The organism is Erwinia sp. AK-PDG3-5, assembly GCF_056821705.1.
On the sequence record NZ_CM165967.1, the window covers coordinates 403,699 to 460,687 of the forward strand.

A 56,989-nucleotide genomic window follows, 5' to 3' on the forward strand; every position below is an offset into this window, starting at 1 on the left:
ATAGCCAACATGTGGTGGGCATTGGTAGCATAGCGGCCTCCATGGCAAAAACAGGACAATAACGGATGACACAGCTTTACTGGCAGACAATCGGCACGGGCGATCGCAATCTTGTGATGCTGCACGGATGGGGGCTGAATGCCGATGTCTGGCAAAACGTGGTTGAGCGACTGAGTCCGCATTTTTGTCTGCACCTGGTCGACCTGCCGGGCTACGGTCGCAGCCGGGATTATGCGCCAATGAGCATTGAGCAGATGGTCGCCACCCTGTTGCCGCAGGCGCCGGAAAAAGCGCTGTGGCTGGGCTGGTCGTTAGGCGGGCTGGTCACCAGCAAGCTGGCCTTATTGCATCCTGAACGCGTCAGCGGATTGATCACCGTCGCCTCCTCGCCGGCGTTTTCTGCCGCAGATGGTTGGCCGGGCATCAAACCTGATACGCTGGCGGGTTTCCAGCAGCAGCTCAGTGAAAACTTTCAGCGCACCGTCGAGCGTTTCCTTGCCCTGCAAACGCTGGGCACCGAAAGCGCCAGGCAGGATGCCCGCTTGCTGAAAAGTGTGGTGCTGGATCTGCCGGCTCCTGACAGTGCCGTGCTGGATGCCGGACTGGAGATGTTACGCACGGTCGACCTGCGTGAAGAGATGAAAGCGCTGACGGTACCGCTGTTACGCATCTATGGTGCCCTGGATGGATTGGTGCCGCGTAAAATTGTGCCGTTGCTTGATGCCGCGTGGCCTGCCAGCCAGTCCACGATTGTTGAAAAAGCCGCGCACGCGCCGTTTATTTCCCACCCTGAGGTTTTCTGCCAGCAACTGATTGATTTCGGCTCGAAAAATAGCGCATAAACTTTGGCCAAAAACTGGCGAATTATTTATTACGGGTAATAATTACCTCTGTAAGCAGGATCGCTTACTGATTACCTCTGAGCTGTCAGGGAGTTGGCTCATTTTTCCCTCCCTGAATTCTCATCAAGCGATTGCTTATTCCTAACAACTATACAGGAGTGTCTTTGATGAAAATCTTTAAAACTGTTGCGATTAGCCTGCTGGTAGGCTCGGTTTCTTTTACGGCCATGGCGGCTAAAGAAGTGACCAAAGAAGAAGTTAAAACAATGAATCTCGAAAAAATTGGTACTGTGACCACGACCGCGGAAGCGACTTCTCCGATGGATGCTAAAAAAGATCTGTCTAAAAAAGCGGATGAAAAAGGTGGGAAATACTATCTGGTGATCGCCGGACGTGAGCACGGTAAATTCAGTGCTGCTGCCGACGTGTATAAGTAAATACAGGTATTAAAGGCCGCTGTAGCACGCTTTAACTGTGGTCTGAATTTCTCTCTACAGGCAGGGTTTCCCTGCCTGTTGTTATTTCCGCATTCCCTTCAGCTCTTCAGCCACATATAAGAGAGCGGCGTTAACGTCAGTGGTTTTTCACCGTCGAAAATCCGGTCGGTAATAATATCGCGATAGCGTCGGGCATCCGGCAGCGTATATGCGATCTCCCGGTTGCTGAGGTTATATATGCACAGCAACGTCTGATGATCTTTCTCGGACCAGCGATACATGATGAATAGCGCGTTTTCGCCTTCCAGTACCTGCATGGGATTATCGGGATGAAAGGCGGTTTGCCGGGTTCTGAGTTGCACCAGGCTGGCGAGTGCGTGATAAACCCGATAGCGCAGCGAATGGGTATCGCTTAATTCCGCTTCAATCTGGCTGAGGCTATATTTCTGCCGGTTAATCGCCCGGTTATGTCCGGCGGCTTTCACCCCGTCCATATCATTGCGCGAGCCCAGTATGCTCTGGATATAGAGCGCAGGCACGCCAGGAAATGCCAGCAGCAGGGCGTGGGCCAACATAAATCGTTGCAGCCGGGTGCTGTCGTCATCGTCTTTTTTGTTCAGTGCATCCATATACGTGACGTTGATTTCGTAAGGGCTGGTGCTGCCATCCGCATTGTTTTTATACGAAACCAACGCCCCTTCCATCGCCAAATCCCTGACCAGCGAAACAATTTCGGTTTCCGGCAAAATGCCCCGGAGCGGATTCAGGCCGATACCATCGTGGGACGCGAGGAAATTAAACCAGGTCGTCGTGCCGCCCGAGCCATCAAGTGAGGCTGCCCACTGTTTCAGTGCGCGTGCCGATCCATTGTGAATTGCGTGCAGCACCAGCGGCGGCAGTGAAAACTGATACACCATCTGCGCTTCATCCTGGCCGTTACCCAAATAGCTGATGTTATCTTTGTGCGGCACGTTGGTTTCGGTGATGATCACCGTGCCTGGCGCCACGGCATTGGCGATGGCGCGAAACAGTTTGACCAGCAGGTGGGTCTTTTCCAGATGGATGCAGGAGGTTCCGGGCGTTTTCCACATATAGCCAACGGCATCCAGCCGGACATAATCGGCCCCTTTTGCCAGATAATCTAACAGCACGTTGACCATGCTCAGCAGCACTTCAGGATTGGCAAAATTGAGATCGATTTGATCGGCGCTGAAGGTGGTCCAGATAAAGCGGGTTTCACCATCCGCCATCTGAAACGGCGTCAGTAACGGCGAGGTTCTTGGACGTGTGACCGCACTCAAATCGGTGGACGGCGGCATGCTGATAAAGAAATCATCCCAGCCCGGATCCTGCGCCAGATAATGCCTGAACCATCCGCTGTGGGCGGACATATGGTTGCAGACAAAATCAAACATCAACCGCGTCTGCCCGTGCAGTTCGGCGATATCTGACCAGTCCCCGCAAATCCCGTTGACCTGATGGTAATCAATCACCGAAAAGCCATCATCCGATGAATAAGGGAAAAAGGGCAGCAGGTGAACCAACGTAAAGCTGGACTGTAAATGTTGCTGATAGAAGCGTGAGAGGGTACGCAGCGTCGGCGTATCGGCCTCGCGGAACTGATCGGCGTAGGTGATCAGCACCACGTCTTTTTCATCCCAATGCGCTTTACGCTGATGATTCAGCTCGTTGCGGGTGCGCAGAATAGCATCCGCCAGCTTTTCCCTGCAGACGAGGGGAAAGGTGCCGTCGTAAATTTTGTCGAGTAAGGGAGTAATGTTATCCATTGAGATGCAGTGAGCCGCCGCATTTATCCACAGCACGATAGTTTTCACTGTAGACCGTTGAAGCAGAATCGCAACTTCAACGGCCAGACGCTCAACGTCTCGTCAGGGAAATCAGTGGCAGCGCCCGCTCTTGGTACAGCCCGCGCACGGTGTGTGGGTGACGACGCTCAATGACAGACGTTCCGGCGGTAAGGTCAGGGTTTTCAGCCGCAGCCACAGCAGCAGGTTGAAACCGGCAACCGCCAGTAAAATCAGGCTGCTGGATTGAGGATTATCGTTAAAGGTGGCCAACTGATAAAACACGGTTGCCAGCGAATAAGCCAGATTCAGTCCCCAGCCAATCGAGAAAAACATCCAGCGGCGACTACTTTCCCGCGCAATGGCCCCCATCACGGACACACAGGGCACGTAAAGCAGCACGAAAATCAGATAGCTGTAAGCGGCGGCGGCACTGCCGAATTTGCTGTGCATCACCCCCATCGCGCCGGTCGCCATTTCGCCGTCGCCCTTACTGGCTTCAACCGGATTAAGCAGCACGCTCAGGCTGAAAGTCTCTTTAACCCCGTCCCAGGTTTCTGTCAGCGCGTCTTTCAGCTCATTGATCAGGCTAAAGCTGGCGGCGTCAAAGGGCTGCTCGTGCAGGGCTTCAGCGGTGTACAGCGTGTTCAGCGTCCCGACCACCACTTCTTTTGCCATCGCACCGGTCACCAGGCCGACGGTGGCCTGCCAGTTATCCGGCTGCACACCCATCGGCGACAGCAGTGGCGTCAGGGTGCGGCTGACGGTAGCCAGCGCCGAATCGTTGATGCTGTCCACCGGCTGACCACTGAACGAGAAACTGTTCAGCGCACCAATCAGCACGCTAACCACCACGATGACTTTGCCGGCCCGCAGCACAAAACTTTGCAGCCGCTGCCAGGTTTGCAGCAGCAGACTTTTCAGATGGGGCACGTGCCAGGTCGGCAGCTCCATCACAAACGGCGACGCTTCCCCTCGCAGTAAGGTTTTTTTCAACAGCAGCCCGGTCACAATGGCGGCCACAATGCCCAACAGATAAAGACTGAACACCACCAGCGAACCGCTTTTGCCGAAGAAGGCGGCAGCAAATACGGCGAAGATCGCCAGCCTGGCACCGCACGACATAAACGGTGCCATCAGCACGGTCATCAGGCGCTCGCGCGGCGCATCCAGCGTGCGGGCACCCATCACCGAGGGCACATTACAGCCAAAGCCGACAATCAATGGCACGAAGGATTTGCCGGGCAGACCCAGCGCCTGCATCAAACGATCCATCACAAACGCCGCGCGCGCCATATAGCCGGAGTCTTCCATCAGCGAGAGGAACAGATACATCAGGCCGATTTGCGGCACCAGCGGCATCACGGTATTGATACCGCCGCCAATGCCCTGCGCCAGGAACAAGGTTAGGGGCAGCGGGAAGTGCGCCATGGCCCCAAGCCACTGCGTGCCGTGAATAAATATCGCCGCCGATCCGATCTCAAACAGCGGTTGCAGCGCGCCGCCAAGGTTGATAGCAAAGAAGAACATCAGGTACATCACGCCTAAGAAAATCGGCAGGCCAAGCCAGCGATTGAGAACCAGGCTGTCGAGCCGGGTTGAAAGCCGGTGCGCGGTTGCCCGATGCGGCACGGTCACCGCGTCACACACCGCATCAATGGCCTGATAGCGGGCTGCCGCAATTTTCAGCGGCGCTTCCGCCAGGTCAGGGAACGTTTGCAGCAAGCCTGCGGCGTCGCTGGCCTGGGAGCGGCTGTAAATATCGCCCTCAAGCAGTTGTAACGCCAGCCATCGGCGTTGTACCGGCGATCGCTCGCCGTGCATCGCGTCACTCAGCGTGGCCACCTGTGCAAGGATTTCGACGGGATAGCTGACCGCAAACTGCCCGGCACGCCGTGAATGGTCATCAATGGCCTGCTTAAGCTGTTCAATGCCCTGCGCGCGAGTGGAAACAAGCGGAATAACCGGACAGCCGAGCTGCTTTTCAAGGGAACGAATATCGATATCAATCTGCTGGCTGGCGGCGATATCCAGCATATTCAGAGCGATGATGCAGGGCACGCCCAGCGCCTGCAGCTGCTGAGTCAGCCACAGGTTACGGGCCAGATTGCTGGCATCGACCACGTTGATCACCAGATCGGCTTCGCCGCTTAACATGTAGTGACAGGCAATCTGCTCGTCGAGTGAGCTGTCGGCAGAAAGGGTGGTGAGGGAGTAGGTGCCGGGCAGATCGACCAGTTGCACAGCATAGCGTTGCGTCGCGAACTGCCCCTGTTTGCGCTCGACCGTCACCCCAGCCCAGTTGCCTACTCGCTGCCGCGCGCCGGTTAACTGATTAAACAGGGTGGTTTTACCCGAATTTGGATTGCCAATCAGGCCAATGGTGCAGGTTTTCATGTTCATCTTCCCCTCAGCGCTGAGGCTCCAGTTGCAGGAAAGCCAGGTCTTTTTTCCGCAGCATCAGGCTGACGCGGCGAACTTCGATCTGGACCGGATCGCCCAGCGGGGCAATGCGTTTGACCTGAAAATGGGCACCGGGTAACAGCCCAAGCGCCAGCAGTTTCTGCCGGAACGCGGCGCTGACGGAGGGAGAGAAGCTGACGATTTTATAGTACTGCTGCGGGACGATCTGCATAGTTCCACCTGGCGGCGGGAGGCGCCGTGATATTCAACGGTGGCAATTATAATGAGAACGATTCACGGTCTTATTGATGCAGAACAAGCTTGAGGGGAGCGAAACTAAACAGAGGGGAAATGACGCGCGGACCCGCAGATCCGCGCGTGTTGCTTAGCGTTTTTTGCCGAACGCCGCGGCCAGCGCATCACCCATCGCGCTGTTGTTGCTGACAGCGGGCTGAGCCGCCGGCCGTGGACGCGGCTTGCCCTGAGCGGGTTTCGCGTTGTCACGGCCGGCATTACCGCCGCCACGGCGAGCGTTGCCTTCGCCCGGCTGCTCATCAAGACGCATGGTCAGCGCAACGCGCTTACGCTGCAAATCCACTTCCATCACCTTCACCTTAACGATATCGCCCGCCTTCACCACTTTGTGTGGGTCATCGATGAACTTATCTGACAGCGAAGAGATATGCACCAGACCGTCCTGATGCACGCCGATATCAACGAAGGCGCCAAAGCCGGTGACGTTAGTGACCGCGCCTTCCAGCACCATGCCGGGCAGCAAATCGTTCATCGTCTCGATACCTTCTGCGAACTGCGCCGTTTTAAACTCAGGACGCGGATCGCGGCCCGGTTTTTCCAGCTCTTTAATGATATCGGTGACGGTCGGCACACCGAACTTCTCATCGGTGAAGTCGATGGCACGCAGGTTGCGCAGTTCGGTAGGGTTGCCCATCACTTCATTCAGCGCCTGCTGAGTAGCGGCCAGAATGCGCTGCACCACCGGGTAGGCTTCCGGGTGAACCGTTGAGGCATCCAGCGGGTTATCGCCCTGGTTGATACGCAGGAAGCCCGCGCACTGCTCAAAGGCTTTCGGTCCCAGACGGCTGACTTTCAGCAACTGCTGACGATCCTGGAAGCGGCCGTTCTCGTCGCGCCAGCTGACAATGTTCTGCGCCATCATCTTGCTCAGGCCCGCCACGCGGGTCAGCAGCGGTACGGAAGCGGTGTTCAAATCAACGCCAACGCCGTTTACGCAGTCTTCGACCACTGCATCCAGCTTCTTCGCCAACTGGCTCTGGCTGACGTCGTGCTGATACTGGCCGACCCCGATGGATTTCGGGTCGATTTTCACCAGCTCAGACAGCGGATCCTGCAAGCGGCGGGCAATCGACACCGCACCACGGATGGACACGTCGAGGTCAGGGAATTCCAGCGCGGCCAGTTCCGAGGCGGAATAGACCGACGCGCCGGCTTCACTGACGATCACTTTCTGCGCCTTGACCTGCGGATACTGCTGTTGAATATCCAGGTAGAAGCGCTCGGTTTCGCGGGACGCGGTGCCGTTGCCGATGGCAACCAGCTCAACGTTGTGTTTGGTGCACAGCGCCGCTACGGCAGCCGCGGCTTTTGCCGTCTGGCCGGTATGCGGATAAATGGTATCGGTAGCAACTAGCTTGCCGGTGGCATCAACGATCGCCACCTTCACGCCGGTACGCAGACCCGGATCGAGGCCCATGGTGGCGCGCATGCCTGCCGGCGCCGCCATCAGCAGATCGTGCAGGTTACGGGCAAAGACGTTGATCGCTTCATCTTCGGCGCGTTCGCGCACGGTGCCCATCAGCTCGGTTTCGAGATGCAGCAGCACCTTGATGCGCCAGGTCCAGCTGACCACCGCTTTACGCCAGCCATCAGCCGGTGCGTTATTCAGGCGCAGCTGCAGGTGATCGATAATGATTTGCTCGCCGTGGCTTTCACGTGGCGGCTCGTCGAACTGCGGATCGGGATTCAGCGCCAGCTGCAGGATGCCTTCGTTGCGGCCGCGGAACATCGCCAGCGCACGGTGAGAGGGCACCGTAGTCAGGGCTTCGTGGTGGTCGAAGTAGTCGCGGAATTTTGCGCCTTCGTCCTGTTTGCCATCGACAACGCGCGACACCAGGTGCGCATGTTTCCACAGGTAGTCACGCACTTTGGCCAGCAACGAGGCGTCTTCAGCGAAGCGTTCCATCAGGATATAGCGCGCGCCATCAAGGGCGGCTTTGGTGTCCGCAACGCCTTTATCGGCATCGACAAAGGTCGCGGCCAGCTGCTCAGGGTCGTATGAAGGATCCTGCCACAGCGTGTCGGCCAGCGGTTCCAGACCGGCTTCAAGCGCAATCATTCCGCGCGTGCGGCGCTTTTGTTTATAAGGCAGGTAAAGGTCTTCGAGTTCGGTTTTGCTCAGGGTGTTGGTGATGGCGGTGCTCAGCTCATCGGTTAACTTGCCCTGGTCGCCGATAGATTTCAGAATCGACTGGCGTCGCTCTTCCAGCTCCCTGAGGTAGCTCAGGCGGGTTTCCAGCATACGCAGCTGGGTATCATCCAGCCCGCCGGTCACTTCCTTACGATAACGTGCGATAAACGGCACGGTATTCCCTTCATCCAACAGACGGACAGCGGCATCAACCTGTTCTGCTCGCGCCTGCAGCTCACTTGCAATAATGCGGCTCAGCGAATCTTTCATCATCGGTTACTTTATGGCTTATAGACAGCGGACAGTTATACGGATTGCAGGCGGAAATTGCCAGTCGCCGGGCGACACTCAGCGCCCACATCCGCGTGATTAGGATTGTTTAACGTAGTCGATCGCCACCACATACCAGTGCGCATCGCCAACCGGCGTAGGCACCACCGCCAAATCGCCGACCTCTTTCTTCAGCAGCGCGCGGGCCATCGGTGAATCGATTGAGATGTAGTCATTGCGGCCAAAAATCTCGTCGTAGCCGGCAATGCGAAAGCGCTTCACGTCGCCCGCGTCGTTTTCAATCTCGACCCAGGCGCCAAAGAACACTTTGCCATCCTGCTGCGGCGAGTATTCCACAATGCGCAGCTGCTCAAGGCATTTGGTGAGATAGCGCACGCGGCGGTCAATCTCGCGCAGCCGTTTCTTGTTGTATTGGTAATCGGCATTTTCACTGCGGTCACCGAGGCTGGCCGCCCAGGTCACCTTTTTGGTCACTTCAGGCCGATCTTCCCGCCAGAGAAAGTCGAGTTCCTGCTTAAGCTTGTCGTAACCTTCGCGGGTAATCAGTTGGGTTTTCATCGTAATCCACTTCTTTCACGGGAATGCTGCGACTATTTTGTTGTGCGGCGCGCACTGATGCAAATCCCTTCTGCATTTTTCTGCCAGCGCTTACTGTTTGTTTGTCCTGACTATTCGGCATTGAAAAGCTGTGCATTAGCGCAGGTTTTTCAGCCAAAATTAAAGATAAGCTGCTGTTTAATATGCTTTGTAACAATTTCGGCTAGAATATAAACCATTATTGACTGTTACATTCAGGCATCTTTTTTGAAAATAATAGCTCGGGCAATTGCGCCTTTGGGAGTATCGACATGCAAGAGAACTACAAAATTCTGGTCGTGGATGACGACATGCGTTTACGTGCGTTGCTGGAACGCTATCTGACCGAACAGGGTTTCCAGGTGCGTAGCGTGGCGAACGCTGAGCAGATGGATCGTCTGCTGACGCGTGAATCCTTCCACCTGATGGTGCTGGACCTGATGCTGCCAGGTGAAGATGGCCTGTCTATCTGCCGCCGTCTGCGCAGCCAGAGCAACCCAATGCCGATCATCATGGTGACGGCGAAAGGCGAAGAAGTGGATCGTATCGTTGGCCTGGAAATCGGCGCTGATGACTACATCCCAAAACCGTTTAACCCGCGTGAGCTGTTGGCCCGTATCCGTGCCGTTCTGCGTCGTCAGGCCAATGAACTGCCGGGCGCACCGTCGCAGGAAGAAGCGGTGATCGCTTTCGGTAAGTTCAAGCTGAACCTCGGCACGCGTGAAATGTTCCGTGAAGACGAGCCAATGCCACTCACCAGCGGCGAGTTTGCCGTGCTGAAGGCACTGGTCAGCCACCCGCGTGAACCGCTGTCCCGCGATAAGCTGATGAACCTGGCGCGTGGCCGTGAATACAGTGCGATGGAACGTTCGATTGACGTGCAGATCTCCCGCCTGCGTCGCATGGTGGAAGAAGATCCGGCACACCCACGCTATATCCAGACCGTTTGGGGCCTGGGCTACGTCTTCGTGCCGGACGGCAGCAAGGCATGAGGCGGATCCGCTTCTCTCCCCGCAGTTCTTTTGCCCGTACGCTGCTGTTGATCGTGACTCTGCTGTTTGTCAGCCTGGTCACGACCTATCTGGTGGTGCTGAACTTTGCCATCCTGCCAAGCCTGCAGCAGTTCAACAAAGTGCTGGCGTATGAAGTGCGAATGCTGATGACCGATCGGTTACAGCTGGAGGATGGCACGCAGCTTGAGGTGCCACCTGCATTCCGCCGTGAGATATACCGCGAGTTAGGCATTTCGCTGTATACCAACGCGGCGGCGGAAGAGAGCGGATTGCGCTGGGCGCAGCATTACGAATTCCTTAGCCAGCAGATGGCACAGCAACTGGGTGGGCCGACCGACGTTCGCGTCGAGGTGAATAAAAACTCCCCGGTGGTGTGGCTGAAAACCTGGCTGTCGCCGGATATCTGGGTCAGGGTGCCGCTGACGGAAATTCATCAGGGGGACTTCTCGCCGCTATTCCGTTACACGCTGGCGATCATGCTGTTAGCGATTGGCGGTGCCTGGCTGTTTATACGCATCCAGAACCGACCCCTTGTGGAGCTGGAGCACGCTGCAATCCAGGTGGGTAAAGGCATTATTCCGCCACCGCTGAGAGAGTACGGAGCGTCTGAAGTGCGCTCGGTTACCCGGGCGTTTAATCAGATGGCGTCGGGCGTTAAACAGTTGGCCGATGACCGCACGCTGTTAATGGCGGGTGTCAGTCATGACCTGCGAACGCCGCTAACGCGTATCCGTCTGGCGACCGAGATGATGTCTCAGGAAGATGGCTATCTTGCTGAGTCGATCAATAAAGACATCGAAGAGTGCAACGCCATCATCGAGCAGTTTATTGATTATCTGCGTACCGGCCAGGAGATGCAGTTTGAGCGTGCGGACCTGAATGGCGTACTTGGCGAAGTGGTCGCGGCGGAAAGCGGCTATGAGCGTGAGATTGAGAACGAGGTGATGACCAGCGAACTGATGGTCGATATCAACCCGCTATCCATTAAACGTGCGGTGGCCAATATGGTGGTGAACGCCGCCCGCTATGGTAACGGTTGGATAAAGGTCAGCAGCGGCAGCGAGTTGCAGCGCGCCTGGTTCCAGGTTGAAGATGATGGTCCGGGCATCCGGCCGGATCAGCTGAAGCACCTGTTCCAGCCGTTTGTGCGCGGAGACAGCGCCCGCAGCACCAGCGGAACGGGATTAGGCCTGGCGATTGTGCAACGTATTATCGACGCGCATCAGGGATCGTTGGAGATTGGTGACAGCGATCGCGGCGGGTTGCGCATTCGTGCCTATCTGCCTTTGCCACCAGCCAACAGCCTGCCGGCACCGCCCGTCGCCTAACGGTTTAATCTGTCTGTAAAAAAGGGCTTAGTCGATGACTAAGCCCTTTTTGCGTTACAACTGCGGACCGGCTTTGATTAACGCCTCACCGGCTGGCGTATCGGTGTATTTATCGAAGTTATCAATAAACCGCTGGGCCAGATCGGTGGCTTTCCCTTGCCACTCGGCTTCATCACTCCAGGTGTTTCGCGGATCGAGAATATGGCTATCCACACCCGGCAGCGCGACGGGCATCTGCAGATTAAACACCGGCAGCGTCACGGTTTCGGCTTGCGACAGCTCACCGCGTAGAATGGCATTGATAATCGCCCGCGTATCCTTAATGGAGATGCGCTTGCCGCTGCCGTTCCAGCCGGTATTGACCAGCCAGGCCTCCGCACCGGCCGCTTCCATCCGCTTCACCAACACTTCGGCATACTGCGTTGGGTGCAGCGTCAGGAAGGCCGCACCGAAGCAGGCGGAGAAGGTCGGTGTGGGTTCGGTCACGCCGCGTTCGGTACCTGCCAGTTTGGCGGTGAAGCCCGACAGGAAGTGATACTGGGTCTGATCGGGACTGAGCCGTGACACCGGCGGCAGCACGCCAAAAGCATCGGCAGTCAGGAAGATCACTTTACTGGCGTGGCCCGCTTTGGAGACCGGCTTCACGATGTTATCGATGTGTTCAATCGGGTAGGAGACGCGGGTGTTTTCGGTCTTGCTGCCGTCATCGTAATCCACGGTGCCATCGGCACGGATCACCACATTTTCCAGCAGGGCGTCGCGTCGAATCGCCTGATAAATTTCCGGCTCAGCCAGTTCAGAAAGCTTGATGGTCTTGGCGTAACAGCCGCCTTCAAAGTTAAACACGCCGTCATCGTCCCAGCCATGTTCATCATCGCCGATCAGCTGGCGCAGCGGATCGGTAGAAAGCGTGGTTTTACCGGTGCCGGAGAGGCCAAAGAACACCGCCACATCGCCTTTTTCGCCGACGTTCGCTGAGCAGTGCATCGAAGCAATGCCCTTTAACGGCAGCAGATAGTTCATGATGGCGAACAGGCCTTTTTTCATTTCGCCGCCGTACCAGGTGCCGCCAATCAGCTGAATACGTTCCGTCAGGTTGAAGGCAACAAAATTCTCGGAGTGCAGCCCCTGGTTTTGCCAGTGTGGATTGGTGCATTTAGCACCGTTCATCACCACGAAGTCCGGCTCAAAGGTGGCCAGCGCGGCGTCATCCGGGCGGATAAACATGTTTTTCACAAAGTGCGCCTGCCAGGCCACTTCAGTGATAAAGCGCACGCAAAGTCGGCTATCGGGATTGGCGCCGCACCAGGCATCCACCACAAACAGGCGTTTGTGTGACAGCTGCTTAGTGACGAGGGATTTCAGGGCCTGCCAGTTTTCCTCAGAGAGCGGCTGGTTGTCGTTCTTACCTTCGCCCCGATCGTTCCACCACAGCGTGTCGCGGGTGGTGTCATCGCGGACGATATATTTATCTTTGGGTGAGCGGCCGGTAAAAATGCCGGTATCGACGGCAATGGCGCCAGATTGTGTCTGAATGCCTCGTTCACAACCGGACAGTCCTGGACGGGTTTCTTCGTGAAAAAGCGTTTCATAATCGGGGTTATGGACGATTTCAACCGTGTCCGTGATGCCATAAGCGACGAGGTCCTGCGGGGTCAGATCACGCATGTTACTGCTCCTTTATCGGCTCTGTGCTGCAACGTAGTGTAGGGTAATGGAAGACCATTAACCGTGATGTTCCGCATATCCATCCTCATGCGGAAAGCACGATCGCGCGCAGTCTACACGTGTGAAGATGCAGTGAAAGGCAAAAGCAGCAGAAATGAGAAGCAGCGCGTGAAGAGAGGAAGGAGCAGGGCCAGGCCGGTTAAGGCCTGACCATTTCGTGCATATTTACGCATCAGTTTGCGACGCGAGTCGCATCAATGAAGCTGATCGTTACTCGCGGAAGAACCGTTACGAATCGCCGCAATATCCACCGCGTCGTAGGTATAGTGGCTGCCGCAGTAGTCACAGTGCATGTCGATTTTGCCATCTTCGGCAAGGATTTCGTCCACTTCGGCTTCAGGCAGCGTCGCCAGCACTTCGCCACAGCGCTCGTGCGAGCAGGTGCAGCGGAAGCAAACGTCTTGCGGATCAAAAATCGTCACTTCTTCCTGGTGATACAGGCGCCACAACACATCATTCGCCGGCAGGCCGAGCAGCTCGTCAGTTTTGATGGTTTCGGTCAGCGTGGCCAGATGGGTGAAGTCATCCGGGTTAGCATCCTGCGCCGGCAACACCTGCAACAGGATCCCGCCTGCGCCCTGCTGGCCTTCGATTTCGCCGGTACGGATAAACAGGCGCGTTGGCAGCTGCTCAGATCGTATAAAGTAATCTTCCAGGCACTCCGCCAGCGTCTCGCCTTCCAGCCCTACCACGCCCTGATAACGCTCACCTTCCGCCGGGGAAATGGTGATCACCAGGTAGCCGTTGCCGACCATCTCTTTCAGCGTGCTTTCTGCCGCAATCTCACCCTGCATACGGGCAACGCCGCGCATTTCCTGACGGTTATTGCCGTTGATTACCGCCAGGTTCAGCGGGCCATCGCCCTGCAGCTGAACGGTAATATCGCCGTCAAACTTCAGCGTGGCGGTCAGCAGGCTGGTAGCAACAAGCAGTTCGCCCAGTACTTTCTGCACCGGTAACGGATAGTCGTGGCCTTTGATGATTTCACGCCAGGTGTCGGAAACGGTAACCAGTTCGCCACGCACGGCATGGTTTTCGAACAGGTAACGGTGCATTTGATCTTGATGAGCCATGATTCTCTCTCGTTTGGGCGGATTACTCGTCGCCAGAATTTTTAAATTTCATTAAGTCCCGTCGCTCTTTTTTATCCGGGCGGCGGTCGGGATGCGGCATGGTCAGCGCGTTCATTTTTCGCGCCAGCGCGATCTTTTCCCGTTTCTCAATACTTTGTGCCGTCTCTTCGTACATCAGCTGAGCTTCCACCGCCGGGCGGCGCTGTTCGCTGATGGCCAGCACGATCACGGTGCGTTCATCATTTCCCTGCCGGAGCGTCAGTTCAGCATTCAGCTCAACGATTTTACTCGGCTTGCTGCGCTGACCGTTGTAGTGGACTTTGCCACCCTCAATCATCTGGCGTGCCGCAGAACGGGTTTTGTAGAAGCGAGCGGCCCACAGCCACTTATCCAGCCGAATCGCCTCTGCGGATTTCTCTTTCATCGCTGCTCCTTGATGGGAATACCCCTATGTATGGGTGAATCGCTGAAATTCAAGGCGCTTCATCGCAGGATAATCAGGGGAGTCAGAAGGGGAGGCCATTCGCCTTGTCAGCCTTAAAAATAGCATAAAACTGACCGGCTCAGAATAACGGGCGAATGCTCTGGCTGGTGCTCAGCGAGGGGCTGAAGCACTTGTCGTAATAGGTTTGGATGGCAATCAGGCGCTGGCGATTACCGTGGATGCGCTTCAACGCCAACAGGCCGTTGATCACAAAACTGAGCGTAACCACCAGCAGCAGCAGGCTGGTACCCAGATAACGCCAGAGCGTTAGTTTGTCCGGTGCGCTGTGCAGCGCAATATGACGGGTGCCGTTGGCATCGGTAGTGATATTGGTGACGATGCCGCTGGCGTAAAACTGGGTGTGCAGCAGCATGCCGGCCAGACGTTGCAGCTCGGGCCACTGGTCGGGTGCATTGAAATCAAACAGTGAAACGCTCGGTGCCTGCTGGTTAACTAGCTGCCGGCCTTCATCGCTGAGGATCAGGAAGCCGCCTGGCGGTGGGCTGTTCAGCGCTTCCGCCGCACGGCGGGTTTCGCGGTAGAAGAACGAGGAGGTGGCGGTATTCACCAGATTTTCCAGCGCTTCAGCGCTGACCGGACGCAGCAGCACATTCATGCCGTTCAGCGAGCCGGAATCCGCCCGGCGTACCAGCGTATCCCAGTCTTTGGCATTGCCGAGGTTAACCAGCGCATTCTTCAGCCGCACGCAATCCTGATCCTGACTGCACAACTCCTGGGTTCTCAGCACGATGTCCGAGAAATCATCCAGCAGGATCATGCCGGATTTCTGTATAGCCGTCGCCAGCTGTGGGTTGAGCTTTGGATCGGTGTTGCTTTGCGGGTGTAGCTGCATGCTGGTGGTGCTGAGCAGCGCGGTGGCTTTATCAATAATGTCGGACTGCGGCTGGGGCAGGGGAGCGGCGTTATTCCAGTAAACCGCCGAGCAGTCAAACGGCATAAAGGCGTAAGTGCGGTTGCCCTGATAGGTTGCCGGGATGGAACACATGCCTTCACCGTTGACCTTCAGGCTGTCACCGATATGCAGCGGCATTTTTTCCAAATCGTTGACCGTCTGAACCTGAACGCTTTCGGTGCCCTTTAACCACGCCAGGCTCAGCTTAAGCGGCATACTTAGCGGGATCCACGCAACCAGTAACACCATTACCAGTAACGATCCTGCCGCCAGTACCAGATTCTTTTTCCAGCGCTGAATGGGGAAGTTGCGCACCTCATCCTGCAGCGAGAGGAAACGCCCCTGGCGGACAACCTGGCGGTTCAGGTAAATATCTATTTCAGTCGACTGGCCCAAATCAGTAGAGACGTAGGGCTGCCAGTGAGGCGGGTAAATCAGGTCAATGATGCCCAGTGAAATATTGCTGACCTGTCCCTGGTTAGATTCGCCGAACAATCCCCAGCGCTTAGGCGCGCCGCGCAGGCAGTGAATTTCGCGGAGATCTTTTTCGCCAGGACGACGGTAGAGGAACCAGCAGCTGACCGCAATCATCGCGGCGCCAGCCAGCACCAGCCAAGGCATCAACAGTTCAGGACCAACCAGGCTGACAAAGAACAGCAGGAAGGCGATGCAGATTGCGGACGCTTCACGCGTGCCGTCCGGGCGGCTGAGGGCGTATTCTTCGGCGGTTTCCTTGCGCACGCTGACCAGCTCAATGTTTTCGCTCTCTTCTTTCCTGATCGAGGCGTTTTGCGACACCGGGCGGATAGCCGGGGCCAGCGCGGGCTGCTCATAAACGTAATTCACCAGCGAATGGCCATTTAACGAAATGACCAGCGGAATGGATTGCGTTTTGATCAGCTCAACGTAGTTCTCTTCAGCAATATACTGTTCCCACAACGGCGGCAAATGCACTTCTACCGCATCCAGGTAATAACGCCATTTGTTGGGATCATCAGTGGTGAGGCCGTAGCGGGTAATCGAGCGTGTGACAGGGTAGACGTTGCTGCTTTGCGAGGTGAGGACCAGCGGTTCGGCCGTCCTGCTGGTACCACCGGGTAAGGTGTTATCACGATGTTTTTCAAGCAGGTTGATATAGCGCTCAACGGCTTTGCGCTCGTCGTCACTCAGTTTACGAAATGGAGGACTGATGAATGGCAGTGGTTTCGCCAAGGGCGGGCGATGCCGCATAGCGTACCAAAAGAAACATCCCGCTCCCATCGAGCAGGCCAGCATTACAGCCAATATAATGACTATTGTGCTCATGCTTCCCTCATTCCTGCCACGATGCTCCCGTCGTCATTATGATGATACCCGGCTTTGATCATATCGTTACCGACATTGTGGCGGGTTTAGACGGCTCTGGCAATCCGCTGTGTATACAAAAATAGCGCGCAAAATCATAAAATTAGATTATTAGTATAGGAATCCCTGCTGAGATGGTATCAACCCATTTGCTGCATCAGTATCGGCATAATCCTATTTTTACTGGTCCTGATTGACTTTTTTTAAAACTTTTCATGCTAGCCGACGCGCATTTGTTATAACCAGGTAAAATAATCCATGCGATGATTGGCATCCCCACTCCGGTGCCGCACAATGGGGGTACGACGGTCAATATGCCGTGACTTACGGGCTATGACGCTCATTTTTTGGCTTTTTTCCTGGGGCCACTATGACCAGACAACTGCAGAAACCCAAAATCCTTAATGTGGAAGCCGTGGCACGCTCGCGTCTGTTCACCATTGAGGCCGTAGACCTGGCATTCAGTAACGGTGCCCGTAGAGTCTATGAGCGGATGAAACCCACTGACCGCGAAGCGGTAATGATCGTGCCGATCATCGACGACCACATTATCCTGATCCAGGAGTATGCGGTGGGGCTGGAATGCTATGAACTCGGCTTTCCAAAAGGGTTGATTGACCCAGGCGAAACCCCGTATGAAGCGGCGAACCGTGAGCTGAAAGAGGAAGCAGGTTTCGGCGCGGAAATGCTGGAAACGCTGGGTAAACTGACGCTGGCACCGTCCTATTTCTCCAGCAAAATGAACATCGTGGTGGCGGAAAAGCTCTATGAAGAGAAGCTGGAGGGAGATGAACCTGAACCCCTTCCCCAGCTGCGTTGGCCGCTGGATAACCTGCTGGGGTTGTTACAAGAACCGGATTTCTGCGAGGCGCGTAACGTCAGCGCGCTGTTCCTGGTTCGTGAATGGCTGGTGAAGCAGGGCCGCATTAGCTATTAAAAAAGCGGGCACCAGGCCCGCTTACGTTGATTCAGAGGGACGCGCCGGATAACGGCGCGTCCCTTTTTGTTGGCTTAACGATCAGAACAGTTCATGGCTCTGGCCGTTATCCATCAGCGTGGTGCCGACATCATGCACGGAGTACTCGGTAGGCTGGGTGCCATCGATAAAGTATTCCTGACGGGTGTTGCCGCCGCCATTCGCCAGCTTGCCGGTGCCACGGTCTATGGTCACCGTCACCACGCCTTCCGGCGGAGAAAGGGGCTGAACCGGCACGCCATCCAGCGCGGCTTTCATGTACTCGTCCCAGGCGGGCTGAGCACTTTTCGCGCCGCCTTCATACCCTGAAATCTGATCCTTGATCGCACCCGATGCCGTCGTGCGACCCAGATCGCGACGGTGGTCATCAAAGCCAATCCACACCGAGGTCACCACGCCAGGGCCATAACCAGAGAACCAGGCATCTTTCGAGCTGTTGGTTGTCCCGGTTTTGCCGCCGATATCGTTGCGACCCAAATCACGGCCTGCGCGCCAGCCGGTTCCCATCCAGCCTGGCTCGCCGAAGATGTTTGAGTTCATTGCACTCTTAATCAGGAACGACAGCGGCGTGTTGATCACGTGCGGTGCATATTGCTGCTCGCCATCCTGCTGGGCCTGCTTCTGCGAAACCTGCTCAAGCTGCGGCTGAGGAACGGCGGTCTTTTCACCTTCTTTCGAGACGGCAACGTTTTCCACGCTGTCTTCACTCAGGGCGACCGCTTTCTTGGTTTCGCCATAAATGACCGGAAGATTGCACTCCGGGCAGGCGACCTTCGGTTTCTCTTCAAACAGGGCGTTGCCTTGCTCATCTTCGATCTTGCTGATGAAGTAAGGGTCAACCAGGAAACCGCCGTTAGCCATAACGGAGTAACCGCGCACCATCTGCAGCGGGGTAAAGGAAGCGGAACCCAGCGCTAACGATTCGGTGTGAACGATGTTTTGTGCCGGGAAGCCGAAACGCTGCAGATATTGTGCCGCGTAATCGACGCCCATTGCGCGCATAGCCCGCACCATCACCACGTTTTTCGACTGTCCCAGACCCTGACGCAAGCGGATTGGACCATCGTAGGTTGGCGGTGAGTTTTTCGGACGCCAGTCAGAACCGGCACCCGCATCCCAACGCGAAATCGGTACGTCGTTAAGGATGGAGGCCAGCGTCAGCCCGCGGTCCATTGCGGCGGTATACAGGAACGGCTTGATATTCGAGCCCACCTGACGCAGGGCCTGAGTGGCGCGGTTGAATTTGCTCTGATTAAAGTCGAAGCCACCCACCAGCGCGCGAACCGCACCGTTATGTGGATCCAGCGAAACCAGTGAGGAGTTCACATCCGGCACCTGACCCAGCGCCCAGCCGGCATCGACTTTGTAGACCCAGATTTGCTGACCGGCCTGAACCACTTCCGTCACCGATTTTGGCGTGCGGCCCTGAGCGGTGTCGGATTTGTACGGACGTGCCCAGCGCATACCCGCCAGATTCAATGCGATGCTGCTGCCGTCACGCATGGTGACCGTGGCTTCATCACTGTTCGCTTCGGTAACCACTGCCGGGAACAGCGGACCATACACCGGCAAAGCCTTGAGGGACTTGACGATTGCCGTGTGGTCCCATGGGTTCTGGCCCACTTTCCACAACACATTCGACGGGCCACGGTAGCCGTGACGCATATCGTAGTTCATCACGTTGTCCTGCACCGACTTCTGGGCAGCCAACTGTAATTTACGGGTGATGGTGGTGGTGACTTTGAAGCCGTCGTTATAGGCGTTGTCGCCATAACGCTTAACCATCTCCTGACGAACCATCTCGGTCAGGTAAGGGGCAGAGAACGCAATTTCCGGCGCGTGGTAGTGGGCTTCCAGCGGGGTGTTGCGCGCCTCGTCATACTGCGCCTGGGTGATGTAATTCTGGTCCAGCATGCGACCCAGCACCACATTGCGGCGCTGTAACGCGCGCTCGTGTGAATACAGTGGGTTGAAGGTTGAAGGGGCTTTAGGCAAGCCGGCAATCATCGCCATTTCGCTCAGCGACAGCTGATCAACGGTTTTGCCGAAGTAAACCTGCGCTGCGGCGCCCACGCCATACGCACGGTAGCCGAGGTAGATCTTGTTCAGATAGAGCTCAAGGATTTCGTCTTTATTCATCATCTGCTCAATGCGGATGGCGAGGAAAGCCTCCTTGATCTTACGCATCAGCGTACGCTCAGGGCTGAGGAAGAAGTTACGCGCCAGCTGCTGGGTGATGGTACTCGCACCTTGTGACGCATGCCCAGACACCAGCGCCACGCTCGCCGCACGGAAGATGCCGATCGGATCGACTCCGTGGTGCTCGTAGAAGCGGCTGTCTTCGGTAGCGATAAAGGCTTTCACCATAACCGGCGGGATTTGCTGCAGTTTCAGCGGAATACGGCGCTTCTCGCCATACTGAGCAATCAGCTCATTGTCGGCGCTGTAAACCTGCATAGGCGTCTGCAAACGCACATCTTTCAGTGTGGCAACGTCGGGCAGCTGGGGCTCTATGTATTTGTACAAACCATAGACCGAGCCTGCTCCAAGCAAAATGCAACACACTGCAAGGATCAATAAATACTTTACGAACTTCACCTGATATTTTCCATTCTGAGTCGATTGGGCAGTTTATAAACAATCGCGCGGTAGTATAAAGGCAAGCCAGAAGCTTGGATACGTCCTTTTAGATACTGACGATATGGAGATCGCGCGAATGGCATTTCAGACATGGCAAGTCGGCCTGGATATTCAAAACGGGCAACTCTGCGCCCTCGGCATCCAGCGCCGTCGGAACGGCTGGCAACTTCGCCACTGGTGGCAACATGCGTTGCCGCAAGATACGTTAGTTAACGGGCTGCTGCAACGTCCTGAGCCGGTGATCGCCCTGCTGCAAAGCTGGCGCAGGCGGCTCCCATACCGCATCTCGCTGCGGGTGGGTTTTCCTCCACAACTGGTGCTGCAGCGGCAGATCGAGCTGCCTGGCAGCCAATTGCGTGAACCAGAGCGTAGCAGGTACATCACCGCAGCGGCGAGGCGATTTTTCCCAATTGAACCGGAGACGCTGGCGCTGGATTACCGTGTGGAGGCCGACGCCGGCAAAGCGCTCTATCTGACCGCAGCCCGGCAGGATGCGCTTCAGAGTTGGCTGCACTGCCTTCAACAGGCCAGACTCAACCCACAAGTGCTGGAACTGTCGCCCGCGGCACTGCACGCCCTTTCAACCACTTTACCGCTCAACCCGTCGGCAGCGCTGGTTCACCGTTTGCAGGATCACTGGCTGTGGTATTGCCCATTTCCGGGCAGGCCTCGCTGGGGCTGGAGTTCAGTGCAGGATGCGCCAGATTTTGCCGCGTTACAGCAGAAGCAGTTAGCGGACGTTGACGCATTTTATTACAGCTCTTACCAAAAGGAACCGCTGCCGGAGCGCGCGCAGGGGTTGGATCCTTTTGCCGCATTTGCCCTGAAGCAGCCGCCGTTGCCCACGCTCAGTGGGGCTTTTTCGCTGGCTGCCGGACTGGCGCTTCGTCCAGGAGATGCCTGATGGTCTGGGTCAATCTGTTGCCCTGGCGGGCACTCAAACTGAAAAGGGCGCGTCAGCGTTGGGCATGGGTGCTGGGTGTGCTGGTGCTGACACTGAGCGCCGCCGCAATGCCAACGGTCGGGACGCGGGCGCTTAACCAGCAGTACCAACGTCTGGACAGCTTTATGCAGGGCGCCAGCCAGCGTCTGGAAGAGCAGACCCGGCAGATGTCGGCACTTACGCTGGAAAAAGAGGGCCTGCAACGCCAGCTTCAGGCGCGACAGCTACGTCAACATCGCCTTGATCGCTGGCGAAGCTTTGCCCTCAGTCTTCCCGAAGTGATGCCCGAAACGCTGTGGCTGAGTGCCATTGCGAAAAACGCTGCCAGTCTGACGCTATCAGGAGTTTGTCAGGGGATAAGCGATCTCGAGGCATTTCGCTTAAAGCTGCAAACGCTGGCGCTGGCCGCGCAGGTAAAAACCGGGCAGCTGAGTCGAGGCCCACAAGGCAGGCTGGCCTTTAACCTGTTGGTAACGCTTGCAGGAGAAGAAGATGAATAGCGCCTGGTCTCGCTGGCTGAGTTTACCGGTCTGGGTTCAGGGCTTGCTGCTGTGTGCGGCCGTTTGTGCTTCTGCACTGTGCGTTTGGCATCTTTGGGCCGCACCGGCCGACCAGCAGGCCTTAAAGCTGCTGGCTCAGCATCGGCTGCAAAGCAGTCGGTATCAGCTTCTTGTGCAACGCCTGATGGCGTCGGGATCCTTTGCCAGTGCCAGGGAGGAAATCGCGCAACTTCAGCAGGCGCTGCAGCCTGAGCAGAAAACAGCCTTCTCTTTACTGACGTTGATGCAGGTTTCAGGGGGCGAGTTGGCAGACTGGCAACCCAGCCGCCAGGGAGGAAGCCTGACGTTGGATGTTAGCTGGCCGCAGGTGGAAAGCCTGTTTGGCTATCTGAGCACGCTGCCCGCCGGCGTGACGCTATCAAGCTTCACCCTCAAGCCTGAACACGCGCAGCTGCGTTTCCATCTGACGCTGGCCCTGAATCATGAAGACTGAATGCGGAAACCTCTGTAGGGCAATCGTTAGCCTGTTGTTGCTGATCGCTGCTCACAGTCAGGCCGGTCGCGATCCCTTTCAGCCATTGGTGAGTGAATGCGAGCAACATCCGATGCCTTTTCACTGGCAGCTGAAAGGGATCATTGGCCAGGCTGACGATTTCCATGCCTGGCTGATAGCAAAACAAGGCAAGTGGATCCAGCTGACTCAGGGCCAACAGCTTAGCCAGCGCTGGCAGTTGCAGGAGATCACCGCGTTGAGCATTACCCTGGCGGATCTGAACGGGTGCGAGCCAGCGTTTAAAAGGAACTTAAAAGGGAGCATTTATGAAAAGGATAGTTTGCCTGCTGATGTTGATGGGCGTACTGACGCCGTTAAAGGCCAATGAACGACCGGTTTCGCTGGCCTTTGACGATGCGCCGGTGGGGCAGGTGCTGCAGGCGCTGGCTGACTGGCAGAACCTGAATTTGATGGTGGCGCCAGACGTGCAGGGTACGCTTTCCCTCAGGCTGACGAACGTTCCCTGGCAACAGGCGCTTCAGCTGGTGGCCCGCATGGCTCAGCTCAGTGTCGAAACCGAAGACAGTATTTTACTGGTGTGGCCGGAAAGCCGGGCGCTGGAACAGCAACGCAAGGAGGCGCTGGAACAGGAGCACCAGCGTGAGAAGGCAGAGAAAGAACAGCTGCTGATAACCGAAGTGCTGACGTTGGCCCACGCGGATGCCAGCATCGTTAACAGCAGTTTGCAGTCGGAGCGTGCACGACTGATGAGTGAGCGCGGAAGCGTTACGGTCGATGCCAGAACCAACAGTTTACTGCTGCGTGACACGCGCCCAGCGTTGGAGGCCACCCGACGGTGGGTACAGGCGCTGGATGTGCCGTTGGAACAAATCGAGCTGGCGGCCCATATCGTCACCATCAACGAGGAGAGCCTGAGAGAGTTGGGCGTGCGTTGGGGCACCACCAGCGATGAGCAAATCACACAGGCGTTGCGCACCAGTCAGTTTACCGTCTCCCTTCCTGTTGCGGATGCCGCCCTGACGGCGGGCTTTACGCTGGCCCGACTGGACGGAAAATTGCTCGATCTGGAGCTTAGCGCGCTGGAACAGGAAAATAAGCTGGAAATTATCGCCAGCCCGCGCCTGTTTACATCCCATCAGCAGCCCGCCAGCATCAAACAGGGCACCGAAATCCCCTATGAAGTGTCCAGCGGCACCAGTGGCACCACTACGGTGGAGTTTAAGGAGGCGGTGCTGGGCATGGAGGTGACGCCGGTGGTTCAGGCTAACGGCCGGATTTTATTGAAGTTACAGCTGACGCAAAACGTGCCAGGCAAAACCATGCGCAGCGGCGAGGGCGATTATCTTGCCATCGACAAACAGGAAATCCAGACGCAGGTGACGTTAAAAGACGGCCAGACGCTGGCCCTGGGCGGCATCTTTCAGCGTTCCACCGCCAGCGGTCAACGCAAAGTTCCGCTGATTGGCGATATTCCGATACTGGGGTCGCTGTTTCGCTATGATATTAATGAACAAAAAAGGCGAGAATTGGTGATCTTCATCACGCCACGACTGATTCGTGATGAGTAATGCTTTTTTTAGTCCAAACTGAGTAACCGGGTGCTTTTTTCCGGCCTTGAAGGCATATGGGTTTGACGCAAGGGCGGAATTAGCTTACAAGGTTTAGCGATTTTGATTTATGGGCCACAGTTTGGCTCCGAAGAATACACAGAACCCGTTTTTTATCGTGCGCAACCGGCGTAGCCGATGCAATGACATCGGGGTGATAAATGAAGCGGACTGAAACGCGCCAGATAGCGCGCAATGGGCAAGGTCAATTTAAACGGTTGCCAAAACACCTTCAGTGTTGAGATAATTTTGTTCTGACTCTCGCACAACGCTCATGAGGTTTCAGTTCATGTCCTGTCCGGTTGGACGGGGTATCATTAACGAATTGTCGTAGTAATACCGAAAAAATGGCAGAGAAACGCAATATCTTTCTGGTTGGGCCTATGGGTGCCGGCAAAAGCACTATTGGGCGTCAGTTAGCTCAGCAACTCAATATGGAATTTTTCGATTCCGATCAAGAAATTGAGCGACGTACCGGAGCGGATGTGGGTTGGGTGTTCGACGTCGAAGGCGAAGAAGGCTTCCGCGATCGCGAAGAAAAAATCATCAACGAACTCACTGAGAAGCAAGGCATTGTGCTGGCGACCGGTGGCGGTTCCGTTAAATCACGTGAAACCCGTAACCGTCTTTCGGCTCGCGGCGTAGTGGTGTATCTGGAAACGACCATTGAGAAGCAGCTTGCCCGCACTCAGCGCGATAAAAAGCGTCCTCTGCTGCAGGTGGAATCTCCACCGCGCGAGGTGCTGGAAGCGCTGGCCGCAGAACGCAATCCGCTCTACGAAGAGATCGCTGACGTGACGATCCGTACCGACGACCAGAGTGCGAAAGTGGTCGCGAATCAGATCATCAACATGTTGGAAAAGAGCTGAGTCCAGCTCTGACCGCCTGCGGGCCAAAGTAATAAAAAGGTGATAACGCTTCATGGAGAAGATTACCGTCACTTTGGGGGAGAGAAGTTACCCCATTACCATCGCTGCCGGACTGTTTACCGATCCGGCTTCTTTTTGGCCGCTTAAGGCGGGCGATCGGGCCATGCTGGTGACAAACCAGACGCTGGCCCCTCTCTATCTCACGCCTGTGCGCCAGCTGCTGGAAGGCGCTGGTGTGGAGGTTGACCAGGTGATCCTTCCCGACGGCGAGCAGTATAAAACGCTGGCGGTCATGGATCAGGTCTTTACCGCTCTTCTCGAAAAACCTCACGGTCGTGACACTACCCTTATCGCGTTAGGCGGTGGGGTTATTGGCGATCTGACCGGGTTTGCCGCCGCCAGCTATCAACGTGGCGTGCGCTTTATTCAGGTTCCTACCACATTGCTGTCGCAGGTTGACTCCTCTGTGGGAGGCAAAACGGCGGTTAACCATCCGCTGGGCAAGAACATGATCGGCGCGTTCTATCAGCCCGCTTCGGTGGTGATTGATATTGACTGCCTTAACAGCCTGCCGCCACGCGAGTTAGCGTCTGGCCTGGCTGAAGTGATCAAATACGGCATTATCCTCGACGCTGAGTTTTTTGGCTGGCTGGAAGCGAACATCGATGCCCTGCTGGCCCTTGATGGCAACGCGCTGGCGTATTGTATCCGCCGCTGTTGCGAGCTGAAAGCCGACGTGGTGGCCGCAGACGAACATGAATTAGGGCAACGTGCGCTGTTAAATCTCGGCCATACCTACGGCCACGCGATCGAAGCCCATATGGGCTACGGTAACTGGCTGCACGGTGAAGCCGTCGCTGCCGGCATGGTCATGGCAGCCCGCACGGCCGAGCGTCTGGGGCAATTCTCTGCTGAGGATACCGACCGGATCATCCGGTTGCTGAAACGTGCCGGTCTGCCGGTCACCGGCCCGGAATCGATGGCGGCTGAAGCGTATTTGCCGCATATGATGCGTGACAAGAAAGTACTGGCTGGAAAACTTCGTCTGGTGTTACCTCTCGCTATCGGCCAGTCCGAAGTGCGCAGCGGCGTGGCCCATGATACGGTGCTGGCTGCGATCAACGACTGCCTGCCAGTCTGAAGCTGTTACATCGGGCTTGTGCCCAACGATCAAGTTATCCGCCGCTCAGAGGATGTTGAGTGGCGTCGCTGCTCTACTGTAGGAGGTTGAATGGACGAGTTTAAACCGGAAGACGAGTTAAAACCTGACACCAGTGATCGCCGCCCGCAGCGATCCCGCAAGACGTCTTCTGCCCCTAAAGTCCCGGTATCCCGCCAGCATATGATGATGGGCGTCGGTATTCTGGTGCTGCTGCTTTTGGTGATTGGTATCGGCTCCGCGCTGAACTCGCCGGGTGACAGCAACAGTAGCCAGACGGCTGAGAAGCCTGCTGCGCCAACCGGTACTGCGGGCACAACACCTGCACAGTCCGGCAGCGATAAAAATATCGATCTTTCTGGTTCCTCATCAATGAGCGGCCAGTCTGGATCCCAGCCTGCGCCTGATAGCACTGCGGCAAACCCGCCGGCGACCAGCAATGGCCCGCAGGAACTCAGCGCACCGCCAATCTCTTCCACGCCAACTCAGGCCGCACCGGTTCAAACCCCGGCTAATCAGCAGCGCGTTGAGCTGCCGGGCGATCTGAACAATGCTCTGAGCAATCAGCAAGGTCAGGTCGATGCCGCCGCACAGGGTGCGCAGGATTCCGGTAGCTCATTGCCTACCGCACCGGCAACCGTTGCGCCGGGTGGCAATACGCCACCTGCAACTGCAGCTAAGCCCGCCGCCAGCCAGCCACGTCATCCGACTCAGCATCAGACTCCGGCTACTGCGCACAAGCCAGCCGCGGCTAAATCTGCTGCAAAAGAGACTAAGCACGCTGCCATCACGCCAGCCGCGCGCAGCGCCTCTGAGCCGGCAAAAGCTTCTACCTCAACGCCGGGTGGCAGCTATACGCTGCAACTGAGCAGCGCCTCGCGTTCAGATACCCTGAATGCCTGGGCGAAGAAACAAAACCTGAGCAGCTACCACGTGTATAAAACCGCACGTAACGGTCAGCCATGGTATGTGCTGGTCAGCGGCTCGTATGCCACGCCAGCGGATGCGAAGCGCGCCGTAGCCTCGCTGCCGGCTGAGGTTCGTGCACAAAACCCATGGGTGAAGCCAGTCAGCCAGGTGAAGAAAGAGTCCACTGAATAGAGGTCAGGCGAGCCTGATTTACTGATGAAACTGTTAGCCCTCTTCGGAGGGCTAACTATTCAAAGCGCAGATAGGTTGTTGTTGTCATCGCAGCCAGAAAAATAAGTGTAATAAAAAACGACGGCATGAAAAAAAATCGCGCTTTTTTAAAATGGGCGGGTGGCAAATACCCGCTGCTTGAAGATATCCATCGTCATCTGCCGGAAGGCGACTGTCTGATAGAGCCTTTTGTCGGGGCCGGATCGGTGTTTCTTAATACTGAATTTCCGCGCTACCTGCTGGCGGATATCAACAGCGACCTGATTAACCTCTACAACATCGTTAAAACCCGCGTCAGCGAGTTCACCACCGATGCCCGCGAGCTGTTTACCAGCGAAACCAACGACGCCGAGTTCTACTACGCTCGCCGTGCTGAGTTTAATCGCTGTGAGGATCCTTACCGCCGTGGCCTGCTGTTTTTGTATCTCAACCGCCATTGCTACAATGGGTTGTGTCGCTACAACCTGAGCGGTGAGTTCAACGTGCCTTTTGGCCGTTATCGCAAACCCTATTTCCCGGAGGACGAGCTGTACTGGTTCTCTGAACGTTCACAAAACGCCACCTTTGTCTGTGAATCGTACGATGTTACCCTGAGCCGTGCACATAAAGGGGCGGTGGTCTATTGCGATCCCCCGTATGCACCGCTGTCAGCGACGGCGAACTTTACCGCTTACCACACCAACAGTTTCAGTCTGCTGCAACAACAGCATCTGGCGCAACTGGCGGAGAAGCTGTCGATGGAGAGCCACATTCCGGTGCTGATCTCCAATCACGATACCCCGCTGACCCGCGAATGGTATCAGGCGGCAAAGCTGCATCAAATCAAAGCGCGGCGTTCGATCAGTCGCAACAGTAACGGACGTAATCAGGTGGATGAACTGCTGGCGTTGTTCGCCGGGAGTTAGCCCTCAACTGCGGTACGTGCCTGTCGTCAGGTGCGCTAATTGGGAGAAATGGATGAAACAGTTTTTACTTGCCCCATCAATTCTGTCTGCGGATTTTGCCCGTCTGGGTGAAGACACAGCAAAAGCGCTGGCCGCCGGTGGCGATGTCGTGCATTTCGATGTGATGGACAATCACTACGTTCCCAATCTGACCATGGGGCCAATGGTACTGAAAGCGCTGCGCGACTATGGTATTACCGCGCCGATTGATGTGCACCTGATGGTGAAGCCGGTCGATCGCCTGATCCCGGACTTTGCTAAAGCCGGTGCCAGCTACATCACTTTCCACCCGGAAGCCTCCGAGCATGTCGACCGCTCGCTGCAGCTGATTAAAGAGCACGGCTGTAAAGCCGGTCTGGTGTTCAACCCGGCCACCTCGCTCAGCTACCTGGATTACGTGATGGACAAGGTGGATGTCATTCTGCTGATGTCAGTCAATCCGGGCTTCGGTGGTCAATCCTTTATTCCCGGCACCCTCGATAAGCTGCGCCAGGTTCGCAAGCTGATCGACCAGAGCGGTTATGACATTCGCCTGGAAGTGGATGGCGGCGTGAAGGTTGAAAACATCGCTGAGATTGCCGATGCGGGCGCAGATATGTTTGTTGCCGGTTCGGCGATCTTTGGCAAAGCGGATTACAAAAAAGTGATCGACGATATGCGCACCGAACTGGAGAAATCACGCCATGGTTCATTTCACTAAGGTTCGTGCATTGGCTTTCGACCTGGACGGCACGCTGATTGACAGTGCGCCAGGTCTGTCCAGCGCGGTCGATGCGGCATTAACGGCACTCAGCTTACCGGCCGCAGGCGTTGAACGCGTCTCCACCTGGATCGGTAACGGTGCGGATATCCTGATTGAACGCGCGCTGACCTGGGCATTAGGCCATCAGCCGGAAGACGAGCTGATCCGCGATGCCCGCGTGCTGCTGGATACCCATTATGCCACCACCATCGAAAGCGGCAGCAAGCTGTTTCCGGGCGTGAAGGAAGGGCTGGCGGCACTGGCAGCGAAAGGCCTGCCAATGGCGGTGGTGACCAACAAACCCACGCCTTTCGTCGCGCCGTTGTTATCTTCACTGGGCATTGCAGACTACTTCTCGCTGATTATCGGCGGTGATGATGTGGTGGCGAAAAAACCGCATCCGGCACCGCTGTTTCTGGTGTTAGGCACGTTCGGCCTGTTGCAGGAGGAGCTGGTGTTTGTCGGCGATTCCCGCAATGATATTCTGGCGGCTCAGGCTGCTGGCTGTCCCTCCATCGGGATGACGTTTGGCTATAACTACGGTGAGCCGATTGCCACCAGCCAGCCTACCGTTGTACTGGACCATTTTAACGATTTGTTGCCCGCACTCGGGCTGTAATTATCAGGACGAAAAACATGAGCAAACCCATCGTATTTAGCGGCGCACAGCCTTCCGGCGAACTGACCATCGGTAACTATATGGGTGCGCTGCGTCAGTGGGTCAGCATGCAGGATAGCCATGACTGCATCTACTGTATCGTCGACTTACATGCGATCACCGTGCGCCAGGATCCGACCGCACTGCGCAAAGCGACGCTGGATACGCTGGCCCTTTACCTGGCGTGCGGCATCGACCCTGAAAAGAGCACCATCTTTGTTCAGTCGCATGTGCCTGAGCATACTCAGCTGAGCTGGATCCTTAACTGCTACACCTATTTCGGCGAACTTAGCCGCATGACGCAATTCAAGGACAAGTCCACGCGCTACGAAGAGAACATCAACGCCGGTCTGTTTGACTATCCGGTGCTGATGGCGGCCGATATCCTGCTGTACCAGACCACGCAGGTGCCGGTAGGCGAAGATCAGAAGCAGCATCTGGAATTGAGCCGTGACGTGGCATCACGCTTTAACGCGCTGTATGGCGATATCTTTAAGGTGCCAGAGCCGTTTATCCCGAAATCAGGCGCGCGCGTGATGTCGCTGCTTGAGCCGACCAAGAAGATGTCCAAGTCTGACGATAACCGAAATAACGTTATCGGCCTGCTGGAAGATCCAAAAGCGGTGGTGAAGAAGATCAAACGCGCGATGACCGATGGCGATGAGCCGCCGGTGGTACGTTATGACGTGAAGAATAAGGCGGGCGTGTCTAACCTGCTGGATATCCTGTCTGGCGTGACCGGCACCAGCATTCCTGAGCTGGAACAGCAGTTTGAAGGCCAGATGTATGGTCACTTGAAAGGCGCGGTGGCCGAAGCCGTTTCCGGCATGCTGACCGATCTGCAAGAGCGTTATTACCGCTTCCGTAATGATGAAGCGCTGCTGGATCAGATCATGCGTGATGGCGCGGCTAAAGCCCGTGCACAGGCGCAGGTGACGCTGAAAAAAGTCTACGAAGCCATCGGCTTTGTTGCGCAGCCGTAACGGCCGTTGAACAAACCAGAAGCGGACATCTTCGCTTCTGGTTTATCTTTTCATTCCTCAGAACCAACGCAATTTTTCCCGCAAGGCCACCACCCGGCCGACAATTATCAATGACGGGCTGCTGACTTCAGCCGCCAGGCTCCCCAGCTGCTGTAACGTGCCGCTGACCACCCGTTGCTGGGGCGACGTACCTCTTTCTACCAGCGCCACCGGCATATCGGCCGCCATGCCGTGAGCCAGCAGCTGCGTCTGGATCTCTCCCGCCTGCGAAAGTCCCATATAGAACACCAGCGTTTGCTGCTCCGCCGCCAGGTTTGGCCAGTCGAGCGTGCCATTTGCCTGCAGATGCCCGGTGACCAGTCTGACGCTTTGAGCATGATCGCGGTGCGTCAGCGGAATGCCGCTGTACGCTGAACAGCCCGATGCGGCGGTGATGCCGGGCACCACTGAGAAGGGGATCTTCGCGTCCAGCAGGGCCTCCAGTTCTTCCGCGCCGCGGCCAAAGATAAAGGGATCGCCGCCTTTCAAACGCACCACCCGTTTGCCCTGTTGCGCCTGTTCCAGCAGAAGCTGATTAATGCTTTCCTGCGGCACGCAGTGGAAACCTGCCCGCTTGCCAACAAAGATGCGCTCCGCATCGCGGCGCACCAGTTCGAGGATCGCATCGGACACCAGACGATCGTACACCACCACGTCAGCCTGCTGGATCTGCTGCAGGCCTTTCAGCGTCAGCAGCCCGGCATCGCCAGGTCCTGCGCCAACCAGCACCACTTCACCGCGATTCTCAAGCGGTTCAGCAAACAGCGCTTCGGTCAGCTGCGCAACCTGGTCGGTTTGTTGATTGGCCAGCGACTGCGCCAGCCGATCGTGATGAAACACTTTTTCCCAAAACCGTCTGCGTTGACCCATCCCGACGAACCGATCTTTAACCCGCTGGCGAAGAGAACCGGCATAGGCGGCGATTTTCCCCAGATGTTGAGGCAACAGCGCCTCTATTTTTTCCCGCAGTAGTCGGGCCATCACCGGCGCACGGCCGCCGCTGGAGATGGCGACAATCAACGGCGAGCGGTCAACGATGGACGGCATAATGACGCTGGCCTGTTGCGGGGCATCGACGAGGTTACAGAACACCTGTCGTGCCTCGGCGCAGTCGCCCACCTGCTGATTCGCCGCGTCGTCGTCGGTGGCGGCGATCGCCAGCCAGCAACCGTCGAGCATCTCCGCGCGGAAGGTGCCTTCAATCAAGGTGAGCTTGCCCGCCTGCTGCCAGAGCCGGAACTGTGGGGAGAAGTGGGTTGCACAGACTGTCAGGTCGGCTCCGGTTTTCAGCAGCATTCGTGCTTTACGTTCGGCAATGTCACCGCCGCCGACTAACAGACAGGCTCTGTTACGCAGCTGACAAAACAGGGGAAGATAGTCCATACAACGCTCACCAGTCAGAAAGAAAAGGGCCGCCAGAACGCGGCCGGTGCGGGATTTTTACATATCAGTCGGGGATCAAACAGCAATCTCTACCTTACCGTCACGGACGCGGGCAGGGTAGCTGATGACGGAACGGCTTTCGTCATCCATACAGAGGCCATCATGCAGACGGAAACGCTGTTTTTTCAATGGGCTGGCGACCCAAAGCGTCTGCTGATGCTCGCCGATTAATCCGCGAGACAGAACGCTGGCCCCGGCAAAGGGATCGATATTGCTGAGCGCATACACCGTTTCATCGGCGCGTGGGCGGAAGATCGCCAGCTGTTGATTGTTCACCCACGCACACACGCCGGTGGCGGGCAGGATGCTGTCCAGAGAACAGACCGGTTGCCAGTGACTCATGATTGCTCCTCCAACAGAACAACAGGGATGCGCTCCTCCGGCCGTGCCGGGCGATGCTGCTCGCGTTCGCCGATGACCTGCACCAGCGGGTCGCGCCGTGAATCGTTAATAAAGTGAGCGAAGCGCGCGTGCTGACGCGGATCGTCCACGGTCTCTTTCCACTCGCAGACAAACCGCGTGCGCAGTCTGGCGAGTTCGGCTTCCAGCTGCGCATTGAGCGCCAGCGTGTCGTCAACGATCACCCGTTTCAGGTAGTCGATGCCGCCTTCCAGACTCTCCAGCCACAGCGAGGTGCGCTGCAACTTATCGGCCGTGCGGATATAGAAGATCATCAGGCGGTCGAGATAACGGATCAGCGTTTCCTTATCCAGGTCGGCTGCCAGCAGATCCGCATGGCGCGGCTTCATGCCGCCGTTCCCGGCCACATACAGATTCCAGCCTTTCTCGGTGGCGATAATCCCGACGTCTTTGCCCTGGGCTTCGGCACATTCGCGGGTGCAGCCTGAGACGCCGAACTTCATCTTGTGTGGCGTGCGGATGCCTTTGTAGCGGTTTTCCAGCTCGACGCCCAGGCTGACGCTGTCGCCGACGCCAAAGCGGCACCAGCTGCTGCCCACGCAGGTTTTGGCCATGCGCAGCGCTTTGGCATAGGCATGACCGGTTTCGAAGCCGGCGGCGATCAGCTGTGACCATATCGCCGGCAGGTCATCCTTATGCGCGCCAAACAGACCAATACGCTGGGATCCGGTGATTTTGGTGTAGAGGTTGAAGCGGCGGCCAATGTCGCCAATGGCCATCAATCCTTCCGGGGTGATCTCTCCGCCAGCGGATCGCGGGATCACCGAGTAGGTGCCATCTTTCTGAATATTGCCGAGGAAGATATCGTTACTGTCCTGCAGTGAGGTGTGCTCTGGTTTTAATACGTATTCATTCCAGCAGGAAGCCAACAGCGAGCCGACGGTCGGTTTACAGATCTCGCAGCCGTAGCCTTTACCGTATTTCGCCAGCAGCGCATCGAAGGTTTTGATCTCTTCAATGCGGATCAGGTGATACAGCTCCTGGCGTGAATAGCTGAAATGCTCGCAAAGGTGGTGATTGACCTCGATGCCCTGACGGCTCAGTTCGGCATTCAGCACCTGGGTCATTAACGGCACGCAGCCGCCGCAGCCCGTTCCGGCTTTGGTTTCTGCTTTCAGGGCAACAACGGTATGACAGCCGCCCTGAATGGCGCTGACCAGATCGCCTTTGGTGACATCGAAACAGGAGCAAATCTGCGCGCTGTCTGGCAGCGAGTCGACGCCGATTGAGGGCTTGCTCCCGGCATGGGCCGGCAGGATCAGGGCATCCGGGTTCTCAGGCAGTTCAATGGCATTCAGCATCAGCTGCAGCAGATTGCCGTAATCGCTGGTGTCGCCCAGCAGCACCGCACCGAGCAGCCGCGTGTTATCTTCGCTGACCACCAGCCGCTTATAGATTTCCTTGCTCTCATCCAGATAAACATAGCTACGTGAACCCGGCGTGCGGCCATGCGCATCGCCAATGCCGCCCACCTCCACACCCAGTAGTTTTAGCTTGGCACTCATATCCGCGCCAGCAAAGCGGTTGTCATTGCCCAGCAGGTGATCGCAGGTGACCTGCGCCATTTTGTAGCCCGGCGCAACCAGCCCATAGATACGGCCCTGCCAGGCGGCACATTCGCCGATGGCATAGATATCGCCATCAGAGCTGAGGCAGTGGTCATCAATCAGCACGCCGCCACGCGGGCCGAGGGCAAGCTCGCTTTGTCTGGCGAGGGTATCCTGCGGGCGAATACCGGTAGAGAAGACGATAAAGTCGATGTCCAGCGCGCTGCCGTCGACAAACTGCATGCGTTTGCCGCCTTCCGGGCGGTCGGTGATGCGTTGGGTGTTTTTGCCAGTGTGAACCTTCACCCCCATCCGTTCGATTTTCTGCTGCAGCTGCGCGCCACCAAGGGGATCCAACTGTTCCGCCATCAGCACCGGGGCAAACTCCACGACATGGGTTTCGATGCCGAGATTTTTCAGCGCGCCAGCCGCTTCCAGGCCCAGCAATCCGCCGCCCACCACCGCACCGCGCGTGCTGCGGCGCGCGCAGGCTTCAATCGCGTTGAGGTCTTCAATGGTGCGGTAAACAAAACAGTCCTGACCGTCCGCGCCGTTGATCGGCGGCACCCACGGATAGGAGCCGGTGGCGATCACCAGCTTGTCATACTGTACGGCGCGACCGCTGCTGGAAACGATCGTCTTCTCCTGCCGGTTCAGGGTGATCGCCCGTTCGCCAATCAGCACCTCCACGTTATTTTTCAGGTACAGGTCGTTGCGGACCAGCGATAATTCTTCCGAGGTATGATGGGAAAAATAGGCGGAAAGGTGTACGCGGTCGTAGGCCACGCGAGGTTCTTCGCAAAAAACGGTGATGGCAAACTGGCCGGGCGTCGCCTTTGCCAGCAGTTCTTCAATCAACCGGTGGCCTACCATGCCGTTGCCAATGATGACGAGTCGGGTGCTCATATTTGCCTCACAATGCAATGTAATGCCGCTACAATAGCGCGCCCGACCTCCGGCTTATTGATGTACATCAAAGCGCTTTTTAAATACTCCTTTATGGGTATGCTGCTGATTTTCTGGGTTTTATTGTAAGTGTTGGAATTTGCAGAACTTCAGCTGAAACGGATCAGCCGGTGACTGACAATCGCCGTGCAGCCCGCGTAAACAATGTTATGGTTAAAGAAGAGATCACTGACCCTCAGGAGCGTGTATGCAGGCTGTTAATTTGAAATGGATAACGCATGTTCGTTTGCCGGCGCGGGAAGGCCTTTGGCAAATTGAGATCGACGCCGGCAGGATCGTGCGGATTTCCCCGCAGACGCAGAATCCTCCTACGGTGGATGCGCTGGATGCGGAAGGAGGATTAGCCTTTCCGCCATTTATCGAGCCGCATATTCACCTGGATACTACGCAGACCGCGGGCGAACCGGCCTGGAATGCGTCGGGAACGCTGTTCGAGGGCATTGAGCGCTGGGCGGAACGCAAGGCGCTGCTGAGCCACGACGATGTTAAGCAGCGGGCGAAACAGACGCTGAAATGGCAAATTGCCAACGGCATTCAGCACGTACGCACCCATGTGGATGTGTCCGACCCCACGCTGACCGCGCTGAAGGCGATGCTGGAAGTGAAGGCCGAGATGGCGCCGTGGGTCGATATTCAGCTGGTGGCGTTCCCCCAGGAAGGCATTCTCTCTTATCCAAATGGCGAAGCGTTATTGGAAGAGGCGCTGAAGCTCGGAGCGGATGTGGTTGGCGCTATCCCGCATTTCGAATTCACCCGTGAATATGGCGTGGAGTCGCTGCATAAAACCTTCGCGCTGGCGCAGAAGTACCAGCGGATGATCGATGTGCATTGCGATGAAATCGATGATGAGCAATCCCGTTTCGTCGAGACGGTCGCCGCGCTGGCGCTGCGCGAGAAAATGGGCGAACGCGTCACCGCCAGCCACACCACGGCGATGCACTCCTATAACGGTGCCTACACCTCGCGGCTGTTCCGCCTGCTGAAGCTCTCCGGCATCAACTTTGTCGCCAATCCGCTGGTCAATATTCACCTGCAGGGGCGGTTTGACACTTACCCTAAACGCCGGGGCATTACGCGGGTGAAAGAGATGCTCGACGCAGAGATCAACGTCTGCTTTGGCCACGATGACGTGTTCGATCCCTGGTATCCGTTAGGCACGGCAAATATGCTGCAGGTGCTGCATATGGGGCTGCACGTCTGCCAGCTGATGGGTTACGGCCAGATTGATGCCGGCATTAATCTGATCACCCATCACAGCGCCAAAACCATGAATCTGACGGATTACGGACTCGAGGCAGGTAACAGCGCCAACCTGATTATTTTGTCGGCGGAGAATGGTTTTGATGCCGTGCGTCGGCAGGTGCCGGTGCGCTACTCGATTCGTCGGGGAAGGGTAATTGCAGAGACCCGGCCCGCCGAAACCACCATTCATCTGCAGGAAAGCGAGACCGTCGATTTTAAGCGCTGAGCCCTTCCCGCAGGCAATAAAAAAGGCCGGTTTCCCGGCCTTTCGTTTATCTGTCTGATGATTAGTGCGCGGACATATGGCCAGGCAGCTTATGCTTGCTGACGAAGCCCAGCAGCAGACACATCACGAACACCACGGCATACAGACCGTTTGCTGTTAACAGCGCCGCATGTGCGCCGCCTTTTTCAACAATCGGGCCGGTCACCACGAAGGTCAGCATGGTGCCGACGGTGCCGCAGGTCAGGATAAAGTTGACCAGCTTCGGCGAAGAGACTTTGGTCTGCAGCGAGCCGAGGGTGATGATGGTGGTGTAAATCGCGCTGGAGCAGAAGCCCAGGCTGATCATGATCCACTTCAGCATCGACGCGTCGGTCGAGGTGACAAACCAGTACATCAGTGCGGTCGCCAGCAGGGCCAGCACGGTGACAATGCGCTGCGGATCGAAGAAACGCAGGATGGCGCTGAACGCCCACATGCCGATCATGTATGAGGTCCAGAAGTTACCGACCAGACCGCCGGCCTGACTGATATCCATACCCATGGTTTTGGTGGCGTACAGCGGCACCCAGCCAATAAAACCAAGCTGGCCCAGGATATAACAGAGGGCAGCTACGGAGAGCAGCAGCACGCCAACACCCCATTTCTCTTTCTCACCCTGCGGCTGGTTGGGTGCTTTCTTGCCGAGCACCGGGAACTCAAAGCACAGTGCCAGCACAAAGATGGCCACGTAGATCACGCCGATACAGGCATACACCCAGTACCACGGCAGCGAGCGCGCGAGGATGGCGGCGGCAATTATCGGGAAAATCGTTCCGGCCATGCTGAAGAAGGAGTCGGTAAACAGCAGGCGCGAACCGCGCTGACGGCCTTCGTACAGATGGGTGATCAGGAAGGTGCCGATCGACATGGTAATGCCGCTGACCACACCCAACACAAACATGCACAGAGAGAAGACGCTCAGACTGTGGCTGTTCATCAGCCCCAGCACCGCCAACACCATCAGCACAAAACCAAAGATCAGCTGGCGCTTCAGCGGAATAATTTCCATCAGCCAGGCATTCAGAAACACCGCAGCGAGGATACCGGCGTTCAGGAAGGTAAAGGTATTACTCATCTGGGCAACAGGTAACTGGAAATAGTCAGCAATATTTTCCAGCACCATCCCGGTCACAATAACCACTGCGCCGGTAAGCGCATAAGAGAAGAAGCTGATCCAGGTAAGCCCGATGCGATCGCGATTAGTCATAATTGGAAACCTGTGAGTCAAAGGGAGTGTGGAGCAGGACGCCCACGGTAAGCGTCGGAAGTGTAACGATAATCGTGATCAGCTTAAATAATTAATGAAACATTTGTTTTCATATTCATGAATAACGTGAGCAAGCTCACGCTTTATCGGGTCTCGCAAGCGATTGCCCGGACAGGTTTCGACGTAAATATAGGTAAAACGCTGGCGCACGGGTAAGCGCCTCTTTACAATCAGTTTTCTTGCCTGTAGCCCTTTGTAAGGAATCTTTCATGTTAAAACGTACTTTGACAGCGGTTGCGACCGTTCTCGCGCTGTCCTCGATCTCCGTATCTGCTCTGGCAGCCAAGGGAGACACGCATGTGATGTTGACCACCTCCGCTGGCAACATTGAGCTGGAACTCAACAATCAGAAAGCACCGATCTCCACCAAGAACTTCGTTGATTACGTCAACAGTGGTTTTTATAACAACACCACTTTCCACCGCGTGATCCCCGGCTTTATGGTGCAGGGCGGCGGCTTTACTGCGGATATGCAGCAGAAGCCGACCAACGCGCCGATTAAAAACGAAGCCGACAATGGCCTGCTGAACAAGCGCGGCACCATTTCAATGGCCCGTACTGCGGACAAGGACAGTGCCACCAGCCAGTTCTTCCTCAACGTCGCGGACAACGCTTTCCTCGACCATGGCCAGCGTGATTTTGGCTATGCGGTGTTCGGCAAGATTGTGAAAGGCCAGGACGTGGCGGATAAAATCTCCCAGGTTCAGTCGCAGAACGTCGGTCCTTACCAGAATGTTCCGGTGAAACCGGTGATGATCCTCTCCGCAAAAGTACTGCCTTAATCTCCCGATGGGTGATTGCTGCTTATACTGAGTGCAGGCATCTTGCACGCGGCCGCCCGGCCGCATTAAGCAGCAATCACTTCGTCATGGAGGCAGCATGTCCAAAAAAGTCACCGATAAACAAAAACACAGCCTTTGGCAGCAACGACTGGAAGCCAATTTCCTCGCCAGTTTTCAGTTAGGCGGCACCGTCTTCGATCCCGGCCCTGCTCATCCCGGACTTCCCCATTTGCGGGCGCTTCACCATGCCTTATTTCAGGATGTCCTTGAGGATGCGGGCGAACTGCGCCGCGTTGATATCCAGTTGGGCGACACGCCGTGCTGCCATTTCGAATATATCGAGAAAGAAGGCAATGCGCTGATGCAGTCGCTCGAAGATGAGAATGGCCTGGCCGATTTGCCGCTGGAAACGCTGACCGAACGTCTGGCGTGGTATTACTGCGAACTCACGGTGCTGCATCCGTTCCTGCACGGCAATGGGCGCGCTCAGCGACTGCTGTTTGAGCAGGTGATCATTCAGGCCGGGTTTGATATTCAGTGGAAGAATATGGATGCGGAAAGCTGGCAGGCCGCGAATCAGGCGAGTCTGGACGGCGATCTCAGCTTACTGACCGCCGCGTTTGGCAAAGTGGTAAGCGAACGGCCGGAAAGTGCGTAGAATAGCGCGGTCCTGATCCCGCCCGGAGCCACCATGCTACTGCTTATCGATAACTACGACTCATTTACCTGGAACCTCTACCAGTACTTTTGCGAGCTGGGCGCTGAGGTTGAAGTTCACAGAAATGATCGGATCACCCTTGAGCAGATCGCGGCGCTACAGCCCGAACGTTTGGTGATTTCTCCGGGACCCTGCACGCCTGACGACGCGGGGATTTCTCTCTCAGCTATCCGCGCTTTCGCTGGAAAGCTGCCGATTCTGGGCGTCTGCCTGGGGCATCAGGCGATAGCCCAGGCGTTTGGCGCGCGCGTGGTGCGGGCGCGCGAAGTGATGCACGGGAAAGTCTCCGCCATTGAACACAACGATGGCGGCGTGTTTGCCGGTCTGAATCATCCGCTCACCGTCACCCGCTACCATTCGTTGATTGTGGAAAACGGCTCGCTGCCCGATGACTTTGAAATCACCGCCTGGACCCTTGCAAACGGGCAACCGGACGAGATTATGGGCTTCCGCCATCGTCATTTGCCGCTGCAGGGCGTGCAGTTCCATCCGGAAAGTATCCTTAGCGAGCAAGGGCATCAGCTGCTGGCGAATTTTCTTACGCGGAAATAAATTGCCTTTAAGTGATTTATTATGCATATTTTATGATTATAATTTCACTTTTCTGCAACGTTACAAATGATGAGGTAGTCAATGGCAGCGGATAAATTAGCGGTGACGCGGGCGACATTTGATGAAGTGATATTGCCTGTTTATGCACCAGCGCAGTTTGTGCCGGTGAAAGGCAAAGGGAGCCGTGTCTGGGATCAGCAGGGCAAAGAGTACATCGATTTTTCCGGTGGGATTGCGGTCACCGCGCTGGGACATTGCCATCCGGTGCTGGTGGAAGCGTTAAAAACTCAGGGTGAAACCCTCTGGCACACCAGCAACGTGTTTACTAACGAACCCGCACTGCGCCTTGCCAGCAAGCTGATCGCCGCCACCTTTGCCGAGCGCGTGTTCTTCGCGAACTCCGGTGCTGAAGCCAATGAAGCCGCCTTCAAGCTGGCCCGCTATTACGCCTCTAAACGCCATTCGCCGTACAAAAGCAAAATCATCGCTTTCCACAACGGCTTCCATGGCCGCACGCTGTTTACCGTTTCTGTCGGTGGCCAGCCGAAATATTCTGACGGCTTTGGGCCGAAACCTGCCGATATCGTGCATGTGCCGTTCAACGACCTGGACGCGGTCAAAGCGGTAATTGACGATCACACCTGCGCCATTGTGGTTGAGCCGATTCAGGGTGAAGGCGGCGTGATGCCCGCGACCGTCGAATTTATGCAGGGGCTGCGCAAACTCTGTGACGAACATCAGGCGTTGCTGGTGCTGGATGAAGTACAAAGCGGTATGGGCCGCAGCGGCAAGCTGTTCGCCTATGAGCATTACGGCGTGACGCCCGATATCCTCAGCACCGCGAAAGCGCTGGGCGGCGGTTTCCCGGTCAGTGCGATGCTGACCACCAACGAGATTGCTTCCACCATGTCGCCTGGCGTGCACGGCACCACCTACGGCGGAAATCCGCTGGCCTGTGCCATTGCCGAAGCCGCGCTGGATATCATCAATACCGAAGCGGTGTTGAGCGGGGTGGAAACGCGTCGTGAGCAGTTTGTCACCGCGCTGAGAGCGCTGGACGCGAAGCTGGATCTGTTCAGCGACATTCGCGGTAAAGGGTTGCTGATTGGTGCGGCGCTGAAGCCACAACATGCCGGCAAAGCGCGCGATATTCTGAATGCCGCCGCCGCTGAAGGGGTGATGATCCTGAATGCCGGGACCGATGTGATCCGCTTTGCGCCATCGCTGGTGATTGAGCCGACCGACATTGAAGAAGGCATGGCGCGCTTCGCCAAAGCCGTCGAAAAAGTCCTGACTTAACCGACAGTAACGGGAGCTGAGTGGCTCAGCTCCCGATCCGCGACTGTCCTTCTCTGCACCATTCTGCTTACGTCGACTTCCTTAACCGCCGGGACAACCAGCGTCCATGATGCGGCCGCGCGCTCCACGCCAGTGACGAGATGGTGTGCATCACGCTGAGATGCCCCAGGATCCGCTTCACATGCCTTTCCAGGATGGTCACCGGCCCCTGATTCAACTCCATCTGCGTATCCAGCACGTTCGCTTCTGAGCTCGGCCCGTCATACTCCAGCCGCTGTTGGCAACGCTGCAACGCAATCTCACAGGCCTGCAGATAACGCTCCGCCAGCGACGAGGTCAGCATGGTGTGTTCACGCGCCAGCGTGGTCATGGCATTGATATGCTCGACGATAAACTGGCTGTGCGTCACCCACAGTTTCATATCCGCCAGATAGCTGGGATCAAAGCCTGGCTCCTGCATCGACTGATTGAGCGAGTTGAACAGAGCGTTGTGCGCCTGATTAACGCGGATACGCTGATAGGCCAGCTTCACCGGGTCCTGTTCATTCCCCAGCAATAACCGCAGCGCATCCTGATAGGTTTCCAGCGCGTCATGCGCATTCTGCCGCAGCAACCCGCTTTGCCATTGCGGCCACAACCAGATGGTGCCCCCGAAGGCAATCAGGCAACCCATCAGCGTATCCAGTAAACGCGGCAGCAGGAAGTCTGCGCCGTTAAGCGAGAGCAGCTGCAACGAATACACTGCGGTGACCGTAAAGCCAATCATCGCGAAGCCGTAGAATTTACGGATAAACAGGTAGCTGATAAGGGTAATGGCTAGCATCACCAGCAGCACGATGGATTCGGGTGCCTGCAGGCGCAGGGTTACTGCGGCAATCACCAGCCCGGCCAGCGTGCCCAGCGCACGGTGCTGAATACGGACGCGGGTTGCGCTGTACCCGTTCTGGCTGACAAACATGACCGTCATCAGGATCCAGTAGGGTTTGGGCAGATTAAAGAATAGCGCCAGCGAGCTGGCAAAGGTCAGCATCACCGCAAAGCGGGCGGCGGTGCGCAAGGCGGCCGATTTCAGCGACAAATAGCTTCTGATAGCCGGCAGCAGCGGCAGTCGGCGCTGCCGGTCAGCCATCAAATCGCGCTGATAAAGGGGACGCTGGGTACGCAGCACCCGACCAATCCGGCTGAAGTGGTAATAGCAGAAGGTGCCGACGGGGTTATCCGGATTCTGCCGTGAGATCTTCTCCAGCGCCTGAAGCTGCTTATCCATGGTGAAGCGCTCGGGCAGCTTGTGGTAGAGGATATCGTCGGCCAGTTCACGTAGCCTGGCGGCGATGGTCTGCGCATTCCAGCGGATCACCGCTTCGGCATGGCTTTGCTCCACCAGCTTTTGCACTTCTTCCGGCTGATGCAGGCTGACGGAGATGTGCTCCTGCAAATCAAGCGCGATTTGAAACGCGCGGGTCAGCCGCTTGTGGTGATTGTTGTTGGTGGCTGACAGCATATGCATCTGCTGATAGCAGGTGGTGATCAGGTCGACCGCTTTTTGCTGGCGCGCCAGCAGCGGAGGCAGGGCTTTCTCCGGATCGGTGAGTTTGGTCAGCAGGGTGTATTTCGCTTCGCAGTAACCCGCCAGCTCGCGATAGAGCAGGCTTAAGGTTTCCCGCAGCGGCTGCTCTTTCCACAGCCAGAACCAGACCCAGTTGAACACGCCGTACCAGATGGTGCCGAGCACGTAGAGCATCGGCGGTTCCCACACCGGCATGCGTCCTGCCAGGCTAAGGGTGAAGATTGCGGCTATCAGCGAGCCGGGCAGCAGGCGACCATGCAGCGGGCTGATTTCGCCGGTGACGCCCAGCAGCATCGCCATCGAAAACAGGATCACGGGCAGGGGAACGTGGTGACCGGCAAGGTACTGGATCAGGAAACTGCTGAAGGCGAACAGGATTCCGCCAACGATCAGGCGTTTGAAAAAGCGCTTATGAGGAGTATCAAGGCCAGCGAGGTTGCAACAGGCAGGGACTAAGGAAAACAGCAACCCTTTTTGCAAGTCGCCCAGCAGCCATCCCATCGCTACCGGTAAACAGAGCACCAGCGTCTGGCGCAATGCGTAGTTGATCTCCGGGTGATAAATCAGTCGACGCCACATCACTCCACACCAAATAAAAAGGCGCAACACCAGGTGTTGCGCCGTGGATCAGAGCCGATTAGCGCGTGCCGTAGACAACGATAGTTTTACCGTGTGCCGAGATCAGGTTCTGATCTTCCAGCATCTTCAAAATGCGTCCCACTGTTTCACGAGAACAGCCAACGATTTGCCCAATTTCCTGGCGGGTGATCTTGATCTGCATCCCATCCGGGTGCGTCATGGCGTCCGGTTGTTTTGCCAGGTTCAGCAAGGTCTGCGCGATGCGACCCGTCACATCGAGGAAAGCTAAATTGCCCACTTTCTCAGAAGTGACCTGCAAGCGATTCGCCATCTGTGCAGACAGGCGCATCAGAATGTCAGGGTTAACCTGGATCAGCTGACGGAATTTTTTGTAGGAGATTTCAGCCACTTCACAGGCTGTCTTCGCGCGTACCCACGCGCTGCGCTCCTGACCTTCTTCAAACAGGCCAAGCTCGCCAATAAAGTCGCCCTGATTGAGGTAAGACAGGATCATCTCTTTGCCTTCTTCATCCTTGATAAGCACCGCTACTGAACCTTTGACGATGTAGTAGAGGGTTTCTGCCTTTTCACCCTGATGAATCAGCGTGCTCTTGGATGGATACTTATGAATATGGCAATGAGACAGGAACCATTCAAGTGTCGGGTCTGTTTGCGGTTTGCCGAGAACCATTCGCTGTTATCCTCTGTTGTAATCGTGCCTAAATACAGGGGCAGAGTTCCCTGCCAGGCGTTGAAATAGTCAAGCGTTTCCCATCAGGAAATTTATTCGGGCCTCTGTTAAAAGCCTGGCTCGTTATGCGATTCGTTTCGTCGTGCCTGTAGAGTACTGACGAAAATATTACAGCTTTGTTTGTAGCACAGCTTTCAACGAGTGTCTTGTGTTGTCTCGCTTCAGCATAGTGCGAAAATTGCCGCATTGCCGTTTTTCTGGCTAAAGCGTAATCTGGCGATAACTGAATGAATTAGAGGAAATTGTTATGCAGGCTCGAGTCAAGTGGGTTGAAGGGTTAACGTTTTTGGGAGAATCCTCATCCGGGCATCAGGTTCTGATGGACGGAAATGCGGGCGATAAAGCCCCGAGCCCGATGGAGATGGTGTTGATGGCCGCGGGCGGATGCAGCGCAATCGACGTGGTTTCCATTCTGCAGAAGGGCCGCCACGACGTAAAGGATTGCGAAGTGAAGCTCAGCTCCGAACGCCGTGAAGAGGCCCCACGCCTGTTCACCCACATCAATCTGCACTTTATCGTCACCGGCGTGGCGTTAGGCGATAAAGCGGTGTCGCGTGCCGTTGATCTCTCCGCTGAGAAATATTGCTCGGTCGCACTGATGCTGGGCAAAGGCGTGGAAATCACCCACAGCTATGAAGTGATTGAGTTACCGGCGTAAGTCATCCCATCGCCGCCTTAAGCCCCGTTCCCGCGGGGCTTACTCTATTTTCTTACCCTGGATCAGACGTTTCACCAGCGGCCCCATAATCAACTCCATCGCCAGTCCCATCTTGCCGCCCGGCACCACCAGCGTATTAATGTGCGAGATAAACGATCCCTGCAGCATCGACAGCAAATACGGGAAGTCGATATCTTCCAGCGCCTGGAAATGGATCACCACAAAGCTTTCATCCAGCGACGGGATACCGCGCGCCGCGAACGGGTTAGAGGTATCTACGGTCGGCACACGCTGGAAGTTAATGTGCGTGCGGGAGAACTGCGGCGTAATAAAGTTGATGTAATCCTCCATGGATCGCACCACCGAATCCATCACCGCTTCGCGTGAGTGGCCGCGTTCGCTGGTATCGCGCACCAGTTTCTGGATCCACTCCAGGTTAACGATCGGCACTACGCCAACCAGCAAATCAACCTGCTGGGAGACATTGTTCTGCGGCGTCACCACGCCGCCATGCAGCCCTTCATAAAACAGCACGTCTGTCGGTTCCGGCAGGGATTGCCACGGCGTAAAGGTTCCCGGAACCTGATTCCAGGGTACCGCTTCATCATAGGTGTGCAGATATTTGCGGGATTTGCCGCTGCCTGAACGACCATATTCCGCGAAGGTCTGTTCGAGCAGGGCGAAGTCATTGGCTTCCGGGCCGAAATAGCTGATATGGCGGCCCATATCGCGCGCCTTACGGATCGCCATATCCATTTCAGGACGGGTATAACGGTGAAAGCTGTCGCCTTCGACTTCGGCGGCATGCAGATTCAGCTGCTGGAAGATTTTTCTGAAGGCCAGGCTGGTGGTGGTGGTTCCCGCCCCGCTGGAGCCGGTGACGGCAATAACCGGATGTTTGGCTGACATGCGCATACCTCCCTGAGAAAAGTCACATCGATCACGCATTGGTACCATGTTTCGCGCACGGGTGTCATCTTTGCCACTTAACCGGTCACGGAACCTCGCGGCATAATATTGACCGTCTCGTGCAGTTCAGACCACACCAGCACCGCTTCGCCGCTGCTTAACTGGCGGCGAACATCCTTCACTTTTTGTTCCAGCGAGCGTTCCTGCTCACCGTAGTCGGTGCCTTCACGCAGGACAAAGGATTCAATCAGGTTATCGAGGGTGTCAGCGTCGAGCTCTTTCCAGGGAATAATCACGTTAGTTGTCCAGCCAGGTTGAAAGCCATTGAGGAATGCGTTGCTCAAGCCACATTTGCGGATTGCGTAAGGTGCCACCGACAAACCCCACGTGGCCACCATATTCGGTCAGTTGATAGGTCACTGACGCAGGCAGCAGGTCGGGCGTGGGGATCACTTCGTCGGTCATAAAAGGATCGTCTTTGGCGTGGATGATCAGCAGCGGTTTTGCCACGCCGGGCAATAACGGCATCGCGCTGCAACGACGGTAGTAATCCGTCGCATCCTGAAAACCGTGTGCCCTGGCGGTAATGGCATCATCAAAATCACGCAGCTTTTTCAGCGCCCGAAGCTCAGTCAGATCGATGGGCAAGGTGCCAGGCCAGGCAAGCAGTTTGCGTTCAGCGTTTTGCTTCAGAAGATTGAGCAGGTAGCGCTGGTAAACGCGGGAAAATCCCTGCTCCAGCTTCTGGCTGCAGGGTTCCAGCATCAGCGGGGCCGATACCACCACCGCCGCATCCAGCAGGCAGTTTGCGCCCTGCTCGCCCATCAGGCAGGCCAGCATATTCCCGCCCAGCGAAAACCCAACGGCGGCGGTGGGAACCTGCCCCCACTCTGCACGCAGCCAGTTAAGGAAAAAGGTGGCATCGCTGGTTTCGCCAGAGTGATAAATCCGGTGGAGGCGATTGGGCTCGCCGCTGCAGCCACGAAAATGCATCACCACCCCCAGCCAGCCTCGCGCCTGACAGCTTTCCAGCAGCCCGTGGGCATAAGGGCTGTTTACGCTGCCTTCCAGACCGTGAAACAGCACCATCCGCGGCTTGTGTCTGGCACCTGCAGGATCTTCACTCCACGCCAGATCGATAAAATCCGTGTCCGGCAACGTCAGGCGTTGCCAGTGAGGTTTTAGGTTAATCCGACGGCGAACCAGGCGCGGCAGAAGCGTTTGCAGGTGCGCATTGCTCATGCCGGTTAAGGGCTGAAAAGAGGCGGCTGCTGAGTGATTAAAATTCATGTTCAAAATGCTTGTAGGATCTCTGTCACATTGCTAGCTTCGACAAGTTCGTTTCTGGTCAGGGGGTGAGGAGCACCCGTTTCATATGGAACTGAGTTTGTTTTTATCGATGTTAGGCTTTTTATGGGTCGCTGCCATCACGCCAGGCCCTAATAATATGTTACTGACCGCCTCCGGCGCCAACTTTGGTTTTCTGCGCTCGCTGTGGTTGCTGATTGGCATCATGATCGGCATGCAGGTGATGCTGCTGATGGTCGCCTTTGGCATTGGTGGACTGATCCTGCTTTATCCCTCGCTGCATCTGGTGCTGAAAATTGGCGGCAGTGCCTATCTGCTGTGGCTGGCATGGAAAATTGCCAGCGCGAAATACGAGAAACTGGACACCGAAACGGCACCCGCCGCGCCGATGCCGTTCTGGCAAGGCGGCCTGCTACAGCTGATTAACCCGAAAGCCTGGCTGATGGCCTTGGGCGCGGTGGCCAGCTTTAGCCTCGCCGGTGAAGCCTATCGCGGTTCGGTGCTCGCTATCAGCGCCGGTATGGCGTTGGTGAATGTGGTTTCCGGCGTGATCTGGCTGGGCTTCGGTTCGCTAATTGGCCGTATTCTGCGTAGCCGCCGCGCGTGGACGATATTCAATGTCTTTATGGGGATCCTGACCGCGGCCTGCGTGCTGCTGATCTGGCATTAATTCCCCGCCCGGCAACATGAACCACCGGCAGGTATGCTGCTCCCTGGAGGGGCACTTTCTCTGCCGGTGGTTTTTTTATGGGCTAAACCCGGATTATGGCTAAAGAACCCCGCATTTGATCTAAGGATGAAAAGTTATAACAGATAATTTCTAATTACTTTCTTGCGATGGTCACTGTCGGTTACAAAGGCGTTATTCAAACAATAACGTGCGGCGGAAGACATTATGGCAAGAAAATTTACTCTTACTCTTATTGCGGCATCACTCGGACTGTTCGCGCTTAGCGCCCAGGCGGTAGATGTCACAGTAGCCTATCAAACCTCTGCCGAACCGGCGAAAGTCGCTCAGGCCGACAACACCTTTGCCAAAGAGAGCGGGGCGAAAGTCGACTGGCGTAAATTCGACAGCGGCGCGAGCGTGGTGCGTGCGCTGGCTTCCGGCGATGTGCAGATTGGTAACATCGGCTCAAGCCCTCTGGCCGTAGCCGCCAGCCAGCAGGTACCGATCGAAGTTTTCCTGCTGGCCTCTCAGCTGGGTAACTCTGAAGCGATGGTGGTGAAAAACACCATCAAAACCCCGAAAGATTTGATCGGCAAACGCATCGCCGTGCCGTTTATTTCCACCACCCACTACAGTCTGCTCTCCGCGCTGAAGCATTGGGGCATCCGTCCCGATCAGCTGCAAATTATCAACCTGCAACCTCCTGCCATTATTGCTGCCTGGCAGCGTGGAGATATCGATGGCGCCTACGTCTGGGCACCTGCGGTTAACGAACTTGAAAAAACCGGCAAGGTGCTGACTGATTCCGATCAGGTCGGAAAATGGGGCTCGCCAACGCTGGATGTCTGGGTAGTGCGGAAAGATTTTGCGCAGAAACACCCGGAAGTGGTCACCGCCTTTGCCCGCAGCGCGCTCGCGGCACAGAAAGGCTATATCGATAATCCCGAGCAGTGGCTGAAAGAGGGCGACAACCTGAGCAAACTGTCCCGTCTGAGCGGCGTGCCGGAACAACAGGTTCCCGGTCTGGTGAAAGGCAATACCTATCTCACCGCCCAGCAGCAGGTTGAACAACTTGGGAAGCCGGTCGATAAGGCGATTGTCGATACCGCTAAATTCCTGAAAGAGCAGGGTAAGGTGCCGCAGGCGGCCACCGATTACAGCGATTACGTTACCGATCGCTTCGTTAAACCTCTCGCGACGCAATAAGGAGTTCCCATGCTGACGGTCTCGCATCTTACGGCTCGCTATGAAGGGCACCTCGCACTGCAGGATATCAACCTGTCGATTGATTCTGGTGAGCTGCTGGTGGTGCTGGGACCTTCAGGCTGTGGCAAAACCACGCTGCTGAATCTGATTGCCGGTTTTCTGCCTGCCGAATCCGGCAGCATTATGCTGGATGGCAAGGCGGTCACCGGGCCGGGCGCAGAACGCGGCGTGGTGTTTCAACATGAAGGGCTGCTTCCGTGGCGCAACGTGCTGGATAACGTCGCTTTTGGCCTGCAGCTGGCCGGCGTCGAGAAAAACGCGCGCCGCGAAGTGGCTCGCCAGATGTTGAAGAAGGTTGGGCTGGAAGGCGCTGAAAAGCGCTTTATCTGGCAGCTGTCCGGCGGCATGCGCCAGCGGGTGGGCATTGCCCGGGCGCTGACCGCGGACCCGCAGCTGTTGCTGCTGGATGAACCTTTCGGCGCGCTTGACGCCTTCACCCGCGAGCAGATGCAGGAACTGCTGCTAACCCTGTGGAAGGAGAGCGGCAAGAAGATCCTGCTGATCACTCACGATATCGAAGAAGCGGTGTTTCTTGCCAGTGAACTGATCCTGCTGTCGCCCGGGCCGGGAAGGGTGATTGAACGACTGCCTCTCGACTTTGGCCGTCGTTATATCGCTGGCGAGTCCTGCCGATCCATCAAGTCCGATCCGGCGTTTATTGAGCGCAGAGAATACGTTTTAGGCCAGGTCTTCCAGCAACGCGAGGTGTTTTCATGAGCCTGTTATCCACCGAAAAAACCGTGCCACGCCGCGTGCGTCTGCGTTGGCCCTTTGGCCGCCAGATCACGCTGAGTGCGGCGACTTTGCTGGTGATCCTCGCGATTTGGTGGGGCGTCACGGCGCTGAAACTGATTGCGCCGCTGTTTCTGCCTGCGCCGCAGCAGGTGTTCCATCAGCTGCTGACCATTGCCAGTTCTCAGGGGTTTATGGATGCCACGCTCTGGCAGCATCTGGCCGCCAGTCTGACCCGCATCCTGATCGCGCTGTTTGCCGCGGTGATTATCGGCGTGCCGGTAGGCATTCTGATGGGATTGAGTGCAACCGCACGCGGCATTCTCGATCCGCTGATCGAACTTTATCGTCCGGTTCCGCCTCTGGCCTATCTGCCGCTGATGGTGATCTGGTTTGGCATTGGCGAGACCTCCAAAATCCTGCTGATCTACCTGGCCATTTTTGCCCCCGTGGCGATGTCAGCCCTGGCTGGGGTGAAAAGCGCCCAGCAGGTACGCATTCGCGCGGCCCAGTCGCTGGGCGGCAACCGCTGGCAGGTGCTGTGGTTTGTGATTTTGCCTGGCGCACTCCCTGAAATCCTCACCGGTCTGCGCATTGGTTTGGGCGTGGGCTGGTCGACGCTGGTGGCCGCTGAGCTGATCGCCGCCACGCGTGGACTGGGCTTTATGGTGCAGTCCGCCGGAGAATTTTTAGCGACCGATGTGGTGCTGGCCGGCATTGCCGTCATCGCCCTGATCGCTTTCACCCTTGAGCTGGGGCTGCGAGCGCTTCAGCGCCGCTTAACCCCGTGGCACGGAGTACACTCATGAACGAACGACTGACGATTACCGCGCTGGGCCCGAATATCGGCGCTCAGGTTTCCGACATCAACCTCAGCCGTCCGCTGAGCGATGCACAATTCGAACAGCTTTATCATGCGCTGATCCGCCATCAGGTCTTATTCTTCCGCGATCAGCCGGTCACGCCTCAACAGCAGCGTGCGCTGGCCACCCGCTTTGGCGACCTGCATATCCACCCGGTTTATCCTCACGCGCCGGGTGTGGAAGAGATTATCGTGCTGGATACCCATGACAATAATCCGCCGGACAACGATAACTGGCACACCGATGTGACCTTTATTGCCGCGCCGCCAGCTGGCGCGATCCTCGCGGCCAAACAGCTGCCGGAAACGGGTGGTGATACGCTGTGGACCAGCGGCATTGCCGCGTATGAGGCGCTGTCTGAACCCTTTAAGGTGCTGCTTAGCGGATTACAGGCCGAGCATGACTTTACCAAGTCATTTCAGGAATTTAAGCATCGTGGCAGTGAAGAGGAGCATGCGCGCTGGAAGCTGGCGGTCGAGAAGAACCCGCCGTTGCTGCATCCGGTGATCCGCACCCATCCGGTCAGCGGCAAGTCGGCGTTATTCGTCAACGAAGGCTTTACCACGCGCATTGTGGATGTCAGCCAGAAGGAGAGCGATGCGCTGCTGAACTTCCTGTTTGCCCATGTCACCAAACCGGAGTTTCAGGTCCGCTGGCGCTGGCAGGAGAACGATATTGCTATCTGGGATAACCGGGTCACGCAGCATTATGCCAACGCCGACTATCTGCCGCAGCGAAGGATCATGCATCGCGCCACCATCCTGGGTGACAAGCCTTTTTACCGCGCTGAAAGCTGAGGGCTGTGAATTAGTCAGCGGCCATCAGGTTGCGCGAGAAGTTGCGGACATCGGCGCCGGCTTTCAGGCGATAGAGCTTCGCTTTTCGCGCACCGGTGGCCACGCTTTCGCCGGTTTCTTCAAACATCTCAGAAGCCTCAAACCGGCGGATCAGGCTTTTGCGCTGCACCGTTTGGCCAAGGATCGTTTCGGTGACATCCTGAAGCTGAGTCAACGTAAATGCTGCGGGCAGGCAGTACACCGGCAGCAAGGAATAGAGCGTCTTCTGCCGTAATCGCTGCAAAGCGGCGGCAATAATCTGCTGATGGTCAAAGGCAATATTTGACCTCGACGCCAGCTCTGCCACTGGCTGCCACTGCACATCACTGATGGCATCACTTTCCGACTGGCAATTCTCTGCCGCGATCAACGCATACCAGGCCGATGTCAGGCTCCAGCCGCGCGGATCCCTGTCGGGGCCAGAAAACGTTTCTAATTGCTCCAGCCAGGGTGGAATCACGCCCGTTTTCTCCTGCAACTTCCTCATTGCTGTGGCTCTGGTTGAGTCATCACGCGTTAAATCAATAAACCCACCCGGTAACCCCCAAAAACCTTGCTGCGGATGGTTGGCACGCTGCACCAGCAACACACAGAGTCGTTGGTCAAAGAGAGTAAACAGAACGCTGTCGACGGTGACAATGGGCGTGGGATAGCGGCTGGGATCATAGCCGGCCAGATACTGCTGTTCTGCTGTCATGGGATTACCTGCGAAGAAGTGTCACAAAGACACATTATCAGTCTGCTGCGCGTCATTCAAATACCGCTGCGTAAAGGATGTTTTAATATGTGTTAAATCAGCTGGTTATGTGTTTATTACTCGAAATGGAAATCAAACGCTTGCTTAATAGTGTCTCATAGACAATTATATAAATGTCTCTAAGACATTAATCATAACTGAAAGGAGTCTGACAATGATGAAACTCTCATTAACCCTCGATGGTCAGGAAACGGCATTCGATACCGGCCGCTTTCCTGATGGTGCGGTCTGGGCTCACCTGCTTCCACCACTGCGTTCACAGGCAAACGTGCTGACGCTGCGGGCGACAGCAATGCAGAGCATGGACGATCTGATGCTTGTGGCGCAGTTACTGGATGCTGCTCGCCAACGCTACACCCTGACGTTAACGACGCTCGAACTGCCCTGGTTGCCTTATGCCCGTCAGGATCGCAACATGCGAGATGGCGACAGTTTCGCGTTAAAGGTCTTTGCTGGTTTCATCAATCAGTTGGGCTTTGACCGGGTGAAAGTGCTGGACCCGCACAGTGATGTGGCTGCAGGTGTCCTCGATCGCATGATGGCTATCCCACAACATCGTTGCCTGCAACATAGCCGCAGTCTGATGAGCAAACTGGAACAGGGAATGATGCTGATAGCGCCGGACGCTGGCGCGCTGAAAAAAATTCATGCGCTGGCTCAGCATGTCGGGGCCAGCGACTTTGGCATCCTGGCCAAGCACAGAGATATCACCAGCGGCAGGTTAAGTGGATTTGAACTGCTGAAAGGCGAGGTTGCGGGACGCGATGTGCTGATCGCCGATGACCTGTGTGATGCTGGCGGCACCTTTATCGGTTCGGCAGCCGTCCTGCGCGAGGCGGGAGCCCGCTCGGTCAGCCTGTATGTCACTCATGGCCTGTTTACTAAAGGGGTTGATCATCTGCTGTGTCAGGGCATTGACCATATCTGGACCACCACTTCCATTGCCGATCCGGCCATTGCGCAGCCGCACGTCGAGCTGATTAATAGCGATGCAATATTCCACCGCGAAGGAGATAACCATGCAAACTAATCCGATTCTGGCCATTGATGGTTATAAGACCTCGCACCGTGAGCAATACCCGCTGGGCACCAACAAGGTCTATTCCAACTTCACGCCACGCGGAAACCGCTTCTTCCATTCGCCGCTGGCCGACGACCGTCTGGTGTTCTTTGGCCTGCAGGGTTTTCTGCAGTGGTTCATGGTCGATCTGTTTAACGACAAGTTTTTCGCCCAGCCAGAAGAGGTGGTGGTGGATGAGTATCAACAGCTGATGGACAGCTACCTTGGAAAAGGCAACGTCAGCGTTGATCATATTCGTGCGTTGCACCGCTTAGGCTATTTGCCGCTGGAGATCAAAAGTCTGGATGAAGGCTGCAAAGTGCCGATGAAAATTCCGGTGCTGACCATCACCAACACGGTTGATGAATTTTTCTGGCTGGTCAATTACCTGGAAAGCGTGATGTCGGCGGAGTTATGGAAATCGTCCACCAATGCCACCGTCGCCAGCCATTACCGGCAGATTTGCCAACTGTGGGCGGACCGGACCTGTGACGATAGCAGCCATATCGATTTTCAGTGCCACGACTTCTCCTTCCGGGGAATGTCAGGCTTGCATGATGCCGCACAGGCGGGTGTCGGGCATCTGCTGAGCTTTACCGGCACCGACAGTTTGCCTTCCATTCTGTATGCCCGCCGTTACTACACGCCGGCCAAAGATTACTTTATCGCTGGCAGCATTCCGGCTACCGAGCACAGCGTGATGTGCATGGGAGAAGAGCAGGGCGAAATCGCCACCTTCCGCCGGCTGATCACCGAGCTTTACCCGCAGGGATTTGTCTCTGTGGTGTCGGATACCTGGGATTACTGGAAAGTGCTGACCGAATACAGCCGCGAGCTGCGGCCGGAGATTATGGCGCGTGAGGGTCGGCTGGTGTTTCGCCCGGACAGCGGTAACCCGGTGGAAATCTTATGTGGAACGGGTGATGATCAGGCGACGGATCCCGCGCGAACCGCCCAGCAAAAAGGCTCTGTTGAAGTGCTATGGGAAATCTTTGGCGGTACGGTGAACAGCAAGGGCTACAAAGTGCTGGACCCGCATGTGGGGCTGATTTATGGCGACTCGATTACCCTGGAACGCGCGAATGAGATCCTCAGCCGTCTGGAAGCCAAAGGCTTTGCCAGCAGTAACGTGGTGTTTGGGGTCGGCTCTTACACCTACCAGTACAACACCCGAGACACCTTCGGCTTTGCGATGAAAGCGACTTACGGCGAAGTGAATGGCGTTGGGCGTGAAATCTTTAAACAGCCTAAAACCGACAGCGGCATGAAGAATTCAGCGCGTGGCTTGTTGCGGGTCGATCGTAATGCCGCCGGGGAATTAACGCTTAAAGATGGGCAAAACTGGGCGCAGGAGCGCGGCGGGGAAATGAAAACGCGTTATCTCAATGGCAAATTATTGAATACTGAGGATCTTGCGACGCTGCGTCAGCGTCTGGCCGCGCAGTAAATCAGGAAAGCGTCAGAGGCGCGTATTAACGCGCCTCTGACGAGTGGCATCAGGAGGCCATCAGGGTTTCCAACTGCTCCTGCGCATCCAGCCATTCCATCTCGCACTCTTCCAGCGCTGATTTAGCCGTAGCCTGCTGTTGTAGTGCTAACGTGAGATCGGCTTTGCGGCTCTGATCGTAGATGTCGCCATCGGCCAGTTTGGCTTCCGCCTCTGAGAGTTGCGTGTTCAGCTTTTCCATCTGCTTTTCCAGCTTCTCGATCTGCTTACGCAGCGGCTGAGTCTGCGTGCGCAGTTCCGCTTCACGCCGTTTCTGGTCTTTACGATTTTGCGCGCTGTTGGCGCTGTCCTGCTTCGGCTCTGACGCCGAGGTCTGCTTTTGCAGATCGCTCAGCCACTGCTGGTAATCTTCCAGATCGCCATCAAACGGCTCGACCTGACCATCGTGAACCAGGTAGAGATCGTCGGTGGTGGAGCGCAGCAGGTGACGATCGTGCGACACGACGACCAGTGCGCCTTCGAAATCAATCAGCGCTTCGGTCAGCGCCTGGCGCATATCCAGATCGAGGTGGTTGGTCGGTTCATCAAGCAGCAGCAGGTTAGGGCGCTGCCAGACAATCAGCGCCAGCACCAGCCGCGCTTTTTCTCCGCCGGAGAAGCGTTCGGTGTTCTCAGTGACCTTATCGCCCTGGAAACCAAAGCTGCCCAGATAATCACGTAGCTGCTGTTCCAGCACTTTTGGCGCCAGACGCACCATATGCTGCAGCGGAGATTCATCCGCCCGTAAGAATTCCAGTTGATGCTGGGCGAAGTAACCAAGCTTGATGCCTTTTGCCAGGCCAATATCGCCCTTTAATGGTGCCAGATCGCCGGCCAGCATCTTAATCAACGTGGATTTACCGGCACCGTTGCGGCCAAGCAGCCCAATGCGGGAGCCGGGGACCAGGTTCAGCTTGATGGAATTCAGGATGATTTTATCGCCGTAACCGGCGGTGACTTTTTCCATCTTCAGCAGCGGATTCGGCAGGCTTTCCGGCTCGCGGAAGCTGAAGGTGAACGGGTTATCAACATGTGCAGGTGCGATCATCTCCATGCGCTCGAGCATTTTGATGCGGCTTTGTGCCTGCTTGGCTTTGCTGGCTTTGGCCTTAAAGCGATCGATAAAGCTTTGCAGATGAGCCACTTTTTGTTGCTGATTTTCAAACATCGACTGCTGCTGCGACAGCTTGGTGGCGCGCTGAATTTCGAACGAGCTGTAGTTGCCGGTGTATTCGTTCATCGACTGGTTTTCGATATGCAGAATTTTGTCGACCACCGGATCGAGGAAGTCACGGTCATGCGAAATCAAGACCAGCGTGCCCTGATAGCTGTTCAGCCAGCGCTCAAGCCAGATCACCGCATCGAGATCGAGGTGGTTTGTCGGTTCATCAAGTAACAGCAGGTCAGAGCGACAAATCAGCGCCTGCGCCAGGTTAAGACGCATGCGCCAGCCGCCGGAGAAATCGCTTACCGGGCGTTGCAGCTGTTCCTGAGAAAAGCCCAAACCGTTAAGCAGGCTGGCGGCGCGAGGCTGTATTGTCCAGGCCTGAATCGCATCCAGCTTACCGTGCAGAGTGGCGATGGCGTGGCCGTCGTTGATCTCATTGGCGTGTGCGAGTTCAGCTTCCAGCTGACGGAATTCGCGATCGCCATCGATCACGTATTCAATCGCCGGTACGGAAAGGGCCGGGGTTTCCTGATTGACCCAGGCCAGCGACCAGGTGCCGGGAAAGCTAAAGCTCCCTGCATCGGCGCTTATCTCGTTTTTAAGCAGCGACAGCAGCGTGGATTTACCGCAGCCGTTTTTTCCCACCAGGCCCACTTTCTGCCCGGGGTTAATCGTGGCTGTGGCATTGTCCAGCAGTACGCGGACACCGCGTCGAATTTGTAACGAAGAGAAGACAATCATAAGCGCCGTAATAGTCAGGATATGTTAAATTAAACCATCAATTTTTTCGGAATCTTGAATTCCGTTGCGTCGAGCATGGTAGCGGAATTTCCCCGCCGTGACGATGATTTGGAGGGGAATGATGTCGCAGCCACCTAAAGTTTTGCTGCTTTATGCACACCCGGAATCACAGGACTCGATAGCCAATCGGGTTTTGCTGCAACCGGCCTATGATTTGCCGCACGTGACCGTTCACGATCTCTACGCGCACTATCCTGATTTTTTTATCGATATTCACTACGAACAGCAGTTGTTGCGCGAGCACGACATCATCGTTTTCCAGCATCCTCTTTATACTTACAGCTGCCCGGCGCTGCTGAAAGAGTGGCTCGATCGTGTGCTGTCACGCGGGTTTGCCAGCGGTCCCGGCGGCAACGTGTTGGAAGGCAAATACTGGCGCAGTGTGATCACCACCGGTGAGCCCGAAGCGGCTTACCATCAGGAAGGGCTGAACCGCTATCCGATGTCAGACATTATGCGTCCGTTCGAGCTGACGGCGCAGATGTGCCGGATGCACTGGCTGACGCCGATGATCATCTACTGGGCGCGTCGCCAGACCCCGGACGTGATGAAGAATTTTTCGCGAGCGTACAGTGACTGGCTCGCTTCCCCTTTGCCTTATGGAGGTATTTGAATGGAAGGACAAACTCTCCTGACGGCAGGCGTGGTCTATTTATTTGCTGCGGTTATCGCTGTGCCGA

Annotated in this window: 54 protein-coding genes (2 of these 54 running past the window's edge); 32 read left to right on the plus strand and 22 right to left on the minus strand. The window is 56.3% G+C overall.

The genetic code is table 11. The features are described 5' to 3' along the window. Positions 1–31, minus strand: the beginning of a protein-coding gene (gntX, locus tag AC1UKS_RS01765) for a DNA utilization protein GntX (protein WP_482435504.1). It extends 653 nt beyond the left edge of the window; only the first 31 of its 684 coding nucleotides appear in the window; it begins with the start codon at positions 29–31; its stop codon lies off the left edge, out of view. Positions 32–65: 34 nt separating this feature from the next. On the opposite strand from gntX, the gene bioH reads away from it, so the two are divergent. Both bioH and AC1UKS_RS01775 read left to right on the plus strand, forming a co-directional pair. Next, a complete protein-coding gene (gene bioH / locus AC1UKS_RS01770; RefSeq protein WP_265909294.1) occupies positions 66–842 on the plus strand; it encodes a pimeloyl-ACP methyl ester esterase BioH in 777 nt (258 codons plus the stop codon). A gap of 167 nt (positions 843–1,009) precedes the next feature. Then, the gene (locus AC1UKS_RS01775; protein ID WP_265909295.1) at positions 1,010–1,279 is read left to right on the plus strand and encodes a YdgH/BhsA/McbA family protein; all 270 of its coding nucleotides are present in this window, start codon (positions 1,010–1,012) and stop codon (positions 1,277–1,279) included. Between the two features lie 98 nt (positions 1,280–1,377). Here AC1UKS_RS01775 and AC1UKS_RS01780 read toward each other — a convergent pair whose 3' ends face one another. The 5 genes from AC1UKS_RS01780 to greB all read right to left on the minus strand — a co-directional run bounded on the left by AC1UKS_RS01780 (position 1,378) and on the right by greB (position 8,782). Continuing rightward, a complete protein-coding gene (locus tag AC1UKS_RS01780) occupies positions 1,378–3,066 on the minus strand; it encodes a sugar phosphorylase (protein WP_265909343.1) in 1,689 nt (562 codons plus the stop codon). A 111-nt stretch (positions 3,067–3,177) separates the two neighbouring features. Beyond that, positions 3,178–5,481, minus strand: coding sequence for a Fe(2+) transporter permease subunit FeoB (feoB, locus tag AC1UKS_RS01785; RefSeq protein ID WP_482435506.1), 2,304 nt, complete (start codon positions 5,479–5,481; stop codon positions 3,178–3,180). A 13-nt stretch (positions 5,482–5,494) separates the two neighbouring features. After that, entirely contained in the window at positions 5,495–5,719 is a 225-nt protein-coding gene (feoA, locus tag AC1UKS_RS01790; RefSeq protein ID WP_013204208.1) for a ferrous iron transporter A, read from the minus strand. Positions 5,720–5,872: 153 nt separating this feature from the next. Next, entirely contained in the window at positions 5,873–8,206 is a 2,334-nt protein-coding gene (locus AC1UKS_RS01795; protein ID WP_482435507.1) for a Tex family protein, read from the minus strand. A gap of 96 nt (positions 8,207–8,302) precedes the next feature. Further along, entirely contained in the window at positions 8,303–8,782 is a 480-nt protein-coding gene (gene greB, locus AC1UKS_RS01800) for a transcription elongation factor GreB (protein WP_013204206.1), read from the minus strand. A gap of 290 nt (positions 8,783–9,072) precedes the next feature. Here greB and ompR point away from each other — a divergent pair, with 290 nt between their 5' ends. Then, positions 9,073–9,792, plus strand: coding sequence for an osmolarity response regulator transcription factor OmpR (gene ompR, locus AC1UKS_RS01805; protein WP_001157751.1), 720 nt, complete (start codon positions 9,073–9,075; stop codon positions 9,790–9,792). Next, positions 9,789–11,141, plus strand: a complete 1,353-nt coding sequence (gene envZ, locus AC1UKS_RS01810; RefSeq protein ID WP_013204205.1) for a two-component system sensor histidine kinase EnvZ — start codon at positions 9,789–9,791, stop codon at positions 11,139–11,141. Before ompR ends, envZ begins: the two co-directional genes overlap by 4 nt. A gap of 54 nt (positions 11,142–11,195) precedes the next feature. Here envZ and pckA read toward each other — a convergent pair whose 3' ends face one another. The 4 genes from pckA to AC1UKS_RS01830 form a co-directional block, all read right to left on the minus strand. Then, complete coding sequence (pckA, locus tag AC1UKS_RS01815; RefSeq protein WP_265909298.1) at positions 11,196–12,809, minus strand: phosphoenolpyruvate carboxykinase (ATP); 1,614 nt, start codon at positions 12,807–12,809, stop codon at positions 11,196–11,198. Positions 12,810–13,063: 254 nt separating this feature from the next. Continuing rightward, entirely contained in the window at positions 13,064–13,942 is an 879-nt protein-coding gene (gene hslO / locus AC1UKS_RS01820) for an Hsp33 family molecular chaperone HslO (RefSeq protein ID WP_265909299.1), read from the minus strand. Between the two features lie 22 nt (positions 13,943–13,964). Beyond that, complete coding sequence (gene hslR / locus AC1UKS_RS01825) at positions 13,965–14,366, minus strand: ribosome-associated heat shock protein Hsp15 (protein WP_013204202.1); 402 nt, start codon at positions 14,364–14,366, stop codon at positions 13,965–13,967. Positions 14,367–14,505: 139 nt separating this feature from the next. After that, positions 14,506–16,644: an intracellular growth attenuator family protein gene (locus AC1UKS_RS01830; RefSeq protein ID WP_265909300.1), complete on the minus strand. Its 2,139-nt coding sequence runs from the start codon at positions 16,642–16,644 to the stop codon at positions 14,506–14,508. Between the two features lie 409 nt (positions 16,645–17,053). On the opposite strand from AC1UKS_RS01830, the gene nudE reads away from it, so the two are divergent. Beyond that, the gene (gene nudE, locus AC1UKS_RS01835; RefSeq protein WP_482435509.1) at positions 17,054–17,620 is read left to right on the plus strand and encodes an ADP compounds hydrolase NudE; all 567 of its coding nucleotides are present in this window, start codon (positions 17,054–17,056) and stop codon (positions 17,618–17,620) included. Positions 17,621–17,701: 81 nt separating this feature from the next. Here the strand turns inward: nudE and mrcA are convergent, their stop codons facing one another. Beyond that, entirely contained in the window at positions 17,702–20,257 is a 2,556-nt protein-coding gene (gene mrcA, locus AC1UKS_RS01840; RefSeq protein ID WP_482435510.1) for a peptidoglycan glycosyltransferase/peptidoglycan DD-transpeptidase MrcA, read from the minus strand. A gap of 118 nt (positions 20,258–20,375) precedes the next feature. Here mrcA and pilM point away from each other — a divergent pair, with 118 nt between their 5' ends. The 12 genes from pilM (at position 20,376) to trpS (ending at position 30,358) form a co-directional block, all read left to right on the plus strand. Next, the gene (pilM, locus tag AC1UKS_RS01845) at positions 20,376–21,203 is read left to right on the plus strand and encodes a type IV pilus biogenesis protein PilM (RefSeq protein WP_482435511.1); all 828 of its coding nucleotides are present in this window, start codon (positions 20,376–20,378) and stop codon (positions 21,201–21,203) included. Next, positions 21,203–21,742: a PilN domain-containing protein gene (locus AC1UKS_RS01850; protein WP_482435512.1), complete on the plus strand. Its 540-nt coding sequence runs from the start codon at positions 21,203–21,205 to the stop codon at positions 21,740–21,742. Before pilM ends, AC1UKS_RS01850 begins: the two co-directional genes overlap by 1 nt. Continuing rightward, positions 21,735–22,235, plus strand: a complete 501-nt coding sequence (locus tag AC1UKS_RS01855) for a HofO family protein (RefSeq protein WP_482435513.1) — start codon at positions 21,735–21,737, stop codon at positions 22,233–22,235. Before AC1UKS_RS01850 ends, AC1UKS_RS01855 begins: the two co-directional genes overlap by 8 nt. Beyond that, complete coding sequence (locus AC1UKS_RS01860; protein WP_482435515.1) at positions 22,225–22,623, plus strand: HofP DNA utilization family protein; 399 nt, start codon at positions 22,225–22,227, stop codon at positions 22,621–22,623. Before AC1UKS_RS01855 ends, AC1UKS_RS01860 begins: the two co-directional genes overlap by 11 nt. Next, positions 22,562–23,824 carry a DNA uptake porin HofQ gene (gene hofQ, locus AC1UKS_RS01865; RefSeq protein ID WP_482435517.1) on the plus strand — a complete coding sequence of 421 codons (1,263 nt, stop codon included), beginning with the start codon at positions 22,562–22,564 and terminating at the stop codon, positions 23,822–23,824. The genes AC1UKS_RS01860 and hofQ overlap by 62 nt, the downstream gene beginning before the upstream one ends. A 386-nt stretch (positions 23,825–24,210) precedes the next feature. Next, complete coding sequence (gene aroK, locus AC1UKS_RS01870) at positions 24,211–24,732, plus strand: shikimate kinase AroK (protein WP_041692146.1); 522 nt, start codon at positions 24,211–24,213, stop codon at positions 24,730–24,732. A gap of 52 nt (positions 24,733–24,784) precedes the next feature. Beyond that, positions 24,785–25,873: a 3-dehydroquinate synthase gene (gene aroB / locus AC1UKS_RS01875; RefSeq protein ID WP_265909307.1), complete on the plus strand. Its 1,089-nt coding sequence runs from the start codon at positions 24,785–24,787 to the stop codon at positions 25,871–25,873. A 90-nt stretch (positions 25,874–25,963) separates the two neighbouring features. Further along, entirely contained in the window at positions 25,964–26,992 is a 1,029-nt protein-coding gene (locus AC1UKS_RS01880) for an SPOR domain-containing protein (protein WP_482435519.1), read from the plus strand. Positions 26,993–27,117: 125 nt separating this feature from the next. Continuing rightward, positions 27,118–27,936, plus strand: a complete 819-nt coding sequence (dam, locus tag AC1UKS_RS01885) for an adenine-specific DNA-methyltransferase (protein ID WP_053141532.1) — start codon at positions 27,118–27,120, stop codon at positions 27,934–27,936. A 52-nt stretch (positions 27,937–27,988) separates the two neighbouring features. Further along, positions 27,989–28,675 (plus strand): ribulose-phosphate 3-epimerase, encoded by a 687-nt coding sequence (gene rpe / locus AC1UKS_RS01890; RefSeq protein WP_013204189.1) that lies wholly within the window; start codon positions 27,989–27,991, stop codon positions 28,673–28,675. Then, positions 28,659–29,336, plus strand: a complete 678-nt coding sequence (locus tag AC1UKS_RS01895) for a phosphoglycolate phosphatase (RefSeq protein WP_482435522.1) — start codon at positions 28,659–28,661, stop codon at positions 29,334–29,336. The genes rpe and AC1UKS_RS01895 overlap by 17 nt, the downstream gene beginning before the upstream one ends. 17 nt (positions 29,337–29,353) lie before the next feature. Beyond that, positions 29,354–30,358 carry a tryptophan--tRNA ligase gene (gene trpS / locus AC1UKS_RS01900; RefSeq protein ID WP_482435523.1) on the plus strand — a complete coding sequence of 335 codons (1,005 nt, stop codon included), beginning with the start codon at positions 29,354–29,356 and terminating at the stop codon, positions 30,356–30,358. Positions 30,359–30,415: 57 nt separating this feature from the next. Here the strand turns inward: trpS and cysG are convergent, their stop codons facing one another. The 3 genes from cysG to nirB all read right to left on the minus strand — a co-directional run bounded on the left by cysG (position 30,416) and on the right by nirB (position 34,713). After that, positions 30,416–31,780, minus strand: a complete 1,365-nt coding sequence (cysG, locus tag AC1UKS_RS01905; RefSeq protein WP_265909311.1) for a siroheme synthase CysG — start codon at positions 31,778–31,780, stop codon at positions 30,416–30,418. 75 nt (positions 31,781–31,855) lie between these two features. Continuing rightward, a complete protein-coding gene (gene nirD, locus AC1UKS_RS01910; RefSeq protein WP_482435525.1) occupies positions 31,856–32,182 on the minus strand; it encodes a nitrite reductase small subunit NirD in 327 nt (108 codons plus the stop codon). Next, positions 32,179–34,713, minus strand: coding sequence for a nitrite reductase large subunit NirB (nirB, locus tag AC1UKS_RS01915; protein WP_482435526.1), 2,535 nt, complete (start codon positions 34,711–34,713; stop codon positions 32,179–32,181). Before nirB ends, nirD begins: the two co-directional genes overlap by 4 nt. A 247-nt stretch (positions 34,714–34,960) precedes the next feature. On the opposite strand from nirB, the gene AC1UKS_RS01920 reads away from it, so the two are divergent. After that, positions 34,961–36,241 (plus strand): cytosine deaminase, encoded by a 1,281-nt coding sequence (locus AC1UKS_RS01920; RefSeq protein ID WP_482435527.1) that lies wholly within the window; start codon positions 34,961–34,963, stop codon positions 36,239–36,241. A gap of 61 nt (positions 36,242–36,302) precedes the next feature. On the opposite strand, the gene tsgA is transcribed toward AC1UKS_RS01920, so the two are convergent. Continuing rightward, entirely contained in the window at positions 36,303–37,487 is a 1,185-nt protein-coding gene (tsgA, locus tag AC1UKS_RS01925; RefSeq protein WP_151036423.1) for an MFS transporter TsgA, read from the minus strand. Positions 37,488–37,756: 269 nt separating this feature from the next. Between tsgA and ppiA the strand changes: the two genes are divergently transcribed. The 4 genes from ppiA (at position 37,757) to argD (ending at position 40,898) form a co-directional block, all read left to right on the plus strand. After that, entirely contained in the window at positions 37,757–38,329 is a 573-nt protein-coding gene (gene ppiA / locus AC1UKS_RS01930; protein ID WP_053141543.1) for a peptidylprolyl isomerase A, read from the plus strand. Positions 38,330–38,426: 97 nt separating this feature from the next. Next, complete coding sequence (locus AC1UKS_RS01935) at positions 38,427–38,987, plus strand: putative adenosine monophosphate-protein transferase Fic (protein WP_206404367.1); 561 nt, start codon at positions 38,427–38,429, stop codon at positions 38,985–38,987. A gap of 33 nt (positions 38,988–39,020) precedes the next feature. Further along, positions 39,021–39,599, plus strand: coding sequence for an aminodeoxychorismate synthase component II (locus AC1UKS_RS01940; RefSeq protein WP_482435530.1), 579 nt, complete (start codon positions 39,021–39,023; stop codon positions 39,597–39,599). A gap of 81 nt (positions 39,600–39,680) precedes the next feature. Beyond that, a complete protein-coding gene (gene argD, locus AC1UKS_RS01945) occupies positions 39,681–40,898 on the plus strand; it encodes a bifunctional acetylornithine/succinyldiaminopimelate transaminase (RefSeq protein WP_482435532.1) in 1,218 nt (405 codons plus the stop codon). A 67-nt stretch (positions 40,899–40,965) separates the two neighbouring features. On the opposite strand, the gene AC1UKS_RS01950 is transcribed toward argD, so the two are convergent. Further along, positions 40,966–43,044 (minus strand): YccS/YhfK family putative transporter, encoded by a 2,079-nt coding sequence (locus AC1UKS_RS01950; RefSeq protein WP_482435534.1) that lies wholly within the window; start codon positions 43,042–43,044, stop codon positions 40,966–40,968. Between the two features lie 58 nt (positions 43,045–43,102). Beyond that, positions 43,103–43,735, minus strand: coding sequence for a cAMP-activated global transcriptional regulator CRP (gene crp / locus AC1UKS_RS01955; RefSeq protein ID WP_005969523.1), 633 nt, complete (start codon positions 43,733–43,735; stop codon positions 43,103–43,105). Positions 43,736–44,042: 307 nt separating this feature from the next. Here crp and AC1UKS_RS01960 point away from each other — a divergent pair, with 307 nt between their 5' ends. Beyond that, positions 44,043–44,453 carry an OsmC family protein gene (locus AC1UKS_RS01960; RefSeq protein WP_013204174.1) on the plus strand — a complete coding sequence of 137 codons (411 nt, stop codon included), beginning with the start codon at positions 44,043–44,045 and terminating at the stop codon, positions 44,451–44,453. Between the two features lie 39 nt (positions 44,454–44,492). Here the strand turns inward: AC1UKS_RS01960 and AC1UKS_RS01965 are convergent, their stop codons facing one another. The 3 genes from AC1UKS_RS01965 to AC1UKS_RS01975 all read right to left on the minus strand — a co-directional run bounded on the left by AC1UKS_RS01965 (position 44,493) and on the right by AC1UKS_RS01975 (position 46,652). Next, entirely contained in the window at positions 44,493–45,362 is an 870-nt protein-coding gene (locus AC1UKS_RS01965; RefSeq protein WP_482435537.1) for a phosphoribulokinase, read from the minus strand. Between the two features lie 77 nt (positions 45,363–45,439). Next, the gene (locus AC1UKS_RS01970) at positions 45,440–45,658 is read right to left on the minus strand and encodes a YheU family protein (protein WP_482435539.1); all 219 of its coding nucleotides are present in this window, start codon (positions 45,656–45,658) and stop codon (positions 45,440–45,442) included. A gap of 1 nt (position 45,659) precedes the next feature. Further along, positions 45,660–46,652 (minus strand): hydrolase, encoded by a 993-nt coding sequence (locus AC1UKS_RS01975; protein ID WP_482435541.1) that lies wholly within the window; start codon positions 46,650–46,652, stop codon positions 45,660–45,662. An 85-nt stretch (positions 46,653–46,737) separates the two neighbouring features. On the opposite strand from AC1UKS_RS01975, the gene AC1UKS_RS01980 reads away from it, so the two are divergent. From AC1UKS_RS01980 to tauD, 5 genes are all read left to right on the plus strand, one after another. Then, positions 46,738–47,340, plus strand: coding sequence for a LysE family translocator (locus AC1UKS_RS01980; RefSeq protein ID WP_013204161.1), 603 nt, complete (start codon positions 46,738–46,740; stop codon positions 47,338–47,340). 225 nt (positions 47,341–47,565) lie between these two features. Beyond that, positions 47,566–48,546, plus strand: coding sequence for a taurine ABC transporter substrate-binding protein (gene tauA, locus AC1UKS_RS01985; protein WP_482435543.1), 981 nt, complete (start codon positions 47,566–47,568; stop codon positions 48,544–48,546). 9 nt (positions 48,547–48,555) lie between these two features. Beyond that, the gene (gene tauB / locus AC1UKS_RS01990) at positions 48,556–49,323 is read left to right on the plus strand and encodes a taurine ABC transporter ATP-binding subunit (RefSeq protein ID WP_013204159.1); all 768 of its coding nucleotides are present in this window, start codon (positions 48,556–48,558) and stop codon (positions 49,321–49,323) included. Next, positions 49,320–50,147, plus strand: coding sequence for a taurine ABC transporter permease TauC (gene tauC / locus AC1UKS_RS01995; protein WP_013204158.1), 828 nt, complete (start codon positions 49,320–49,322; stop codon positions 50,145–50,147). Before tauB ends, tauC begins: the two co-directional genes overlap by 4 nt. Continuing rightward, positions 50,144–50,998: a taurine dioxygenase gene (gene tauD, locus AC1UKS_RS02000; protein ID WP_482435546.1), complete on the plus strand. Its 855-nt coding sequence runs from the start codon at positions 50,144–50,146 to the stop codon at positions 50,996–50,998. The genes tauC and tauD overlap by 4 nt, the downstream gene beginning before the upstream one ends. A 10-nt stretch (positions 50,999–51,008) precedes the next feature. On the opposite strand, the gene AC1UKS_RS02005 is transcribed toward tauD, so the two are convergent. After that, positions 51,009–51,734 (minus strand): NUDIX hydrolase, encoded by a 726-nt coding sequence (locus AC1UKS_RS02005; RefSeq protein ID WP_482435548.1) that lies wholly within the window; start codon positions 51,732–51,734, stop codon positions 51,009–51,011. A 214-nt stretch (positions 51,735–51,948) separates the two neighbouring features. On the opposite strand from AC1UKS_RS02005, the gene prs reads away from it, so the two are divergent. Beyond that, the gene (gene prs, locus AC1UKS_RS02010; RefSeq protein WP_482435550.1) at positions 51,949–52,824 is read left to right on the plus strand and encodes a ribose-phosphate diphosphokinase; all 876 of its coding nucleotides are present in this window, start codon (positions 51,949–51,951) and stop codon (positions 52,822–52,824) included. Then, positions 52,814–54,301 (plus strand): nicotinate phosphoribosyltransferase, encoded by a 1,488-nt coding sequence (locus AC1UKS_RS02015; RefSeq protein WP_482435552.1) that lies wholly within the window; start codon positions 52,814–52,816, stop codon positions 54,299–54,301. Before prs ends, AC1UKS_RS02015 begins: the two co-directional genes overlap by 11 nt. Positions 54,302–54,350: 49 nt before the next feature. Here the strand turns inward: AC1UKS_RS02015 and AC1UKS_RS02020 are convergent, their stop codons facing one another. Then, positions 54,351–56,249, minus strand: a complete 1,899-nt coding sequence (locus AC1UKS_RS02020; RefSeq protein WP_013204152.1) for an ABC transporter ATP-binding protein — start codon at positions 56,247–56,249, stop codon at positions 54,351–54,353. Between the two features lie 121 nt (positions 56,250–56,370). Between AC1UKS_RS02020 and kefG the strand changes: the two genes are divergently transcribed. Then, on the plus strand, positions 56,371–56,922 hold the full coding sequence (kefG, locus tag AC1UKS_RS02025) for a glutathione-regulated potassium-efflux system ancillary protein KefG (RefSeq protein WP_013204151.1): 552 nt from the start codon (positions 56,371–56,373) through the stop codon (positions 56,920–56,922). Beyond that, positions 56,923–56,989: the start of a glutathione-regulated potassium-efflux system protein KefB gene (gene kefB, locus AC1UKS_RS02030; RefSeq protein WP_013204150.1), read on the plus strand. The gene runs 1,739 nt beyond the window's last position; only the first 67 of its 1,806 coding nucleotides appear in the window; it begins with the start codon at positions 56,923–56,925; its stop codon lies beyond the right edge, outside the window.

Bases quoted from the DNA above. Each gene is read 5' to 3' on its own strand.
- dam (WP_053141532.1), top strand. From the start codon at position 27,118: ATGAAAAAAAATCGCGCTTTTTTAAAATGGGCGGGTGGCAAATACCCG.
- ompR (WP_001157751.1), top strand. From the start codon at position 9,073: ATGCAAGAGAACTACAAAATTCTGGTCGTGGATGACGACATGCGTTTA.
- bioH (WP_265909294.1), top strand. From the start codon at position 66: ATGACACAGCTTTACTGGCAGACAATCGGCACGGGCGATCGCAATCTT.
- AC1UKS_RS01780 (WP_265909343.1), bottom strand. From the start codon at position 3,066: ATGGATAACATTACTCCCTTACTCGACAAAATTTACGACGGCACCTTT.
- AC1UKS_RS01920 (WP_482435527.1), top strand. From the start codon at position 34,961: ATGCAGGCTGTTAATTTGAAATGGATAACGCATGTTCGTTTGCCGGCG.
- feoB (WP_482435506.1), bottom strand. From the start codon at position 5,481: ATGAAAACCTGCACCATTGGCCTGATTGGCAATCCAAATTCGGGTAAA.
- hslR (WP_013204202.1), bottom strand. From the start codon at position 14,366: ATGAAAGAGAAATCCGCAGAGGCGATTCGGCTGGATAAGTGGCTGTGG.
- argD (WP_482435532.1), top strand. From the start codon at position 39,681: ATGGCAGCGGATAAATTAGCGGTGACGCGGGCGACATTTGATGAAGTG.
- AC1UKS_RS01795 (WP_482435507.1), bottom strand. From the start codon at position 8,206: ATGATGAAAGATTCGCTGAGCCGCATTATTGCAAGTGAGCTGCAGGCG.
- AC1UKS_RS01980 (WP_013204161.1), top strand. From the start codon at position 46,738: ATGGAACTGAGTTTGTTTTTATCGATGTTAGGCTTTTTATGGGTCGCT.
- pilM (WP_482435511.1), top strand. From the start codon at position 20,376: ATGGCATTTCAGACATGGCAAGTCGGCCTGGATATTCAAAACGGGCAA.
- nirD (WP_482435525.1), bottom strand. From the start codon at position 32,182: ATGAGTCACTGGCAACCGGTCTGTTCTCTGGACAGCATCCTGCCCGCC.
- tauB (WP_013204159.1), top strand. From the start codon at position 48,556: ATGCTGACGGTCTCGCATCTTACGGCTCGCTATGAAGGGCACCTCGCA.
- AC1UKS_RS01975 (WP_482435541.1), bottom strand. From the start codon at position 46,652: ATGAATTTTAATCACTCAGCAGCCGCCTCTTTTCAGCCCTTAACCGGC.
- hslO (WP_265909299.1), bottom strand. From the start codon at position 13,942: ATGGCTCATCAAGATCAAATGCACCGTTACCTGTTCGAAAACCATGCC.
- tsgA (WP_151036423.1), bottom strand. From the start codon at position 37,487: ATGACTAATCGCGATCGCATCGGGCTTACCTGGATCAGCTTCTTCTCT.
- greB (WP_013204206.1), bottom strand. From the start codon at position 8,782: ATGAAAACCCAACTGATTACCCGCGAAGGTTACGACAAGCTTAAGCAG.
- tauD (WP_482435546.1), top strand. From the start codon at position 50,144: ATGAACGAACGACTGACGATTACCGCGCTGGGCCCGAATATCGGCGCT.
- AC1UKS_RS02005 (WP_482435548.1), bottom strand. From the start codon at position 51,734: ATGACAGCAGAACAGCAGTATCTGGCCGGCTATGATCCCAGCCGCTAT.
- tauA (WP_482435543.1), top strand. From the start codon at position 47,566: ATGGCAAGAAAATTTACTCTTACTCTTATTGCGGCATCACTCGGACTG.
- kefG (WP_013204151.1), top strand. From the start codon at position 56,371: ATGTCGCAGCCACCTAAAGTTTTGCTGCTTTATGCACACCCGGAATCA.
- AC1UKS_RS01855 (WP_482435513.1), top strand. From the start codon at position 21,735: ATGAATAGCGCCTGGTCTCGCTGGCTGAGTTTACCGGTCTGGGTTCAG.
- rpe (WP_013204189.1), top strand. From the start codon at position 27,989: ATGAAACAGTTTTTACTTGCCCCATCAATTCTGTCTGCGGATTTTGCC.
- cysG (WP_265909311.1), bottom strand. From the start codon at position 31,780: ATGGACTATCTTCCCCTGTTTTGTCAGCTGCGTAACAGAGCCTGTCTG.
- AC1UKS_RS01935 (WP_206404367.1), top strand. From the start codon at position 38,427: ATGTCCAAAAAAGTCACCGATAAACAAAAACACAGCCTTTGGCAGCAA.
- AC1UKS_RS01860 (WP_482435515.1), top strand. From the start codon at position 22,225: ATGAAGACTGAATGCGGAAACCTCTGTAGGGCAATCGTTAGCCTGTTG.
- AC1UKS_RS02015 (WP_482435552.1), top strand. From the start codon at position 52,814: ATGCAAACTAATCCGATTCTGGCCATTGATGGTTATAAGACCTCGCAC.
- AC1UKS_RS01960 (WP_013204174.1), top strand. From the start codon at position 44,043: ATGCAGGCTCGAGTCAAGTGGGTTGAAGGGTTAACGTTTTTGGGAGAA.
- AC1UKS_RS01895 (WP_482435522.1), top strand. From the start codon at position 28,659: ATGGTTCATTTCACTAAGGTTCGTGCATTGGCTTTCGACCTGGACGGC.
- envZ (WP_013204205.1), top strand. From the start codon at position 9,789: ATGAGGCGGATCCGCTTCTCTCCCCGCAGTTCTTTTGCCCGTACGCTG.
- AC1UKS_RS01850 (WP_482435512.1), top strand. From the start codon at position 21,203: ATGGTCTGGGTCAATCTGTTGCCCTGGCGGGCACTCAAACTGAAAAGG.
- nudE (WP_482435509.1), top strand. From the start codon at position 17,054: ATGACCAGACAACTGCAGAAACCCAAAATCCTTAATGTGGAAGCCGTG.
- prs (WP_482435550.1), top strand. From the start codon at position 51,949: ATGATGAAACTCTCATTAACCCTCGATGGTCAGGAAACGGCATTCGAT.
- AC1UKS_RS02020 (WP_013204152.1), bottom strand. From the start codon at position 56,249: ATGATTGTCTTCTCTTCGTTACAAATTCGACGCGGTGTCCGCGTACTG.
- AC1UKS_RS01880 (WP_482435519.1), top strand. From the start codon at position 25,964: ATGGACGAGTTTAAACCGGAAGACGAGTTAAAACCTGACACCAGTGAT.
- AC1UKS_RS01830 (WP_265909300.1), bottom strand. From the start codon at position 16,644: ATGAGCACAATAGTCATTATATTGGCTGTAATGCTGGCCTGCTCGATG.
- trpS (WP_482435523.1), top strand. From the start codon at position 29,354: ATGAGCAAACCCATCGTATTTAGCGGCGCACAGCCTTCCGGCGAACTG.
- aroK (WP_041692146.1), top strand. From the start codon at position 24,211: ATGGCAGAGAAACGCAATATCTTTCTGGTTGGGCCTATGGGTGCCGGC.
- ppiA (WP_053141543.1), top strand. From the start codon at position 37,757: ATGTTAAAACGTACTTTGACAGCGGTTGCGACCGTTCTCGCGCTGTCC.
- nirB (WP_482435526.1), bottom strand. From the start codon at position 34,713: ATGAGCACCCGACTCGTCATCATTGGCAACGGCATGGTAGGCCACCGG.
- tauC (WP_013204158.1), top strand. From the start codon at position 49,320: ATGAGCCTGTTATCCACCGAAAAAACCGTGCCACGCCGCGTGCGTCTG.
- hofQ (WP_482435517.1), top strand. From the start codon at position 22,562: ATGAAAAGGATAGTTTGCCTGCTGATGTTGATGGGCGTACTGACGCCG.
- pckA (WP_265909298.1), bottom strand. From the start codon at position 12,809: ATGCGTGATCTGACCCCGCAGGACCTCGTCGCTTATGGCATCACGGAC.
- aroB (WP_265909307.1), top strand. From the start codon at position 24,785: ATGGAGAAGATTACCGTCACTTTGGGGGAGAGAAGTTACCCCATTACC.
- AC1UKS_RS01950 (WP_482435534.1), bottom strand. From the start codon at position 43,044: ATGTGGCGTCGACTGATTTATCACCCGGAGATCAACTACGCATTGCGC.
- AC1UKS_RS01775 (WP_265909295.1), top strand. From the start codon at position 1,010: ATGAAAATCTTTAAAACTGTTGCGATTAGCCTGCTGGTAGGCTCGGTT.
- crp (WP_005969523.1), bottom strand. From the start codon at position 43,735: ATGGTTCTCGGCAAACCGCAAACAGACCCGACACTTGAATGGTTCCTG.
- feoA (WP_013204208.1), bottom strand. From the start codon at position 5,719: ATGCAGATCGTCCCGCAGCAGTACTATAAAATCGTCAGCTTCTCTCCC.
- AC1UKS_RS01940 (WP_482435530.1), top strand. From the start codon at position 39,021: ATGCTACTGCTTATCGATAACTACGACTCATTTACCTGGAACCTCTAC.
- AC1UKS_RS01965 (WP_482435537.1), bottom strand. From the start codon at position 45,362: ATGTCAGCCAAACATCCGGTTATTGCCGTCACCGGCTCCAGCGGGGCG.